Raw genomic sequence first — 53,296 nt, 5'->3', positions numbered from 1 at the left:
CGGTGCGCTCGCGCATCGTCGCCAGTTCGGCCTCGAAGGCGGCGGCAAAGCGCTCCTGGTCGACCGGCTGGTGGCGAACATGGCTGTTGAAGTCGCAATAGGGGCATTTGGCCGCGCAGAACGGCCAGTGGACATAGACGCCGAAGCCGGGCGCCCGGTCGAGCAGCATGCTCATGCCGAGCCCAATCGAGCTTGGGCGAATTTCTGGAAGGCGCGGGCGCGGTGCGACAGCGCCGTGGCCTGGCCGGGCTTCCAGCCATGCTTTTCCTCGGCGCTCATTTCGCCGAAGGTTTTTTCGAAGCCATCGGGCAGGAACACAGGATCGTAGCCGAAGCCGAGCTCGCCGCGCGGTGGCCAGACCAGCGTGCCCTCGGCCTCGCCGCGATAATATTCCGCCTCGCCGTCGGGAAACGCCAGGCAGATGACGGCGACAAAGCGTCCCTTGCGCTGCTCCGGCAAGGCGGCGCCGACCTCCTGCAGCGCCACTTCGGTGCGTTGCATGGCCATGCCGAAGTCACGCGAACCGTCCGGGGTTTCGGCCCAGTTGGCGGTGTAGACGCCGGGCGCGCCGTCAAGCGCGTCGACGCACAGGCCGGAATCGTCCGACAGCGCCGGCAGGCCGGTCGCCTTGGCGGCGGCGAGCGCCTTGATGTAGGCGTTCTCCTCGAAGGTGGTGCCGGTCTCGTCCGGCTCCGGCAGGCCATACTCCCTGGCCGACTTCGCTTCGAAGCCGAACGGTCCCATCAGGTCGGCGAATTCGCGCAGCTTGCCCTCATTATGGCTGGCGACGACGATCTTCTTGCCATCGAGAGAATGCATCAAAGGCCCCAGATTCGTGGCTCGGCGAATTCGATCGAATTGCCCGAGGGGTCGCGTATATAGATCGAACGGCCGCCCTGCGGCCACTCGAATTCGCTCTCGATGGCGATCTTCTTTGCCTCGATATGCGCTTTCCAGCCGGCGATTTCATCGGCGGTCGCCGCAAAGCAGAGATGACCTTGGCCGACCGCGCCATGCGGCGGCACCGGCAGTCTCGCGCCGGGCGCCGGCGGGATTTTGGTTGCCTCGGCGTTGAAGACGAGCAGCACGCCGGGGCCGCAGCGGAAGAACAGGTGGCGGCCGTCGACCTTGCCGAGGAGATTGAGGCCGAGGATGTCGGTGTAGAAGGTTTCGGCGGCGGGCAGGTCTGTGACGTAGAGGGCCGATTCCAGGATCGCGGAGGGTGTCACGAGGCGCCCCCCTCTGGCCTGCCGGCCATCTCCCCCTCAGGTGGGGAGATTGGCAGCTTCTGCATTGCCGCGCACCCTACAACGCCGGAGATTGGCGAAGCCCTAGACGACATCCGATCTCCCCACTTGAGGGGGAGATGGCCGGCAGGCCAGAGGGGGGCGCTCAGGCTCGACATCTAAAAACTAAGCCACTGCCATCTGCTGCAAACTCACCAACCGCTGGATGCCTTTCTTGGCCAGGCCCATCAGGTCCGCGAACTGCTCCTCGGAGAAAGGCTCGCCCTCGGCGGTGCCCTGGATCTCGACGATGCCGCCCTTGCCCGTCATGACGAAATTGGCGTCGGTGCCGGCCGCGGAATCCTCGATATAGTCGAGGTCGATGACCGGCTGGCCGTCATGGATGCCGCAGGAGATCGCAGCGACATGATCCTTCAGCACCTTGGCGACGCTGGCCATCTGGCGCGCTTCCATCCAGCGCAGGCAGTCATACAGCGCCACCCAGCCGCCGGTGATCGAGGCGGTGCGGGTGCCGCCATCGGCCTGGATGACGTCGCAGTCGACGGTGATCTGCTGTTCGCCCAGCGCCTGCAAATCGACCACGGCGCGCAAGGAGCGGCCGATCAGCCGCTGGATTTCCAGCGTGCGGCCGCCCTGCTTGCCGGCCGAAGCCTCACGGCGCATGCGCTCGCCGGTCGAGCGCGGCAGCATGCCGTATTCCGCCGTCACCCAGCCCTTGCCGGAGTTGCGCATCCAACCCGGCACTTTTTCCTCGAGGCTGGCCGTGCACAGGACATGCGTGTCGCCGAACTTCACCAGGCATGAGCCTTCGGCATGCTTGGAGACGCCACGCTCGAAGGAGATGGCACGCATTTCGTCGAATTGGCGTTTGGAAGGGCGCATTCAGGGCTGCTTTCTTGTCATTTTTCGGAATCTTGGCCGGCTTGTAACCGCATGGGACGCGTGGCGCAAAGGAAAATGGCCTGACGATCGGACACAGACACCGGGTTGCGCGGGTGCAGTGTAAGTCTATATCCTTGGGCCGGAGGTTTTTGGCCGTATGACCAAGGCAGTCGATCCCGCTTCGCAGTCGCCCGCGCTTCAGTCGCCAGTATTCCAGGCGCTCGACATGCGTTCCCGCGACATCTTCCGGCGCATCGTCGATTCCTATCTCAGGGACGGTGAACCGGTGGGATCGCGCAGCCTGTCGCGTATCCTGCCGTCCTCGCTGTCGCCGGCGACCATCCGCAACGTGATGAGCGACCTCGAGCATCTCGGCCTGATCTACGCGCCGCACATTTCGGCCGGCCGGCTGCCGACACAGGCCGGCCTGCGTTTCTTCGTCGATGCCTTCATGGAGCTTGGCGACCTTTCCGACGAGGAGCGCCGCGCCATCGAGGCACAGGTGCGGGCGTCCGGCTCCGGTGCGACGCTGGAGCACATGCTGACCGAGGCCAGCCAGATGCTGTCGGGCATGTCGCGCGGCGCCGGCCTGGTGCTGGCCGCCAAGAACGAGGTGGCGCTGAAGCACATCGAATTCATCCAGCTTGAGCCGACGAAGGCGCTGGCGGTGCTGGTGTCGCAGAATGGCGACGTCGAAAACCGCGTCGTCGACCTGCCCGCCGGGATCACCGTCTCGCAACTGCACGAGGCCTCGAATTTCCTCAACGCCCATATACGCGGCCGCACGCTGGCCGAGGCGCGGATCGAGATCGCTCGCATCAAGGAAGAAACCAGGGCCGCGCTCGACACGCTGTCGCAGGACCTGGTGGAGAAGGGGCTGGCGGTGTGGGCCGGCGCCGACAGTGGCCTGCCGGCACGGCTCATCGTGCGCGGGCGTGCCAATCTGCTTGAAAACGTCACCGCCCAGGCCGACATCGAGCTGCTGCGCCATCTGTTCGAGGACATGGAGACGCAGGACGGGCTTATCCAGCTGCTTGACCTCGCCGAGCAGGGCTCGGGTGTGCGCATCTTCATCGGCTCGGAAAACAAGCTGTTTTCGCTGTCGGGCTCGTCGCTGGTCGTCGCCCCCTATCGCGACAAGGATGCCCGCGTCGTCGGCGCGCTCGGCGTCATCGGCCCGACCCGGCTGAATTACGCGCGCATCGTCCCAATGGTCGACTATACGGCGCAGCTGATTTCACGCATGCTGCGCTGAGCTGATCCAACCGAGGAGACGACGATGGCGCTCGAAGAATTCAAGGCCCGGATCAGCCTGCTGCTGGAGGAGATGGTCAACCAGCCGGAAGACCAGCACGAGATCCAGGAGCAGCTGCGCGAAAAGCTACGGGAAATGCGCGCCATGGGCCTGCCGCTGCCGGCTGACCTCGTCGAGTTGGAAAAACGCCTCGACGACGATTTCTACGCCGCCGGGACCTGAACCGGAAAACCGCAAGCTTCCTTCACCTCATCGTGTGCCGTGGAACGATCGACGAAACCGGTCGTTCCTGTTTTCACCCCCGAACACTGGAGGACCGAATGATGCGTTTTGCCGGCCCCGCACTTTCCGCCGCACTGTTTCTCCCGACCGCTTCATTCGCCCAGCAGGCGGACGAACCGGTGCTGAAAGGCGCGGCTGCCTTCGGCGACTGGCGAGCGGACAAGCCGGGCACCCGCCGCCTGATCAGACCGGATGATCTGCCCAAGCCCAATGCCACCCGGTCGACCTCGAACAGCGCCGGCATCGCGGACATGCCGGCAGACGCGAAGCTGCAACTGCCGCCGGGTTTCTCGGCCGAGCTGGTTGCATCGGGCATCGACAATCCACGCGTCGTACGCGTCGCACCGAATGGCGACCTGTTCGTCGCCGACAGCAAAGCCAACCAGGTCCGCATCTATCGCCTCGCCGAAGGCAGTGCGAAGCCGGCGCAGGACGGCATCTTTGCCGGCAATCTCAACCGGCCCTATGGCATTGCCTTCTATCCGCCGGGCGCTGAACCGCAATGGGTCTATGTCGCCAACAGCGACAGCATCGTGCGCTTTGCCTACCGCAATGGCGACCTGAAGGCCTCCGGCGACCCGGAAACCATCGTCGGCAACATCCCCGCCAGTCATCACTGGACCCGCGATATCGCCTTCTCGCCGGACGGCAAGACGCTTTACCTTTCGGTCGGCTCGGGATCGAATGTCGCCGAGGACATGGGCCGGGAGCCGAAAGGCGGACTCGATGCCTGGGCGAAATCGCAGCCGCTGGGTGCAGCCTGGGGTTCTGAAGACGGCCGCGCCGACGTGCTGGCCTTCGATCCCGATGGCAAGAACGGCCGCATCTTTGCCGCCGGCTTGCGCAACTGCTCGGGTATGACTGTGCAGCCGGCGACCGGCGCGCTGTGGTGCGTCGTCAACGAACGCGATGCGCTTGGCGACAATGTGCCGCCCGAATACGCGACCGTGGTCAAGGAGGGTGCCTTCTATGGCTGGCCCTGGTACTATATCGGCAACAATGAGGATCCGCGCCACAAGGGTGAGCGCCCCGATCTTGCCGGCAAAACGACCGTTCCCGATGTGCTGATGCAGGCGCATTCGGCGCCGCTCACCATCGCCTTCTACGAGGGGAAGAGCTTTCCAGCTGAATACAAGGGCGATGCGTTCGTCGCTCTGCACGGGTCATGGAACCGCGGCAACAGGACCGGCTACAAGGTGGTGCGGTTGCTGTTCAAGGACGGCAAGCCGACCGGCGCGTATGAGGATTTCATCACCGGCTTCGTGGTTTCCAACGGTGAGGTCTGGGGCCGGCCGGTCGGCGTGGCGATTGCGAGCGACGGTGCGCTGATCGTCAGCGAGGACGGCAACGGCACCATCTGGCGTGTCACCCATGGCGACGGTCCGTCCTGATCTGCTCAGGTAACGCAGGCCCCCTCACCCGGATTGCCAACCGAATTGCGAAGAGCAATTCGGGACAATCCGACCTCTCCCCGAGGGGAGAGGAGTCAGCAGACGCTGGCGCCCGTCTCTTCTCCCCTCGGGGAGAAGGTGGCCGCGAAGCGGCCGGATGAGGGGGCTTCGTAAGGCGAGCCCTCGATATCTGGTGCAATAGAATCCGGCCCCAGGGAATTCAATCTTGGCCTGTCCCATGCAATAAAACGCTCTGATCCGAGACCAGTGCCATGACCCTTACCGGATTCCTCGCCTATAGTGCGGCCCTCGGCATCGCCGCCGCGATTCCTGGTCCCGGCATCACCGCGCTGGTCGCCCGTGCGCTCGGCTCAGGCTTCCGATCGTCGCTGGCGATGTCGTTTGGCCTGATGGTTGGCGACATCACCTATCTGACCGCCGTGGTGCTTGGCCTCGCCTTCGTCGCACAATCCTTCGGCATGGTTTTCCTGGCCATCAAATGGCTCGGCGTCGCCTATCTCGCCTTTCTCGGCTGGCGCTTCTGGAACAGCGGCATCACGCCCGAGACCGTCGAGGCCGGAAAAGGCAAGGGCGGCTTGCTGTCGAGCTTTGCCGCCGGTCTGACCGTTACCCTCGGCAATCCGAAGACGATGATCTTCTATCTCGCGATCACGCCGACCATCGTCGACCTGAAAACCATCACGCTGGCGGATTACGGCATCCTCGTCGCGCTGACCGTTGTCGTGCTGTTGGTGGTGCTGGTGCCGTATCTGGCGCTGGCGGCCAAGGCGCGCTGGTTTCTGAAATCGCCCCGCGCGCTCAAGGCGCTGAACCGCACGGCGGCCGGCTTCATGGTCGGTGCTGCTGCAGCGATTGCCGCTCGGCAATAGAGAGCTTTCGGCCAAAGCATTTCGCAAACAGGCCTTTGCGAGAAATGCTTTTCCGGGACGGCACGGTTTTAGACACAGGTCCCACTCGGATATTTTCAGCCGACAGTCTATCTTGCGCGACCGAAGGCCCTATCTTGCCGGCTGCAATTCCACTGCCTGAAATCCTTACTCGCCTGAAATTCTGGGAGCGAAACCAATGAACAAGCCCGTCACAGCCCGTGTGCCCGGTCGCGGCCGCGTCTACAATTCCATCACCGATACGATCGGCGACACGCCCCTGGTGCGGCTCGACAAGTTCGCCAGGGAAAAGGGCATCGTCGCCAATCTCATCGCCAAGCTCGAATTCTTCAATCCGATCGCCTCGGTCAAGGACCGCATCGGCGTGGCGATGATCGAGGCGCTTGAGGCATCAGGCAAGATTTCTCCCGGCAAGACAACGCTGATCGAACCGACGTCGGGCAACACCGGCATCGCGCTTGCCTTCGCCGCCGCGGCCAAGGGCTACAAGCTGATCCTGACGATGCCCGAAACAATGTCGGTCGAGCGCCGGAAAATGCTGGCGCTGCTCGGCGCCGAGCTGGTGCTGACCGAGGGTCCGAAAGGTATGAAGGGGGCCATCGCCAAGGCCGACGAACTGGCAGCGACGATCCCCAATGCGATCATCCCGCAGCAGTTCGAGAACCCGGCCAATCCGGAAATCCACCGCACGACGACGGCCGAGGAAATCTGGAACGATACGCATGGCGAGGTCGATATCTTCGTCGCCGGCATCGGCACCGGCGGCACCATCACCGGCGTCGGCCAGGTGCTGAAGAAGCGCAAGCCCTCCGTGCATGTCGTCGCCGTCGAGCCCGACTCCTCGCCGGTTCTGTCGGGTGGCCAGCCCGGCCCGCACAAGATCCAGGGCATCGGCGCCGGTTTTGCGCCCAAGATCCTCGACACGACGATCTATGACGAGATCGTCAAGGTGTCGAACGAGGATTCGGTGGCCAATGCCCGCCTCGTCGCCCGCCTCGAAGGCGTGCCGGTCGGCATCTCTTCGGGCGCCGCCCTGCAGGCGGCCATCGTCGTCGGCTCGCGGCCGGAGAACAAGGGCAAAAATCTTGTGGTGGTCATCCCGTCCTTCGCCGAGCGCTATCTGTCGACAATCCTGTTCGAGGGGCTGGGATCGTAGTCCGACGCTCCTTCGCGTCCAAGCTGGCCCGCTGAAAAAACGCGCGTGGCCGCCATCGGCGGCTTGAGCGCGGCACCGCTTCCGGTTCATATCGCCCCGGCCTGCTTTGCGCGGCCGGGGGAGAATTTTATGTACAAGCTTTATACCCGTCCTGGCAGCGGCGGCTTCGTCGTCGAGGCAGCGCTGGCGTTGGCGAATGCACAGTTCGAGCAGATCGACGTGCCGAAGACCGACCGGCCCGACCCCGCCTTCCTCGACATCAGTCCGTTGAACCAGGTGCCGGTGCTGACCTTGCCGGACGGAAGCTCGATGACGGAATCGGCGGCGATCTGCATCCTGCTTGCCGAGCGTCATCCCGATGCCAATTTGGCGCCGGCAGCAGACGCGCCTGCCCGCGCCGATTTCCTGCGCTGGATGGCCTTCATGTCGTCGGTGCTCTATCCGGCGGTGCTGCGTTTCTACTACGCATACCGCTACACTGCCGATCCCGAAGGCACCAAGGCGGTCAAGCAGGCAGCCGTGGCCGAGATGGACCGTGGCTTTGCCGTTCTGGATGCCGCGCTTGAAGGCCGTGACTGGCTGGTCGGCGACCGGATGTCGCTGGCCGACATCTATCTGGTCATGCTGGTGGCCTGGCATCCCGACATCGACAGCGCGCGGACGGCATGGCCGAACATTGAACGCCTGTGGGCGCGGCTGCGCGACCATCCGCTGATGAAGACGCTCAACACCTCGCACGAGATGTGGCCGGGCTGAAGCTCAATTTCTGAGCACTGCCCGCTTTTCCTGCAGGAAGCGGCGCACCGCCGGGTCGCGCTCGAGGCCGATCGCCCGGTCATAGGCTTCGCAGGCTTGCGGTTCCTGACCAAGCCTGGCCAGGAGACCGGCGCGTGCGGCCCAATAGGGCTGATAGTCATCAAGCCGTTTGTCGTCGCCCAGCACGTAGAGGGCCGCCAATCCCGCCACTGCGCCCTCGGCCTCGGCGATCGCCACCGCGCGGTTTATCGCCACCACCGGCGATCCTGCGATCGAAAGCAACGCATCGTAGAGCTCGCGGATCGCCGCCCAGTCGGTGCGGCCGGTCAGCCGTCGTGCCGCATGCGCGGACTGCACGGCCGCCTCAAGCTGGTAGCGGCCGATGATGCCCTTGGCCGCGGCGTTGGAAAGCAGCGCCTCCGCCTCATCGATCAGGGCGCGGTCCCATAGAAGGCAATCCTGTTCCGCCAGCGGCACGAAGTCGCCGGCGGCGCTGCGCCGTGCGGCGCGGCGCGACTCAGCAAACAGCATCAGCGACAGGAGGCCCAGCGCCTCCGGCTCCTCCGGCAACAGCGAAGCCACCAGCCGGCCGAGCCAAATGCCTTCGGTCGCCAGATTGCGCCTTCGCGTCTCGGTGCCCGCCGGGTCGGACCAGCCTTCGGCGAAGGCGGCGTAGATCGCTTCCAGCACCGCATCCAGCCGTTCGCCGAGTTCGGCCTGCTCCGGCACGCGGAACGGAATACCGGTTTCACGGATGCGGGACTTGGCTCGCACCAGGCGCTGGCCCATCGTTGCCGGCGAGACCAGGAAGGCGGAAGCGATCGTCGCGGCGTCGAACCCCAGCACCGTCTGCAGGATGAGCGGCGAACGCACGCTCGATTCGATCGCCGGATGGGCGCAGGCGAACATCAGCCGCAGCCGCTCGTCGGGCAGGTCTTCGTCGGTCATGCGCGCCTCCGCTTCCTCGGCAATCAGCTTGAGATGCTCGCGGCCGGCCTCGCTGGTCAGCCGGCGCCGCACCGCATCGACGCGGCGCCGCCTTGCCACCGCCAGCAGCCAGGCTTCCGGCTTCTTGGGTACGCCGGTTCTTGGCCAGCGTTCGAGGGCGGCGGCAAAGGCATCGGCCAGCGCGTCCTCGGCTGCGGCCACGTCGCGCGTGCGGGCCGCGAGCCAGGCGACAAGCTTGCCGTAGCTTTGCCGGGCGGCGGTTTCCGCTGCCGCCCGCGCGATCTCCAGGCCACTTTCCATCACATGGTCTGTTCCCAGATCGGCCGCAGCTCGACCGTGCCGGCGCTGGCCGCGGGGCAGCGCGCCGCCCAGGCGATAGCGGCATCGGCATCCTCGGCCTCGATCATGTAGAAGCCCGCAAGCTGCTCCTTGGTGTCGGCATAGGGGCCATCGAGCACGTTGGTCTTGCCATTGACCATCCGCACCGAAGTGGCGGCCTGGGTCGGCTTCAGCCGGTCGCCGGCCAGCCAGGCGCCGGACTTCTTCAACGCATCGGTATACGCGCCATAGGCAGCGCTGATCTCGTAGGTCTTATCGGTCGGCGCGGCCGCCATCGCGGCTTCATTGACGTAGATCAAAAGCATGTATCGCATGGTCTTCTCCCGTTGTTTCGAAGGCTGCTTCGTTTGCGAGCCGGACGTATGTCGCGCGGCCCTGGCCGATTTCGACAGGCATTGGAAAAATCTTTCGGCTCCGAAGACATTTCACGCAAGCGGCCATCTGTGCATCCCGCACTCAACCATTCGTCTAACGCATGGGATTGCGGGTTGGCATTTCCATCTCGCTGTCTAAACTCGCTTCTGTTCGCGTCAGGGAGGTGATGCGGCTGCTATTTCAGGGAGGAAATCAGATGTTCCATTTCAGGACGAAACTTGTTGCGGCCGGCGCCGTGGCGCTGTCGCTTGGCCTAGGCGCTGTTTCCGTCAAGGCGCAGGAATTCATCAACGTGCTCACCGGCGGCACATCTGGCGTCTATTATCCGCTCGGCGTGGCACTGTCGGAAATCTACGGCAAGGGCATCGAAGGTGCCCGCACCCAGGTGCAGGCAACAAAGGCTTCGGTCGAAAACCTCAATCTGTTGCAGCAGGGCAAGGGCGAGATCGCGTTTGCGCTGGGCGATTCCGTGAAGCTGGCCGCCGAAGGCAATGCCGAGGCCGGTTTCCCCGGCAAGCTCGATAAGTTGCGCGGCATCGCAGCCATCTATCCCAACTACATCCAGATCGTCGCCAGCCGGGAGTCCGGCATCAAGACGCTGGCCGACCTCAAGGGCAAGAGCCTGTCGGTCGGCGCGCCGGCCTCCGGCACCGAGCTCAATGCCCGCGCCATCTTCGCCGCCGCCGGGTTGAAGTATGAGGATCTCGGCCGGGTCGAGTATCTGCCCTTCGCCGAATCGGTCGAGCTGATCAAGAACCGGCAGCTCGACGCCACGCTGCAATCGGCCGGGCTCGGCGTCGCCTCGATCCGCGACCTCGCCACCTCCGTGCCGATCAATGTCGTGGCGGTGCCGGCCGAGGACGTCGCCAAGATCGGCGCGCCCTATCTGTCGGTGGTCATTCCCAAGGGCACGTATGAAGGCCAAAGCGAGGATGTCGCCACCGCCGCCGTCGGCAATTTCCTCATCACCCGCGCCGATGTCTCCGACGAGACCGCCTACCAGATGACCAAGCTGATGTTCGACCATCTCGACCAACTGGCTGCGGCACATGCCGCCGCCAAGGCGATCGACCCGGCCAAGGCGCTCGACGGCATGCCGGTGCCGCTGCACCCCGGTGCCGAGCGGTACTACAAGGAGAAGGGCTTGTTGAAGTAGGGGCGGGTCCGTCGGATGACCGAAGCAACGTCTGGAACATCAACCGACGGCAAATCCGCCACCTTCCATCTGCCTGCCGTCGAAGAACAGGTCGAAGGGCTGCCGCCGGGCTTCGGCGACGGCCTTGCGGGCAAGGCCGCCTTTCTCATCGCCGTCGCCTTTTCCGTGTTCCAGATCTATGTCGCCGCCTATGGCAGCATTCCGAGCCAGGTGGTGAGGGCCATGCATGTCGGCTTCCTGCTGCTGCTCGGCTTTGGCTTGATCGCCAATCTGCGCGCCAAGAGCATGCCGGCGAAAGCCGCGTTCTGGACGCTCGGGGCGCTCGGCTTCGGCACCGGCCTCTACAATTGGCTGTTCTACACTGATCTGATCCGCCGCTCCGGCTTCCTGACCACGCCGGACCTCGTCGTCGGCGCGGTGCTGGTGGTGCTGGTCTTCGAGGCAGCGCGGCGGCTGATGGGCCTGCCGCTGGCGGTCATCGCTTTCATCTTTCTCGCCTACTGCTTTTTCGGCAACCATTTGCCGCCGCCGCTCATCCATCGCGGCTATGATTTCGCCCAGATCGTCGACACCTTCGCCTACGGCACCGAAGGCATCTACGGCACGCCGATCTATGTCTCGGCCGCCTACATCTTCATCTTCGTCGTCTTTGCCGCCTTTCTAGAACGCGCCGGCATGATCGCGCTGTTCAACGATTTCGCGCTTGGCCTGGTCGGCTCGTGGCGCGGCGGCCCGGCGCAGGTCTGCGTGCTGTCCTCGGCGCTCATGGGCACCATTTCCGGCTCGGGCGTCGCCAATGTGGTGGCCAGCGGCCAGTTCACCATCCCGCTGATGAAGCGCTTCGGCTTCCGCTCGGCTTTTGCCGGCGCCGTCGAGGCGACCTCCTCGATGGGCGGCCAGATCATGCCGCCGGTAATGGGTGCGGTCGCCTTCATCATGGCCGAGACGCTGAACGTGCCTTATGCCGAAGTGGTCAAGGCGGCGATCATCCCGGCGCTGCTCTATTTCGGCGCCTGCTTCTGGCAGGTGCATCTGGAAGCCGGCAAGGCGGGCCTGCACGGCATGGCCAAGGCCGAGCTGCCCAATCCGTGGGACGCGGTGCGGCAACACTGGCCGCTGGTGCTGCCGCTGGCAGCGCTCATCTACCTGCTGTTTGCCGGCTATACGCCGATCTTCGCCGGCACGATGGGCCTGGCGCTGACCATCGTGCTCATCCTCGGCACGCCGTTGGCGGCAGCGATCGGGCCGCTGGCCTTCCGCATCGTCTTCTGGATCGCGCTCGGGATTGCCGCCGCTTCGTTCATGAAGTTCGGCGTCAACCTCCTCGGCCTGGTGATCGCCGCACTGGTCGTCGCCTGCTTCACGTTCAAGGGCGGCCGCGAGACGTTGCAAATCTGTGTCGACTCGCTCGCCGAAGGCGCCAAGAACGCGCTGCCGGTCGGCATTGCCTGCGCCATTGTCGGCATCGTCATCGGCACGCTGACGCTGACCGGCATCGCTTCGACCTTCATCGGCTGGATCATCTCGATCGGCGAGGACAATCTGTTCCTGTCGCTGGTGCTGACCATGGTCACCTGCCTGGTGCTGGGCATGGGCATTCCGACCATTCCCAACTACATCATCACCTCGTCGCTGGCCGGGCCGGCGCTGCTCGAGCTTGGCGTGCCGCTGCTGGTCAGCCACATGTTCGTGTTCTATTTCGGCATCATGGCCGATTTGACGCCCCCGGTGGCACTGGCGGCGTTCGCCGCCGCACCGATGGCCAGGGAAAGCGGCCTGAAAATCGGCATCCAGGCGACCAAGCTGGCCATTGCCGGCTTCGTCGTGCCGTTCATGGCGGTCTACACGCCAGCGCTGATGCTGCAGGACGCAGGTCCGATCGCCGCCCAGTTCGGCTATCCCGTCGAGGTCGCCTACATCGTCGCAAAAGCGTGCATGGGCATCGTGCTGTGGGGTGCCGCCGCCGTCGGTTTTCTGGTCACCCGCATGGCGTGGTGGGAGCGGCTCGTCGCCTTCGCGGCCGGCGTGCTGCTGGTCGCCGCGGTGCCGCTCACCGACGAGGCCGGCTGGGTGCTGGCGCTGGCCTGGATCGGCTGGCACTGTTTTCGCGCGCGGCAGGCTTCAGTCAGAACATGAGCCTGTGCATCCTGGCCGCGGGCAAGACGGTAACGCTCTCCGTCGCCGCCTTCACGCTGTCCTGGACGCATTCGGTGGAACGGACGCGCTGGCAAGAAGACTGGAAGGTCACGTCCTCCAGCCTGCAGGTGGTCGAAGCCCGGATCGAGGGCTCGGGCGCCGGCATGGAGCCACCGGAAGGCGCGGTGCTGAAGGAGGGTTGGTGGAGCTATGCGCCTGATGTCGGCCCGCAGCGGCGCGTCGTGCTCGCCGCTTCAGGTGCAACCAGCGACGGCTGGACACTGTGCACGGTTCAGGGCTGCCGGGAATTGGGGAGGACGGCAGGCGGACCGATCGTGCTCGAGCCGTGCCGGCCGGATGGCACGAGCCAGCCGCGGTAGCGCATAGCCACCCTCAGCCAAGGAACCGCTCGCGCAGCTCCGGAGAAGGAATGTCGCAAGCGTCCTTCCTGCCGAACAGGGCGTAGCGGTTCCTGGCGATGCGATCATAGAGCCAACCACGCAGCGGGCGCGGCAACAGCAACAGTGCTTTGGCCGCCCGCCAAGGCCAGCCGAGTTCCGCCATGACGGCGACAAAACTGTCCAGCCGCGTGAAGGCGACGCCGTCGATCAGGACGAGATTGGTTTCGTAAGAGTCGGTGCGCAGTCCATGCTTCCGGAACAGCGCTTCACCGAAGGGCGACTGCGCGGTGGCGAAGCGGAAACGGCCTTGGCGGTCGAGCCTGACCACCATGCGCACGAAACCGGAGCAGAGCACGCAGACGCCATCGAAAACGGTCAATGGATGGCGTGAGTCGAGAACTGTTTCGAAGGGACGAGTTGACTGGGGTCGAACTGGTTGAGGATGGTCCGTCACGCTGGCCTCGGCTGCTCGTGTCCTATGACACTAAGCCGGCCAGCGATGGTATCAAAGCCGTGGCGATGTCGCACGGCGCCTGTCGGCGAGAGCGGGACGCTCGGCGCGATAGGTGGTGGCGCGGGTAGAGGCGGCCGGCCTGCAGATCCGGCTGTTGTGGCGATTTTCGAAAGCCATGATCAGTGCGCGCCCAGCGAGTTGCCGCGACGGGCGCAGGCCGGGCCGGGGCCGCGCATGTAATAGCGTTCGGGCCGGTAGGTCGGCGCGACGAATTCGCGGATGGCGGCGGCATAGCCGATGAGGTGCGCGAGGAAGTTCATTACCTTGTCCCTGTCCCGATTTTCGGATGTCCCTTCCGAATTGCGGTCATCATAGCGTCGAGGCGTGAATAGTCGGTGAACGTGATGTTAATATGGTCGAAATGCCTTGCTTCGTGGCTGGAATGCGGCTGATTCGGGGTCTTTCCGTGCAGTTGGTTGGCATTCCGGCCAATGTGACTTTTGCATCACATATGTTTCGTTTGAATGTCGCCTGCGCGCGGTTCTGTTTCAACTTTTGCCGAGCCCGCGAAATTTCCGTGCTGGCGGCCAGAACCAACCAGGCGGCCCCTTGGCATCCAGATCGGCGCGGGAGCGCGGAACTGGAGCGCGATCTGTCCGTTCTCACCTTCATCTGGTTCTGAAGGGAAGATATCATGGCGCCGCGTCCGGCCTGGAGAGGCTATCTGAAGCTTTCGCTGGTCACCTGTGCCGTCGAACTGACCAATGTCGTCACCCATACGGAGCGGGTCTCGTTTCGCATTCTCAACCGCAAGACCGGCAACACGGTGAAGCGCCTCTATGTCGATGCCGAAACCGGCAAGCCGTTGGAGGAGGATGACGAGATCAAGGGTTATGAACTCGACGATGGCAATTTCATCCATATCGAGGAAGACGAGATCGAGGCAGTGCAGATCGAATCCTCGCACACGATGGCGCTCGACGGTTTCGTCGACAAAGCTTCGATCCAGCAGATCTATCTCGACACGCCCTACTATGTGGCGCCCGCCGACAAGGTGTCGGAAGAGGCGTTCGCCGTCATCCGCGATGCGATGGCGGGCAAGAAGATGGCCGGGCTGGCGCGTATCGTGCTCTACCGACGCGAACGGCCGGTGGTGATCGAACCGCTCGGCAAGGGCATGGTGCTGACGACGCTGCGCTACGACAACACGGTGCGGCAACCGGACACCGTCTTCGGCGACATCGAGCCCGTGAAGACCGATCAGGAGATGACCGATCTGGCCGAGTTGATCATCGACAAGAAGAAGACGAAGTTCGATCCCTCGAAATTCGACGACAAATACGAGGACGCGCTGCTGGAGCTGATCCGCGCCAAGAAGGCCGGCCACAAGGCGCCGAAGGCCAAGGCGGCGCCCAAACCTTCCAATGTCGTCAATCTGTTCGACGCGCTGAAGAAGAGCCTGTCGGACTCCGGGTCATCGAAAACATCTTCGTCGGCGAAGGCCAGGCCAGCGGCCAAACGCGCCAAGTCGAAAGCCAGCGCGCCCAAACGCAAATCGGCGTGAGGAACCCAACGGATGGCCAGCCTCGAACAATATCACTCCAAGCGCGATTTCAAGAAAACCGCCGAACCGGCCGGCAAGGTCGCCCGGACCAAGCAGGGCGAGGCCGGCGGCATCTTCGTCATCCACAAGCATGCCGCGACGCGGTTGCATTACGACTTGCGGCTCGAGCATGACGGCGTGCTGTGGAGTTGGGCGGTGACGCGCGGCCCGAGCCTCGACCCGCATGAGAAGCGACTGGCTGTCCATGTCGAGGATCACCCGATCGACTATGCGCCGTTCGAAGGCACCATTCCCAAGGGCGAATATGGCGGCGGTTCGGTTATCGTTTGGGACGAGGGCACCTGGATTCCCGAGATCGACCCGGCCAAGGCGATGAAAAAGGGCCATATCAGCTTCGAGCTCAGGGGACACAAGCTGCATGGGGCATGGCATCTGGTGCGGCTGAAGCCGCGAGCGGGTGAAAAGCGCGACAACTGGCTGCTGATCAAGTCGGACGATGCCGCAGCGCGTCCCGGCGAGGACATCCTCAAGGAAGCGCCTGAATCGGTGAAGTCCGGCCTGACGATCGAGGAGGTCGGCGAGGGCAAGACCGCGAAGGGCGAGAAGCCGAAAGTCTGGCATTCCAACAAGCCGGCCGCCGTCAAGACAAAAGCCGGCAAACGCCTCGACTTTATCGAGCCGCAGCTGGCCACGCTCGAGCGCGATGCGCCGCCGGGCAAGGACTGGCTGCACGAAGTGAAGTTCGACGGCTATCGCATGCAGGCGCAGATCGCCGGCACCGATGTGCGGCTGCTGACCCGCACCGGCCTCGACTGGACGAAGAAATTCGGCGGCGAGATCGTCGCGGAGTTGGCCGGGCTGAAGTGCAGCGACGCCATCCTCGATGGCGAGGTGGTGGTGTTAGCCGACAGCGGCGTCTCGTCTTTCGCGCTGCTGCAGCAGGACCTGTCGGCGAAGCGGACCAATCGCTTCATCTATTACGTGTTCGACCTGATGCGGCTCGATGGGCAGGATCTTCGGCGCGAGCCGCTGGTCGAGCGTAAGCAGGCCTTGCAGGAACTGCTCGGCGAACAGTCCGACAATGCGGCGGTCCGCTTCAGCGACCATTTCGCCGAACCCGGCAAGATCATGCTGGAGCATGCCTGCCGCATGGGCCTGGAAGGCGTCGTCTCCAAGCGTGCCGATGCACCCTATCGCAGCGGCCGCGGCCCGACCTGGGTGAAGTCGAAATGCACGGCGCGGCAGGAATTCGTCATCGGCGGCTACCTGCCGTCGGACAAGACCGGGCGCGGACTGCGCTCGATCCTGGTCGGCTTCCACGAGGGCGGCAAGCTGCATTATGCCGGCCGCGTCGGCACTGGTTTTTCGGGCAAGGGCGCCAATGAGCTGAAGGCAAAACTCGATGCGTTGACGGCAAAATCATCGCCCTTCTCCACCGCCGTGCCGAAGGGCAAGGGCCTGGTCTGGGTCAAGCCTGAACTTGTCGGCGAAGTGGAGTTTCGCAGCTGGACCTCGGACCGTATAATACGCCACGCCTCGTTCCAGGGGTTGCGCGAGGACAAGCCGGCGGAGGAAGTCGTGCAGGAAAAGCCCAAAGCGGCGACAGGCAAGCCATCGACAGGCAAGAGCACGGCCAAGCCGGCATCAGGCGGCAAAGCCGCCGGGTCGATGACGACTACGGTCAAACTCTCGCATCCCGACAAGCTGCTGTGGCCGGACGAAAACATATCCAAGCAGGGCCTGCTCGACCATTACGCACAGGTTTGGCCGCGCATGGAACAGTTCGTGGTCAACCGGCCGCTCAGCCTGGTGCGGGCGCCGGACGGTGTCGGCGGCCAGCGTTTCTTCCAGAAGCATGCCTCGGCTGGCATGAGCGACAAGATCGCGCGCATGAAGGACCCGACCGACGGCGAGGAGATCCTGTTCATCCGGGATTTCGATGGTGTTGCCGCACTGGTCCAGTATGGCGTGGTCGAGATCCACATCTGGGGGTGCACGATCGATGAGATCGAAAAGCCCGACCAGATCATCTTCGATCTCGACCCGGATGAAGGCGTCGACGTGAAGGCGGTGCGCGAGGCGGCGCTCGATATCAGAGGCAAGCTCGACGAGCTGTCGCTGCCGAATTTCGTCAAGACCTCGGGCGGCAAGGGCTATCACGTGCTGGTGCCGCTGAAGCCGTCTGCCGAATGGGACGCGGTGAAGGGCTTCGCCCATGACTTTGCCCGCGCGTTGGAGCAGGGTGCCCCCGATCGCTACACGGCGACGCTGTCGAAAAAAGCGCGCACGGGAAAGATCTTCGTCGACTATCTGCGCAACGGCAGGGGCTCGACGACGGTCGCGCCCTATTCCTCGCGCGCCAAGAAGGGCGCCACCGTGTCGATGCCGGTGACCTGGCCAGAGATCGAGGCCGGCTTGCCGCCGAACGCTTTCCCGATCGGCGACAAGACGACGCTGAAGCAGCTGGCGAAAGCCGATCCGTGGAGGGAATTTTTCAAGCAGGGGAAGGCGTTGAAGCGGGGGTAGTTCGCGCAATTTGCCCGCGCAGCGATCCTTCGCGCGCCCTCTGGCCTGCCAGCGTGACGAAATCAGCGTCGGCTCCTCAGCTCAGAAACACCTTCTCGAAAGCCTGCTTGCCCGGCAGCGAGAAAATCACCGCGCGGCTGTCCTTCCCGCGGCGCGCCCATTTCTCGGCAAGGATCTTGTCGAGGATGGCGGCGCCCAGCGTGCCGGCGAGGTGCGAACGGCGCACGCTCCAGTCGAGGCAGGCGCGGCATACCGGCCGGCGCGGCTTGGTGTAGACGTCGATGCCGATCGCGGCGAAATGCGAAGCCGCCGATGGCCCGAGCCTGATCTCTTGTTCGTCGCGGACCAGTACGTTCTTGGCGACGAGCCGGTCGAGCATCGCCACTGCCTGCTCGCCGGCGAGGTGATCGTAGCAGACGCGCGCCACGCGCATCGCTGCATCGCGCGGACCCGGCCGCACACGCTTTGGACCGACGGCTTCCGCGACGCCTGTGATGGCTTCGATCATGCCCGCCACCTGCGGTCCGGCGAGGCCGTAATAGCGATGCCGGCCCTGGCTCGCCACCGTGAGCAGCCCACCTTCCATCAGTTTGCCCAGGTGCGAGCTGGCGGTCGGCAGCGAGACGCCGGCCTCGAGCGCCAGCTCGCTTGCCGTCAGCGCCGTGCCGCCCATCAGGGCATTTAGCATGTTTGCGCGTGCCGGGTCGCCGACCAGGCTGGCGATGCGGGCGATGTCGGGTCCTTCGCGCATAGTTCGTTCCTCATCGAAGCGTTCTTGTCAGATAATCACTATTCTCCGGTGAGATCAAGGAGACGACGATGGCCGCACGAACCGCTTTCCCCTCAACCCCGCTCCACAGCCGTCGGTTCTTCCCGTTCGTCAGCTGGTTGCGTTCGCGGCTGCTGGCCCGCTGGTATGGCCGCCATCTGCAGCGTCTCGACCTTGCCGAGATCGACGACCATCAGCTGCGCGACCTTGGCCTGACGCGGCAAGACGTGCGCCGCGAATGCGCGAAGTCCTTCTGGCAGCCCTAGCAGACCAGTCGGCACGACGTTTCGATGCCGTTCAAACTATCGACGCAGCCCCGAGGAGACCACAATGACCATCACCTGCTTCATCCGCTACGAGATCGACCCGTTCGGCAAGGCGGCCTTCGAGGAGTATGCGCGCAACTGGGGCCAGGCCATTCCGCGCTGCGGCGCCGATCTGATCGGCTATTACGCGCCGCATGAGGGCTCGGCGACGACCGCCTATGCGGCCTATAACATCGAAAGCCTGGCCGCCTACGAAGCCTATCGCGCCCGGCTTGCCGCCGATCCCGCCGGCAAGGCAAACTACGAGTTCGCCAAACGCGAGAGATTCATCCTGAAGGAGGATCGCATGTTCCTGAAACTGGCCTCAGGCCCGCACGCGAAACTGGTGCTGCCGTGATTGCCGTCATCTTCGAGGTCGAGCCGGCGGAGGGTCGGCGCGATGCCTATCTGAGCATCGCCGCGGACCTGCGTCCGCTGCTCGACGGCATTGACGGCTTTCTCTCTATCGAGCGTTTTCAGAGTCTGGCCGATCCGAACCGCATCCTGTCGCTGTCGTTCTGGCGAGATGAGGAAGCCGTGAAGGACTGGCGCAACACCGAGGAACACCGGCAGGCGCAGAAGGCCGGTCGCGGCGGCATCTTTGCCGGCTACCGATTGCGCATCGCCCATGTCGTGAGGGACTATGGGCTGACGGAAAGGGACGAGGCGCCGGCCGACAGTCGGGCGGTGAATGGGTGAGTGAGGCTACTCACGCATTCCCGATCAGCACGCCGGCCGCGAACACCAGGGCGCCGCCCAGCACCACCTGGAAGGCGGCGCGCAGGAAGGGCGTCTGCATGTAGCGGTTCTGGACAAAAGCGATCGCCCACAATTCGAAGAACACCACCACCGCGGCAACCCCGGTCGCCGTCCAGAAATGCGGAATGAGATAGGGGAGTGCATGCCCGAGACCGCCCAGCGTCGTCATGATGCCGACGGTCAGACCGCGCTTGAGCGGCGAGCCGCGGCCCGACAGCTTGCCGTCGTCTGAAGCGACTTCGGTGAAGCCCATCGAAATGCCGGCGCCGATCGAGGCGGCAAGCCCGACCAGCAGCGTCTGCCAGGTGTCATGCGTGGCAAAGGCGGCAGCAAAGATCGGCGCCAGTGTGGACACCGATCCGTCCATCAGCCCGGCCAGCCCTGGTTGCACATAGGTGAGGATGAACTGGCGCTGCTCGGCGGCGGTCTCTTCATCCTTCACTTCGCCCGGCACATGTTTCTGCTCCAGCCGCTGCGCCAGTGTCTCATGGCCCAGTTCGGCCACCGCCAGATCGTCGAGCAGTTTTCGCGTCGAGGCATCCGCCGTGCGCTTGGCAGCCTCGACATAGAAAAGGTAGGCTTGCCGCTCCATCGCCTCGGCCTGGCTGCGCACGTGCTCGATGCCGAGCGGCCGGACCAGCCAGTCGGGCTTGCGCTCGTAATAGCCCTTCACATGTTCGCGCCGGATCAGCGGAATGCGCTCGCCGAAACGCTTGCGGAAAAGCTCGATCAGCGAATCGCGATGGCCATCCTCTTCCTCGGCCATCTCCTCGAACACTTTTGCCGATTGCGGGAAGTTTTCCGTCAGGCCGTCGGCATAGGCCCGATAGATGCGACCGTCATCCTCCTCGGACGAAATGGCCAGCGCCAGGATCTCCTGTTCGGAAAGCGATTCGAAGGGGCGGCGGCCGAAGCCGAAAACACGGGAAAGCATGAGGAATTCACCCTAGTTTAGAATAGTTCTAAACTAGGGCTCAAGGTGCCTCCGGTCAATTGCGCGCTTGGGTCGCGGTCAAGATTTGTTGAAGCTCGCATACCGGGCCGACCCCTTCATTATCAGTGAATGTTCACCTATATAATTCAACCCAGCCAGAACAAGGAACCCGCAGATGACGGCAAAACAGCCTCCGCATCCCTATGACCCAAAGCCCGTTCTCGATCTCATCGCCAGCATCGAAGCCGATCTGCAGCGCCTGAAAGGCCTGGTCGAGCAGCAGGTCGAGAAATTCGACCCCGCCAATCCGCACAACAAGGCGCCGGACGGCAAACTGACCGAGGAAGGCGTCGAGTGCTGCTACCGCATGTTCGACGAGGGCAAGTCGCGCTATTCGGTCGCCCAGCAGATGAAGATATCCTTTGCCGCCGCCAGCCACCGCTTCAACAACTGGCGCAAGCTGGGCGGGAGCAAGAGGCAGAGGACGCTGTTGGGGTGAACTCGTGGGACGGCGGCGGGACGGCGCCCCCCTCTGTCCTACCGGACATCTCCCCCACGAGGGGAGATTGTCAGCTTCATTAGGTGTGCCCCTTCTTCAACGTTGGAAATTGGCGAAAGCGGATACTCAGCCGATCTCCCCACCCGTGGGGAGATGTCCGGCAGGCCAGAGGGGGGCGTGCAGCCGAGGCGTTGGCGACCGCCTCGCTAAACCTTGTAACGGTCACATTTTTCCCATGGTGCGCCGCCTCCCTTTGCGGGCATCATGGAAAGACCCCTGTCCACTGGACCTCACATGACCGCCACCACCCCTCCCGGCATCGCCGACATCCACGCCGCCGCCGCGCGTCTCGCCGGCCTGATCGTCGAAACCCCGTTGATCGAATCGCAGGAGCTGAACAAGCGCTTCGGCGGCCGCATCCTGTTCAAGCCGGAGACGCTGCAGCGTACCGGCTCGTTCAAGTTCCGTGGTGCCTACAACAAGCTGTCGTCGCTGAGCGACGAAGAACGCAGCCAGGGCGTCGTCGCCTTCTCGTCGGGCAATCATGCGCAGGGTGTCGCCGCTTCGGCCGCGATGTTCGGCGTCAAGGCGGTCATCGCCATGCCTTCAGACGCGCCGGCGATGAAGATCGCTAACGTCCGCAAGATGGGGGCGGAGGTGGTGCCGTTCGACCGCTTTCGCGACGACCGCATGAGCGTGGTTCGCCCTTACGTGGAAAGAGGCATGGTGCTGGTGCCACCCTTCGACGACCCGGCCATCATTGCGGGCCAAGGCACGATCGGCCTCGAATTGATGCGCCAGGCAAAAGCGCTTGGCGTCGACCTCGACGCGGTCGTCATTCCCTGCGGCGGCGGCGGCCTGACCAGCGGCATTTCGGTTGCCGTCAAGGACGCCTCGCCCAACACTGCGGTCTGGGCGGTGGAGCCCGAGCATTTCGACGACACCCGCCGGTCGCTGGCCGCCGGCGCCAGGGTGTCGAACGAACCCGGCCACGCGTCGATCTGCGACGCGATCCTGACCGCGGAGCCCGGCCTGATCACCTTCGAGATCAACCGCAGGAACCTGGCAGGCGGCATCGCCGTCTCCGACAAGGCGACGGCACAGGCGATGCGCGACGCCATGGCCTATCTCAAGCTGGTGGTCGAGCCCGGCGGCTGCGTGGCGTTGGCGGCGCTGTCGTCGGGCGAGATCGAACTGTCCGGCAAATGCGTTGCCGTGGTGCTGTCCGGCGGCAATGTCGATTTCGGCACTTATGCCGGGATCATGGCGGCGGCTTGAGACGAGATGTCCAAGGGGTCCGACATGGATCTGAGGCAGGTTTCGCCTTGGATCACTCCTCGCCCGCCTCCAAATCGTCGGCGGGCTGAACATGGTCATCTACCGCCCGCTCACGCGTTCTGAGCTGCCCGACGATACAGCATCCCTTGCCCGCACTCTCATCGGCAAGATCGTGGTGCGCGAACTGCCCGAAGGCATCGCCAGCGGCCGCATCGTCGAGACCGAGGCCTATGTGACCGGCGATGCCGCCGGGCACGGCTACCGGGGCCAGACGCCGCGCAACCGTTCGTTGTTTCTCGAGGCTGGGCACGCTTATGTCTATCTCGCCTACGGCATCTCCTACATGCTCAACGTCTCGAGCGAGATGCCGGGGGTCGGAACCGGCGTGCTCATCAGGGCACTCGAACCGCTCGAAGGCATCGCGCTCATGCGGCTCAATCGCGGCATCGAGCGCTTGCGCGACCTTGCGCGAGGACCGGGAAGGCTGGCCCAGGCGTTGCGGATCGATCGTTCGCTCGACGGGCTCGATCTCTGCCGCAAAGGCCCGCTATGGCTGGCACGCGATGATCATGAACCCGACGAAATAGGGGAAAGCGTCAGGATCGGTATTTCGAAAGATGCGGACCGCCTGCTGCGATTCCATGTCAGAAAGAGCCCGTTCGTCAGCGGCCCAGCTTCGCTGAACGGCTAGACGACGGGCTGGTCGCCAGCAAGAGGACGCCAGCCTGGGTGCATTATTCGAAGCGAACGAGATTGAGGACCGGCAACGGACCGCCCGGAAATTGGACGAGGCGAGCGCCGAGCGCCAGGGGTCCGAGATCTATGCCATGGAAGCCAAGCCTGCCGATCAGCGCGCCGATTTCAGCCTTGGCCTGCGCGTCGTCACCCGAATAGAACAGCACGCGCTTGCCGCCTTCCGCCGCCGGGTCGTCGGCCAACAGCTGTGCCAGCAAATGGTTGAACGCCTTCACCACCCTGGCGCCAGGCACGAGATCGGTAAACACCTCACTTGAGAAACGGCCGCCGAGATCGACCGGCCTGAACAGCGGCGCCTCGATCGAGTTGTTGGCGTCGATGACGATGCGCCCGTTCCAGTCGGGCAGGCCGGCAAGTGCTCCCGGAAGCTTCGACCAGTTGACCGCGACAAGCACAATGTCCTTGGCCGCCGCCTCTTGCAGCGTGCCGGCCTTGATCGAGGGGCCGATTGACGTAACGAGTTCCGCCAGTGTCTCCGGGCCGCGGCTGTTGGCGATGGTGGCCTCGATGCCGTTCCTGGCCAGCGTTCGGGCGAATGCCTGGCCGATATTGCCGGCGCCGATGATGCCGATGCTGTTCATGATCTTCACTCCGTTGGTTCGTGTGGAGTGGATATCGCCCTTTTATTGGCCTAGGATTAGCCGGTATTTGCTTGTCTTATTCTCAAACATCAGTTGAAGATTGTTCGTTACGGAGAACGATGGAGACGCTCGCCAACCTCGAATCCTTCGTTCGCAGTGCGGAAGCCGGCGGCTTTTCCGCCGCCGCGCGGCTGCTCGGGCTGACACCTGCCGCCGTCAGCCGCAACGTTGCCATGCTGGAGCGCAATCTCGGCCTGCGCCTGTTCCATCGCTCGACGCGCAAACTCGCGCTGACCGAAGCCGGCGAGCGTTTTCTGCACGACATTGGCGGCAATCTCGAAGCGCTGCAGGACGCCATTGCGGCAACGTCCAGTGGCGGCAGCGAACCAGCCGGCGTGCTCAAGCTCAGCCTGTCGCCGACGTTTGGCATCGCCTATTGCCTGCCTCTGCTGCCGGCATTTCTCATGCGCTATCCGCTCATCCGCCCGGAATGGCATTTCGAGAACCGACCGGTGGACCTCGTGGCCGAGGGCTATGATGCGGCAATCGGCGGTGGCTTCGACCTCTCGCCGGGCGTCGTATCGCGGTCGCTGGCGCCGGTCCACGTCATCGCCGTCGCCTCGCCCGCCTATATGGCAGCGCAGACGCCTCCGACCGATCCTTCCGGCCTTGCCGCCTTCGATGGCATTCTCATGCGCTCGCTCGGTACCGGCCGCATCCGTCACTGGACGATGCGGGATGCCGCAGGCAATGAGATGGCGGGCTCACCGCGCGAGACCATTGTCGTCAACGATCCGGCCGCCATGCGGCAAGCCGCCCTGCTGGGGCTTGGTGTCACCATGATCGCGGTGCCGGACGCACTGCAGCATCTTGAAAATGGTAACCTCGTCCGGGTGCTGCCCCGCTGGTATGCCGATGCCGGCGCGCTCTCGATCTACTTCGCCAGCCGCAGGCTGCTGCCCGGGAAAACCCGCGTCTTCATCGATTTCGTCGTCGACGCTTTCCGACGCGAACACTTTGCCGAGCGCTTCGCCGGCAGCCTCGGGTGAGGCTCGAGGGAAGCCAGCGGACACCCGCTTCGCCTTGGGACGACGACGCCACGAGGGGATTAGATAGTTGACAGACCCTAGGCTAGGCAGGAGGCCGGTGATGTGAGTCGCGCACAGATTTCATTGTGTAAGGAAGCATATGCCGGATACCGAAGGAAAGATGTCGCCAGAAGAGCAAAAGAAGGCGATAGACTGGCTAAACAGAAAAGCTCCGAACATGGTGTGCCCGGCATGCAAGCATTCTTCGTTTGCCATTGTCGAGCATATTTTGACCCCTCAGATTCACTATGGCGGGAGCATCATCATGGGCGGTCCGAATTATCCGCAATTCATGGTCGTCTGCAACAATTGCAGTCACATGCTCACCTTCAGTGCCATCGCGTCCGGTGTCATACCAAAGGACCCGTCCGATGGAAAATGAGGTGCAAATTACTCAGACGACAACTTACACAGAAAGACCCGCAGAGCCGATCCGGCTTGTCATGGGGTCTCGCGAAATGAGGTGCTACACCGTCACCGATAGCGAACTGAAGCAGCTAGGGCTTGCGAACCTGGCTATCTCCGGAACGTTTGGGATTGGATCGGCGTTTTTCGCCTTTGGTCTCGATGTCTACAAAGACACGGAGATGGCGGCGCAAATCCCAGCGGCAGCCCAAGCTATGGTCGGCGTAGTGCAGCCCATTTGCCTCTATATCGGTATCGCTCTTTGGATAGCCTCCGGAGCGCTGCTTTATTGGCGGCACGGGATGCTCGACATCATAAAAAAGGAATCGAAGTCCTAGGCGCTACCCAGCCAGCCGTAGGGGGATTGGCCCGCTAAAGCACGCGCATGTGTTTCCTTAGCCCCGTTTGTGCCGTGTTTGCCTGTGAAAACCGGGTACGGCGACGCCTTAGGGTCGTCGGGCACCTACGAATCACCTAATGTTTGGTTTGGCCTACTCCAGACCGTCCACAGGACCCGCCCTGATAACCGGCGGGGCGCGATCCTGCGTACCTGGTCAACCGGGGGTTATCCCGGCGGAGGACAAGAACATGGTAGCATGTTCATGGCCGAAGGCTGTACACGTCGTATTTTACTGGCGTGTACAGTTCGGACGATTGGAATTCGTCCGAGAGCATTGTCGGTCCTACCCGACGGTGTAATTAGTAAGAGACTTCAACTCCAAGCCCCGCTTCGGCGGGGTTTTTTTTAACAAGCGAATCTTGGCCGTATTCGACCGCTTTTGCAATCGTTTCGTCACCGTTCCGGTGCAATTATTTTGATGGGCTTGGACCTCTTTTCAGGCACGGGAGGCGCCTTGACCGCCTTCTTAGTTGCTGCGTTCAAGGGCTCTTCGGAATCGGTGGTCTCAATCTTGCGCGCCAGTTCACATATATAATCGCCCTCCACGAGCGCGGCGTCTAATCCAGCGTCCGCCGGAATCGCACCAATGCTACGCCGGCAAACAAAGCCACGAACACCACCAGCCAACCGATCTCGCCGGCAACCGCCGGCAGTTCGGCGCCCTTCAGCATCACCGCGCGGGTGATGCGCAGGAAATGCGTCAGCGGGAAGATCTCGCCGAAGATTTGTGCCCAGTCCGGCATGCCGCGATACGGGAACATGAAGCCGGACAGCATGATCGACGGCAGGAAGAAGAAGAAGGTGAGTTGGAGCGCCTGCATCTGCGTGCGGGCGATGGTCGAAATCGTGTAGCCGAGCAGCACCAGCGCCAGCACGAAGATCAGCACGGCGGTCAGGAGCAGCGACATCGATCCGGTGAAGGGGATGGCGAACAGAAGTTTCGCCGCCGCCAGCACCACCACCACCTGCACGCCGCCGACCGCCAGATAGGGCAGCACCTTGCCCATCATGATCTCGAGCGGGCTGGACGGCATCGCCAGCAGGTTCTCCATCGTTCCGCGCTCGGTCTCGCGTGTCAGCGCGATCGAGGTCATCATCACCATGGTCATCTGCAGGATGACGCCCAGCAGGCCGGGCACGATGTTGTATTGCGAGATGCCTTCGGGATTGTAGCGCCGGTGTACGACGACATCGAGCTGACCCTTGGCGGCCTCGGCGGCGGCTTCCTGCGTGCCTTGCGCCCTCAGCAGCGCCTGGCTGGCGACTGTGCCGAGCGTCGAGATGGCGCCGCTTGCCACCGCCGGGTCGGTGGCGTCGGCCTCGATGAGTATCTGCGGGCTGTTGCCGCTCTCCACCCTCCTGGCGAAATCGGCCGGGATGGTGACGACGAAGGCAACGTCGCCGCGCGATATCAGGAACTCGGCCTCGGCGGCACTTTGCGCGACATGGTCGAAACGATAGTAACCGGTGGTCTGCAGCGCCGCGACAATGGCGCGCGTATAGGGATCGTTGCTCGTCGCCACGAGTGCTGCCGGCAGGCTTTTCGGGTCGTTGTTGATGGCGTAGCCGAAAAGCACCAATTGTATCAGCGGCACGCCGAGCATCATGGCGAAGGTGATGCGGTCGCGCCGCATCTGGATGAATTCCTTGATCAGCAAGGCGCCAAGCCGGGCGAAGGAAAAGACGCTGTTCATGCCATGTTGTCCTTCGAGCCGGACATGAACTGGATGAAGACGTCCTCGAGGCTGGTTTCGCCGGGCGAAACTTTCACGCCCTTGTGCTCTCTCTCGACATCGGCAAGCGCGGCTTCGAGCTTCTTCTTGTCGGAGCCGACGACATGCAGCGTCGCGCCGAACGGCGCCACCTGATCGACGCCGGGGCGGCCCTGAAGCGCTTCGGCGACCTGATCGAGGCGCGGACCCTGCAGGACGAAGGTGGTCAGCCCGGCATTTTTCACCACTTCGGCGACAGTGCCGGTGGCCAGCATCTTGCCATAGGAGATGTAGCTGATGCGGTGGCAGCGCTCGGCTTCGTCCATATAGTGGGTGGAGACCAGCACGGTCAGCCCGCCGCTGGCGAGGCGATGGATCTCGTCCCAGAACTCGCGCCTCGCCTTCGGGTCGACACCGGCCGTAGGCTCGTCGAGCAGCAGCAATTTCGGCTTGTGCATGATGCAGGCGGCCAGCGCCAGCCGCTGCTTCCAGCCGCCCGACAAGGTGCCGGCCAGCTGGTTGCGGCGCGACGTCAGGCCGAGGTCCTCCAGCGTGCTCGCGACATGCCCCTCGACCGGCTTCAGCCGGTAGAGCCGCGCGACGAATTCGAGATTCTCGCCGATCGTCAGATCCTCGTAGAACGAGAATTTCTGCGTCATGTAGCCGACTTCGCGCTTGATGCGCAGGCTGTCGGTGCGGATGTTGAAGCCGAGCACCGTGCCTTCGCCCTCGTCCGGGGTCAGCAGGCCGCACATGATGCGGATGGTGGTCGTCTTGCCCGAACCGTTGGGGCCGAGAAAGCCGACGATCTCGCCCTCGGCAACCGACATCGTCACATGGTCGACGACGGTCTTGTCGCCAAAGCGCTTGACCAGGCCGTGGACGTCGATGGCGTTCATCTTGCGCTGTCCGCCAGATCGACATCGACGATCTGGCCCGGTTGCAGCGGGCCGGCATCGCCCTCCGGCCGCGCCTCGACCAGGTAGACCAGCTTCTGCCGGTTCTCGAGCGAATAGATCACCGGCGGGGTGAACTCGGGATCTGGCGAGACGTAGCTGACGCGCGCCTTCACATCCGGGCCGCAGCCGTCGCAATGGACGCCGAGCAAGGTGCCGACCTTGACCGAGGAGAAGGCGCTCTCCGGGATATAGACGCTGAGCTTCACCGCGCCGTCGGGCAGGATCGAGATGACCGGCGCGGTCGGACCTGATGTATCGCCCGGATTGCGGATGACGTCGTTGACGCGGCCCGGCGAAGGGGCTGCCAGGACGCGCTTCGACAGCCGCCACTGCGCCTGCTCCAACGCGGCCTGCGCCTGCTTGACCTGATTGTCGGCGGCCTTGATCGTCTCGGGGCGCGCCGGCAGGCCGCCGACGGCGAGATTGGATTTGGCCTGGCCGACCTGCGCATTGGCCGTTTCGAGCGTGGCCGACGCGGTGTCGAAATCCGCTTGCGTGCCGGCGCCGCGCTTGAACAGATCGGCGGCGCGGTCGTATTTGCGCTTGGCGTCGGCGGCCTGGGCGCTGGCCATATCGACCTCGGCCTTCAGCACGGCGATCTCTTCCGGCCGCTTGCCGATCTGCAGGTCGGCGAGTTGTGCCTGCGCCTGTGCAAGGCTTGCCTGCGCCTGCGCCACAGCGATCTTTGCATCGGCGCTTTCCAGCGTCACAACGGTGGTGCCGGGCATGACACGGTCGCCGCGCTTGACCGTGACGGTCTCTACCTGCGCCACCTCGATCGGCGCCAGCAGCACGTAGTCGCCTTCGACATAGCCGACGGCCAGCGGTGCTGCCGGGGCACAGGCCGAGAAGAGCTGCGCGGCGAGCGGCAGCGAACACAGAAAGCTCATGGTCTTTGCCCCTTTGTCTTTGCCCCTTTTCTGGCGGCGAATATGGCCTTGAGATTGCCCGATGTGACCGCCACCACCTTGGCGGCCTCCGCGGCGCCGATATCGGGCCAGCCCATGCGGCGCATCACCGCCTCACGGCCGATGCGGAAATAGATGACCTGGCCGATCAGCGTGAACACGGTGAGCCTTGTGGCCTCGCTTTCGGCGGGCTCGCCAGTTGCCTGTTCCCACAGCTGGCACAGCCGGCGATGGCTCGGCTCGAAGACACCGTCATAGATACGATCGAGGGCTGCCGTTGGATGGGAAAGTTCGCGCAGGATGAACTGCACGATCTCACCGGCCTGCGGACTGGCCACGACAAAGCCGACCATTCGCTCCAGCGCCGCGAAGAGCTGCGCCTGCGCTGCCTCCGGACCGACCGGCGCGGGCGCCTGTGCATTGCCGAGCGCCGGGCCGGCGACCGTCTGGATGGTCTCGACGATAAAGTCGGCGGCGGCCGTGCGAAGACCCTCCTTGCCGCCGAAATGATAGGCGATCGAGCCTATATTGGCTCGCGCCTCGGCGGCGATCTCGCGCGTCGAGGTGCCGTCGAAGCCCTGCCGTCCGAACAGCTTCAGTGCCGCCTGGACAAGCGCCGCGCGCGTCATCTCGGCGGGCTCGCGACGAAGAACTTTGGGCTCAGGTAGTTTGATCATAAGTGCACTTTAATCAATCGATTGATTAAAGTCAACTTCTGTTCGTCATTGTCTTGCCATCGACGGCGGCAAACGCTTTAGTGCGCGGCCATGGGCAAGGAAGTCGAACGAAAATTCCTGGTCACCAGCACCGCATGGCGGGAGTTGGCCGAGGCCAATATCCGCATTCTCCAGTTCTATCTCGCTGCCGGCCCCGGGCGCACAGTGCGCATCCGCATCAGCGACGGCACTTCCGCCAAGCTGACGCTCAAATTCGGCAGCAAAGCGCGCGAGCGCGACGAATTCGAATACCCGATCCCGCTGTCGGAGGCGATGGAGATGCTGGACTTCGCCATCGGACGTGTCATCGAGAAGACACGTCACCATGTTAGGCACCGTGGCTATCTCTACGAAGTCGATGTCTTTGGCGGACCGCTTGCGGGACTTGTGGTCGCCGAACTTGAGACGCCGGAGGACGTGCCGGACGAAATGCTGCCCGACTGGCTCGGCCGTGAAGTCACCGGCGAGCAGAAATTCTACAACGCGTCGCTCGCCCTTGGTGGGATTCCGGAGATCGCCGCATGAGCTTTCGCATCGATCCGCGCCTGCCGCTGACCGGCGAGGTCAGGAGAATCCTTGCCGAGGAGATCGGCAAGGCGCTGCATCATCTTGACGCCGCACGGAGCCGGCCGGAACAGGCGCTGCACAAATGCCGCAAGCGGCTGAAGAGCGCTCGCGCCTTGTTGCGGCTTGTTCGTTCCGGTGACGAAACATTCTGTGAGACAGAAAACCAGTGCTACCGCAACGTGGCGGCCCTGCTTGCCGGCCCGCGCGAGGCGACAGCGCTGATCGAGACCATCGACCGCCTGGCGGCAAGCTTTCCCAAGGAGAGCGCCGACGATGGGCTGGGCGCGGTTCGCGACAGGCTGATCGCGCGCCAGCATGAATTGCACGAAGGTACAGGGCTCGAAGCGGCGATCGGTGCTGCGACCGCCGCCTGCGAGGAGGGCCTGCACCGCATCGGCACGCTGGCCTTGCCCGACCAGCCGGAACAGGCGGCCGACGTGCTTGCCGAAGGCGCCCGCGTCACGCTGCGCCGCGCCAGGAAGGCGCTCGCCAAGGCCGGATCGCGGGGAGCGGCCGATGATTTCCACGATCTGCGCAAGGCGGCCAAGACCCACGGCATGCATCTGTCGCTGCTCGGCAGGCTGTGGCCGACACCGATCAAGGCAAGGCGCAAGGCGGTCGACGAACTGGGCGAGCGGCTGGGCGACCTGCACGATGTGCTGGTGATGCGCGCCCTGCTCGAGGCCGACGACCAGCTGCTCGGGCCGCCCGAGGACACGAAACTTCTGGCCAAGCTTTTGAAGCGGTCGGAGAAGCAGCTGAAGAAGAGCTGCCTTGCCTCGGCGGCCGAGCTGTTCGGCGACAGTCCCAAACGCTCGACACGCAAACTGGCCCGCAAGGCGCGCGACGATCTGGCTGCGCCGCCGGAAGAGGCCGCGGCATCGTAGGATGACTTGGCGCTTTTCCTCTCGGTCCTGACGGGGGGAAGAAAGGCGTGCGCTAGCCCTCATTACCCGCCCATGCTAATCGCCATGGAGTATGACCGAGCCCGGCGACACGCTTCTGGATCGACTTGGCCGCTGGCTTGCCGGCCGGCTGCAGGAAGAATCGTCCGGCTACGAGCCATACACCCCATCCGATGCCGAAACGCTGCGTCGCACGCTTGAGCCCGGCGACATCCTGCTGATCGAGGGCAACCAGAAGATCTCGGCGGCGATCAAGTACCTGACCCAGTCGACCTGGTCGCATGCGGCCTTCTATATCGGCGATGCCTTGCCCGCGCCGGCGGACGGCTCGGAGCGGCCGCGCCTGATCGAGGTCACGATCGGCGAAGGCTGCGTCGCCATTCCATTGTCGCTCTACCGCACCTACAACACCCGTATCTGCCGGGCGAGTGGGCTGGCGCCGGAGGATCGCGACAAGGTCGTCGCCTTCATGATCGGCAAGCTCGGCCTGAAATACGACCTCAAGAACATTTTCGACATGCTGCGTTTTTTCTTCCCGACACCGCCGGTGCCGGTGCGCTGGCGCCGCCGCATGCTGGCCTTCGGTTCCGGCGATCCGACACGGGCGATCTGCTCGACGCTGATTGCCGAGGCCTATGGCCAGATCCGCTATCCGATCCTGCCCGAGATCACCCGTGCGCCCGGCCGCGCCTCGGCGCAGTCGAACTATTCGCGCAAGGAAATCTTGCACATCCGCCACCATTCGCTCTACACGCCGCGCGATTTCGACCTGTCGCCCTATTTCCGCATCGTCAAGCCGACGCTGGAATATGGTTTCGACTACCGGGCGGTGACCTGGGACGACAAGCTTGCCGATCCCGGGGCCAAGGCCGCCGAATAAACGCGATCAAATGAGTCCAGCCGCTGCACAGGACCGCTGGCCGGCGGCCGGGCGTCAGTGCTTGCAAGCCGCGGCCCGCACGTCCGAGGGTGTGGCGTCATAACGGCGACGGAACGCCCGGTTGAAATAGGAAAGGTCGTTGAAGCCGGCCTCGTAGGCGATCGCGGTGATGCTGCGTCCGGCATGGCGCGGATCGCCGAGCATGCGATGCGCGCGCGCCAGCCGTTGGGTCATCATGAAATCAATCAAGGATGTGCCATCGCTCTCGAACAGCTTGCGGACGTAGCGGGCCGACAGTCCGTGGCGGGCGGCGACGTCCTGCGCCGACAGGTCGACATGGCCACCATGCGCGACGATATCGGCCTTGATGGCGCGCAAGCGGGCAACGCTGACGCCGCGGCCGCGTGCGATCTGGGCCGCATCCCTGGTCGCGCCCATGGCGAGTGCGGCAAGGTCGAAAACATGTGCCGCCGCAAGGTGGCAGGCCTCCGCAGTCAACTCGTCTCCGACCTCCTGGATCGAGCTGATATAGTCGAGCAACAGCCGCATCGCCCCGCTTTGGGTCGGCAAGGGCCGCATAAGAACCGCGGCCGGATCGCCGATCAGAGGCGAAAGCTGCTTGCGCGAAAAACTCAGATTGACGAAGCGAAACCCGCCGGCGCCGATCAGGTTGAGGCCAACCTCTTCACCGTTCATCATCAGCGCCTGGCCGTTGCCGACCGCCTCCTCGCGGCCGCGATGCTTCATCACACTGCCCCCGTCGAGGGCCGCCAGGAGAACGAAGTCGTCATTGTCGATCAGCGACGACGTACGATGCACCCGGAATTCCGATGAGCTGCCGGTGGCGATGCCGAGGCCTGGCAACGCGCGCACCCGCATGTCGATCTGCGCCGGCGCCAGCGGATCGAGGTCCACCCTCAGAACCGTGCGGCCGTAAACCTCACGCGTGATCTCGACGCGATCCCGCTCCGGAAACATCTCCGTCGCCAGCCTGAATGAAGCTGACGTCCCCATCGTCGCAGTCATCGACACCCCCCATGCCCAAGAGCGCGGTCATATGCGCCGGAGCCTGCAAAACGTCAATCCCGGGCCGTTTTGGCCGCTTTCAGTGCCGTTCTGTCCAAGCTGCCCCCCTTTTATGCCCCTAGTTTGCGGCGCGATTCCGGAACCGGAACCGCATTGGCGGCAATCCAAAGGGGGGCACGATGTTTCATTTGCAACTGTTCAAGACGCTGTCGGCACTGGCTGCGGCAGGGTTCAATCCGCGTGTCTATCTGCTGTCGATCGCCTTGGGCAACGCAGTGACCGATCATCGCGAGGCCAAGCTGCCGCCGCGCGCTGCCCGATGATGAGCAGCACCATGAAAAAGAGCATTTTCCTGGCCCTGACCATTGCCCTGGCGGGCTGCCAAACGGGCCAGGTCGACGACAAGCCGGCATCGATCGCGAGCGCGGCCGGCAGCAAGAAGGCCCGGAACGAACCGACGACGGAAACGGCCTGCGCCGATGCGGCCAAGAAGGCGGCGAAGGCGCAGACCAATGCGGCTCTGCTCGGCGGTGTGCTGTCGATGGCGGGGGGTCTTGGCGGTCTGGCTGGCAATGGTGGGGTCATTGCCGGCCAGGCCGCCTCGATCGGCGGCTCGGTTCTGCAGTCCCAGGCAACGAGCAGTGCCCGGGCCGGCATTGCGCAGGACTGTTATGGCTGAGCGGCGTTTCGCAGCCATGCGCCGGCTGGCCGGCGCGCTCGCACTTGCCGGCATGATCTTCGACAGCCCGCCTGCCTTGGCCCTGACAGCGCGGGATGCGTCGGCGGTCGTCGGCCTGATCGAGGCCTTGCAGCCCGAATTCGGTCAGTTCGCCTATGACGAGGAGATCGCCGCCGACTGGTACGAGCGCGATGCCGCGGACAAGGGCTTGATCGGCACCGCCGGTTTCACCGCCGACAGCTGGAAGGTCGCGCTTGGAGAGACCATGCGCGGGTTCCTGGCGACGATGCCGGTCGCAGAACTCGATGCCATTTTCGCCAAGCTCAGAAATGCCATATCCGGCATGAGGGAGCTGACCGAGGCACAGAAGACAGAGACCATCGCTGCGATCGACGAAGAGGTCGAAGGGTTGATGGCCTTGCGGGCCGAGGGCGACCCCTTCGCCGATGTCGTCAGGCCGCTGACGCCAAAAATCCGCAGCCTCATCCTCGGCCCGGCGATGGGGCAATAGGATGTTGGACAACAAGAAACGGCTGGCGGGAAAAGCAACTCCGGGCGGGAGCCTCGAGGCCGAACATCGCGATATTTTTCCAGCCACGGCACGTGTCGGGCGAGGCAGTCCGATCGCGATGCTGATCTGCCTGCTGGCCTCCGGCTGCAGCCAGACGGCCGCCAGCCCGCCGATCACGCCAGACCAGCATGCGCAATTGGCGGAGTTGGCGGCCGGCCCGGACTCGCCGGCAGGTCTCGGCGAGGCCCTGGCTGCAGTCGAGGCGACCAGGAAAATGCAGGACTGCCGGGCGCGTATGAACGAGACGGTCGGGCAGATGAAGACGATCGGCGCCGTCAATGGCGCGGTCGGCGTCGCCGGTCGCATGGCGGGTCCGGGGGGCAAGACAGCGGCAAAAATGGTGGCGGTCGGCACTGCCAGGGTCGTGCGCGGCAAGCTCAGCCGCCAGATGCAATCGTGCTGAGACGATTGACGCGGTGCCTGGTCAGGCCGGCAGCGGCGGCCGTCCTTTCGCCGCGGCGGGCGTATCAGGCCTCGCCCCGGCATCTCGCGCGTGCGGCCCGATCGGCATGATTGCCGGAAATGGCGTCGCGCCAAAGGCAAACGTCCATTTGTAGCCGATCAGGCCATCCTCCGGCGTCGTGTGCTGGTCGTGATGGGCGAGCAGCTTGGCGCGGTCGGCGAGATCCTCCGCCTCGCGCCGCACCATTTCAGCCGTCTCCGGCCGCATCCGCCTGGAGAAGCTGACGAAGGTCGCTTCCTTGTCGATATGGGTGATGGCCCAGCCGATGAAATTCTTGTTGGTCATCTCGAACAGCGGCCTGAGCGGCCCTTCGAAGTTCCACTGGATCGGCGTCTCGACCAGCAGTCTCGCCGAAAGACCCCGTCCGAGGGCGATGAGGCCGAGTTCCTCGAGATCGCGCAGATAGAGGAACATCGAAGCCTCGCTCAGGCCTTGCGAGCGCATGATGCCTTCGGGCGTGAACTTTTCTGACAGCATGACGAAGATGAACAGCAGCGCCGGCCGGCCGGCGAGCTTGCGCTCGATCTCCGGCGCGATGTGGTTGACCGGCCCAGGCCCCCGGTTCATCGAGCCGAGCACGTTTTCCAGTTCGACACCGGCCGCAGCGCAAATCTCCATCAGCCGGTCGAGCTTGCAATTGCGCTCATGGAAGATACGCTTCACCGTCGGTTCGGAAACGCCCATGCGTTCGGCCAGCGCGCGATAGGTGACGCCCTTCGCCTTCAACGTCCGCTTCAGCGCCTGGAAGATCAGACCGTTCATTGGATGCACCTCTTGTCGCTAGTTTCGTATCGATATTCGATACTAGCGGCGTCAGGCCTTTCCGAAAAGTATCGAAAGCCATAGCTCTGCCTCGTCATCTCAGGAGAGCAGTCATGAACACCCTCATCACCTCAACCTTTATCGCCGTCATCGGCATTGCCGCGGTGCCCGCCGCGGAGGCCGGCGAACTCTGGCGCGCCACCGGGCTCGAACAGCCGGAATCGGCCCTGTTCGACGCCGCTGACAATCGCATCATCGTTTCCAACATATCAGGCAATCCCGGCGAGGCCGACGGCAACGGTTATCTCTCCGTGCTGTCGCTGGACGGCAAGACGGTCACCCAGCACTGGACCGACGGCATGGACGCACCCAAGGGTATGGCGATCTCGGGCGGCAAGCTCTATGTCGCCGACATCACGAAAGTCCGCGTCGTCGACCTCGCCAGCGGCAAGCTGGTCGCCAGCATCTCGGTGCCGAACGCGGTCTTCCTCAACGACATGACATCGGACCAATCCGGCAAGGTCTATGTCACCGACATGCTGGCCGACGCCATCTACCGCATCGATGGCGACCGGCCGGAGCTGTTCGTCAAGGACGGGGGATTGGCTTCGCCCAACGGCGTCTTTGCCGGTGGCGGCCGATTGATCGTCGCCTCCTGGGGCAAGGGCATCAAGCCCGACTTCAGCACGACGGAGCTTGGCGGCCTGCTGTCGGTCGACATCGCCAGCAAGGTGGTTTCGCCCTTGCCGGGTGCCCAGAAATTCGCCGATCTCGACGGCGTCTTAGCCATCGGCGACACCATCTACGCCACCGCCTACATGACCGGCACGCTCTACCGCTATCATGCGGGCGGCGCGCCGGAGGTGGTGGCGCAGTTCAAGCCGGGCAGCGCCGACATCGGCACCGATGGCAAGTCGATCCTTTATGTGCCGTTGATGAACGAAGGCGAGGTTGTGGCGCTGAAGCTCGATTGAGAGCCATGATCGGCGCCTCAGGGCAGAGCTGCGAGACGTTCGCAGCCGTGAGGGGAAAGTTCGTTCGTCGGCGATGATCACCAACTCGAACTCGCAGTGCGGCTAACTAACGACGTCTGGCCCGTTGCGGTCGTCTGTCATGCGACGACCCAAAGGATGTTCTTCACCGAAACTAAACCTCGACGTGACCACCGGTTTGGGTCGACCAATGTTTCAGCATCACGTCAGATAGGGTGTCGCGTGCTGCTACCATTCGCTGATGCCAGTCGTTCTCCTTGTCGAGGACGATTGCACATTCACCCGCCTTTTTCCCTAGCAGGACCGAGTTGCTAAGCCGCGAAAAATACCATGTAGTAGCCGCAGCGTAGAAGATCGTGTGAGGCGAGTGCACTGAGGCTAGTTCGAAAATGGCGGGTGCGAACACCTCTTCTTGACCGAGCTTTCCGGACAAGATCGTCAATGCAGCGGCTATATAGGACAGGTGTGAAGATTGCGAGAGTATCTCGTATTCTTTCCGCGCCATTTCGTCATCGCATCAATTTTGAAGGCGCGGGCGATGGTATCGGACAAACCGCGAGGAGCGGCGCAAAGCGGTGTTCACGTCGCGCCGTGCGTGAGTCAGCTCAACGTCAAGAAGTTGGCATTCAACAGGTGGACACCTTGTCCTGACAATGGCCACCGGCCGGCAAATCCCGGCCCCTACCCCGCCTCGATCTTCCCTTTCAGCTGCGCCCGCGCATCCTTGATCGAGGCGGCGTAGGTCACCAGCGGGCGCTTGACGCCGTGGGTGATCAGCATGCGTCGAATCTGCGGCGCGGCACCCGATATGATGAAGCGGACACCGGCGCGTTTCGCCTTGTGGGCGGCGCCTTCGATGACGTTGGCCGCCGTCGAATCGAAGAACGGTACGGCCGAGCAGTCGAGGATGAAGTTCCTGCGCTGGTCGGCTATGCGGTCGAGCACGGTGCCGACGGTCGATGCGGCGCCGAAGAAGAAGGCGCCCGAAATGCGATAGACGACGGTGTCGGCGTCGGTCGCCTCGCTGGCATCGTAGGCCTTGGTGCTGTCGGCGACATCCTCCTGCACCAGCGGCTGATCGGCCTCGACCGCAATCGACTTGGCCATGCGGTCGATGAACAGGATCGACCCCAGCACGAAGCCGACGACGATGCCTTCGGTGAGATCGCGGAAGATGACGAGCAGAAAGGTCGCCATCAGCACCAGCGCATCGCCGCGCGAGGCACGCAGCAAGGTGGCGAAGGCCTGTTTCTCGAACATATTCCAGCACACGACCGCCAGCACGCCGGCCAGGGCGGCGAGCGGGATATAGCTGGCGAGCGGCGCCGCCACCAGCATCAAGGCGAGCAGGATGGCGGCGTGGACGATGCCCGAAACCGGTCCGTGGGCGCCGGCCCGCACATTGGTCGCCGTGCGGGCGATGGTGCCGGTGGCGCAGATGCCGCCGAACAGGGCGGATGCGATGTTGGCGAAGCCTTGCGCCACCAGTTCGCAGTTGGAACGATGCCGGCGGCCCGTCATCCCGTCGGCGACCACCGCCGAAAGCAGCGATTCGATGGCGCCCAGCAAGGCGAAGGCAATCGCATCCGGCAGCACGTCAATCATCCGGTCCAGGCTGATCGGCGGCAAAGCGGGCATTTGCAGGCTGCGCGGTATACCGCCAAAGCGGGTGCCGATCGTCTCCGCCGGCAGCGCGAGAAGCGCCACGACCAGCGATGCCAGCCCAATGGCGATGAGCATTGCGGGCCATGTCGGCCGCCAGCGCTTCAGGCCGGCGATGGTGGCGATGGTCAACACCGCCACCAAGGTCGCCGCCGGGTTGATGGTGCCGGCCGCCTCACCGACCGCGATCAGCTTCGGCACCAGCGGTCCGGGCTCCTTGCCGGCAAGCTTCAGCCCGAACAGTTCGACGATCTGTCCGGAAAAGATGATGACGGCGATGCCGGCGGTGAAGCCGACCGTCACCGGATAGGGAATGAACTTGATGTAGGTGCCGAGACGGAGATAGCCGATGGCGAGCAGGAAGCCCCCTGCCATCATCGTTGCCAGCAGCAGCCCGTCAATACCGACCCGGGCAACCGTCGCGGCCACCAGCACGATGAAGGCGCCGGCCGGGCCGCCGATCTGGAAGCGGCTGCCGCCGAGCGCCGAAATGATGAAGCCGCCGACAATCGAGGTGTAGAGGCCGCGCTCGGGCGTGACTCCCGAGGCGATCGCGATGGCCATCGACAAGGGCAGCGCGACAATGGCCACCGTCAGCCCGGCAATGGCGTCCGCCTTGAAGTCGGCGAACGTGTAGCCCTCGCGCCAGACCGTCACGAGCTTTGGCATGAACAATTCGGAAAATGTCGGCTTTGCCGACTGGTGGGCCGACCTTTGGGCCGATTTGTGGGCCGGTTCATGCCCTGCCCGCTGCGTCTGATCCATGGACTGCCTTTCGCACCCTGAAAGGCGGCGGGATCGTCGGCAGGGCTGTCGGCGGTCGCCGTCGCGACTTTATGCCGGCTCAGCCTTGGGATCCGGCGGCACGGCAGGCTTGAGGCGCACGCCCCGGCCGCCGCGCTCGCTGGCCTGATTCTCGCCGATCAGCTCCACCCCGGCCTCGTCGAGGGCCTGGATGACCTTCATCAGCGTGTCGACCACGCCCCTGACCACGCCATCGCTCGCCTCCATGCGCTGGATAGTCGGAAGCGAAACGCCGGCGCGCTCAGCGAGCGTCTTCTGATCGATGCCGGCCAGCGCCCTTGCGGCGCGCATCTGCGCGGCAGTGATCATCGGCCGGAATCCCCGTCTGAGTCTGCAGGAGTAAGGTATAATATCATCATTCTGATGTTTCAAGCATTAGGATGAATGTTTGAGACGTAAGTAGCGGCGCCTGACTGGCCATTTTTTAGATACTTTCCCGGGATTGCGCGCTAAGGTCTTCCATCTGGGCAGGGAGTAACGCGGTTGAATATCTTCAAGACTTTCATGACATCGGCAGCCTTGCTGTCGGCGGTTTTCCTGTTGGCCGGCTGCGGGCACGGGCTGATCAACCGGCTGATCTAGTCTCCAGTCTCGCCGTCCGAGTGCTGCCCACGCCATCGCTGCCACGTCCGGGCAGCGAGCCAGCACAGCATCGCCCAGACGAAGCCGGCGCACCAGCCGGCCAGCACATCCGACGGCCAGTGGACGCCGAGATAGACGCGGCTGATGCCGACCAGCAGCGTCGTCAGCACCGCCAGCGACAGCACATAGATCTTCGTCGTTCGACCGGGCAGGAAGCGTGCCGCCAGCGCGCCGAGCGTCAGATAGGTCACCGCCGACAGCATGGCGTGGCCGCTGGGAAAAGACAGCGTCGTTTCGTTGACGAGATGCGAGACGAGTTCGGGGCGCGGCCGGTCGATTCCGGCTTTCAGCAGGCTCGACAGCACCTGACCGCCGGCCACCGCCACGAAGATGAAAAGGGCGGTCGCCGGCCTGCGGATAAGCAGGAGATAGACGATTACCGCCGTCACGATCAGCACCAGCACGCTGCCGCTGCCAAGGCTTGTGATGTCGCGCATAGCCCCTTGCAGCCACAGCGGGCCGATCGGGCTGTCAGGCCGCCCCGCCTGGCGGAAGGCGAGCAGGATTTCGGTGTCGAAGGCGTGCGGCGTGGTGGCGCGCGCCATCTCCATCAGCTCCTCGAATCCCCAAAGGCCGGCCGCGATGACCAGGCCGGCCAGCAGCACCGGGAATTCGACCCGGTTGAGCAAAGCGTTCGCGGCATTCTTCATCGGCAATCCGCCCGTTACAGCCGGCCTTGCAGATAGGGTCCGAGCGTGATCAGCGCCACTGCGGCGATCGCCAGCATGATGCCGGTCGCCTGCAGCGCGTTGACGCGCTCGCCGAAGAAGACCAGTGCCACGACGTTCACCGAGACCAGCTGGATGACGGCAGACAGGCTGAACGACACCGACATGCCGAATTCGCGGATCAGCCGCAGCATGATCAGATTGCCCAGCGAATAGAGCGCCAGCGTCAGCGCGATCTTGCCGAGGCTCGGCGCCAGGCCCCATTGCTTGGCGGCTGTCGCCGCCAGCAGGAAAATGACCGTTGAAAAGCCGAGCTGCAGCAGTCCCGAAAAACTCAACGTTCCGTCCCCTCTCGAAGCGGCTCCCGCCGCATGTATCGCGGACGTTGTTTCCGAAGCGCGCCGGGACGTCAAGCGCTCGACCAAACGAAGCTCTTGGCAATGGCAAGACGGAGGCTCAATGTACCGACATCGTCCAGCCAGTCGATTGAAGGGCGGTCAGGGGTTCATGATTCGTATTCTGCAGAACTTGACGCGACGCTGGAGCGAACTCTCTCTTGCCTTGCAATTCGTCGTTGCCGGCGGTTTTGGCCTGCTGGCCGTCATGCTGGTGGTGGGCGCCTGGGTGACGGCGCAGATCAGAGAGGGCGTCATCCGCAATTCGGCCGCCACGACGGCGCTCTATGTCGACAGCGTGATTGCGCCGCTGCTTCCCGACTTGCGCAAGGAGCAGGAGCTCAGCGATTCCGTCAAGCAGGCGCTGGACGAGACGCTTGGCCAGGGCGCGCTCGGCAAGCGCCTCGAATCGTTCATGCTCTGGCGCCGCGACGGGACGGTCCTCTATGCCAAGGAGACGGCCCTGATCGGCCGCCGCTTCGCTCAGAGCGACAATCTGCGTTCCGCTTTTGAAGGCAATGTCGTCGCTGAATTCAATACTTTCGATGAGGATGAGAGCGAGGAGAAGGCGACCGGCTTGCCATTGCTGGAGATCTACAATCCCGTGCGCGAGCCCTGGTCGGGCGAGGTGGTGGCGGTTACCGAGTTCTATGAGATCGCCGACGATTTCCAGGCCACCCTGGCTTCCGCTCTGTGGTCGAGCTGGCTGATCGTGGCCGGCGCGACCCTGGCGGCATTCCTGCTCCTGTCGGGCATCGTCCTGCGCGGCAGCCGCACCATCGACGACCAGCGTGGGGCGCTGCGCCGCCAGGTGTCGGAACTGCAGGGTCTGGTGGCGCAAAACAGTGCCTTGCGACTGCGCGTGCAACAGGCCTCGCGCCGCGCCACCGCGCTCAACGAAAGATATCTGCGCCGCATCGGCGCCGACCTTCATGACGGCCCGGCCCAACTCGTGGCCCTGGCGGCGCTGCGCATGGACAGCCCGATATTTTCCAGCGATGGCCATTCGGGCGCAAGCCGCTCGACCGAGGTCACGATGATTCGCAAGACGCTGGAGGATGCGATGCGCGAAATACGCGGCATCTGCACCGGCCTTGTCCTGCCGCAGATCGAGACGGCTGCCGCAACCGACATTCTGCGGCTGGCCGTCAAGGAACACGAACAGAGGACGGGAACGTCGGTGACGCTGACGCTGGCCGGACAGTTGCCTGAACCCGGCGCCTCCGAGAAGATCAGCATCTATCGTTTCGTCCAGGAAGGGCTGAACAATGCCTATCACCACGGGCTAGGCAAGGATCAGGCGGTGAGTGCCGGGATGAAAGGTGGCAGGCTTTTTGTCGAAGTGTCGGACCGCGGGCCGGGTTTCGATCCGACGGCACGGGTCGAGGGCCTCGGGCTCGCCGGCCTCAGGGAACGGGTCGAAAGCATTGGCGGACAGTTCGAAACCTTGACCGGGCCGCAAGGTACGCGTTTGGTGATCCGTCTGTCGGTCGAGGAGCAAGCATGACTGGGACCATTCGCATCGCCATTGTCGACGATCATCCCCTCTTTCGCGAAGGTGTGACGCGCAGCCTGTCGGAGATCGGAGGCTTCGAGATGGTTGGCGAGGGCGCCACGGCGCAGGATGCCGAACGCCTCGCCGCGACGATGCGGCCCGACATCTTGCTGCTCGACATCTCGATGCCGGGCGGCGGGCTGAGCGCGGTCGCAAGCATCCTCGCCAACTATCCCGCCCAGAAGATCGTCATGCTGACCGTCTCGGAGGCCAATGCCGATGTGACCAAGGCGCTGAACGCAGGGGTGAATGGCTATGTCCTCAAAGGCGTCGGGTCGCGCGGCCTCGCCGACATCCTGCGCAATGTCGCAGCCGGCGAAAGCTATCTCTCGCCGACACTATCGGCCCGGCTGCTTTCGGATCTCCAGTCCCAGCAGCCGACCGACGGCTTGGCGGAACGGCTGCGGCAGCTCACCGATCGGCAAACGGAAATCCTGCGGCTGGTGGCGGAGGGGCTGAGCAACAAGGAAGTCGCCTTGCGGCTTGAGTTGCAGGAGAAGACCGTCAAACATCACATGACCGGAGTGCTGTCGAAGCTCAATGTGCGAAATCGCACCGAAGCGGCCTTGATGATGCGTGAGTGGCGCGACCGCGACAGGCCCTCCTAAAGCATTTCACCGTTTCACGGAAACGGCGAGCTGCTCTAACTCTTTGTTTTGACGCAATTCCCAAGGGAAAAGCGCTACGCGCATTTCCCGGGAAAACCGCTTCACACTTTTTCTAGAATTGCTCTGGGCAGGTCCGAAGAAATGCGCAGCGGTTTCCCGTCCCGGATTGCGCAAAAGCGCGTCGCGCCTCGGGACCGCAGCCATTGCGGTGCCGAAAACCGGGACGACGCCGGCCGGAAACGAGGTCACCTCCGCCGGGGGGCGGCGGAGGTGACGTGCAAAGCTGACCGTTGCCTGTTGGCCAGCTTCACAAGGCCTTGAGACGATTGGCATCGGCCGGCGTGGCCTGGCGGTCGATGATCGTGCGACCGAGAGCGTCCTTCATGCTGAAACGACCGTTCTCGAGCTTTTCCGTTATGCCGTCGGGATGCCTGACTGTGATCTTGTTGCCGGTCACGTCGACCTTGTCACCGGTCTTTGCATTGACATGGCTCCCGCTCTTACCCTGACTGGATCCTGATTTGCCGTTATTGCCGCTGTTGCCGTTATTCCCATTGCCGTTGCCGCTGTTCCCGCTATTGCTTCCGCCGGAATTGCCGCCGTTGCCGCCCCCACTGTTGCCTCCGCCACCGCCACCGCCACCGCCACTGTTACCGCCACCCTTGGCGTATGCGCTGACGGTGTGGATGCCGGAAACGGAGCCGTCCAGGACAATTTGATAGGGCGCAATCGTCAACACCAGCGCCGCTGCCGATTTGAGCGCCAGCCGGCAACAACGGGTCGTGACCGATCTGTGCATTCTGATCTCCGACGACTGAGCCCGGCGCGCCCCACCCCAACGTTGCAGTGCAACCAACATTGCCGAAAGACGCGGCGCCCGGAAGCGACCTCCGACCGTTGCGGTTGTCAACCAGGACCATTGCAAGCGCAAGGTTGGACTAAAGTCCCAAGTATATGCTACATTAGCTTCGCATGAACGGCGCCGTGACCGCCATCGCTAAACGGGAGACTGGCTTTCCCGATGCCTGACGACGGCAGACGCCGAACATCAAGTCACCTCCGCCGGGGGCGGCGGAGGTGACTTGTCGAGCGTGCAGTTGCCCGTTGATCTGTTTTTGCAAACGACTGATGTCGTCCGCCGTCGCAGGATGCGCGGCCAAGATGCCGCCTAAGGTCTCCTTTCCTCTCGAACCGGCGATTCTGGAGCAGTTCACGGTCTGCGGGAATGCTTAACCAGCGCTGCGCGCAATGCCTGTCGCGTCTGAAAGGTCTCCCGATGTCACGAAAATGTGATCCGGCGATTATAAGGGGGTCAAACAGGTACCCACGCTCCAGCCAATCCAACAGCCAGAGGCAAAGCCATGACTGACCTTCGCTCCCCCGACACCCGATTCCGCACCAGCCTGCTCGAGGAAAACGACGGCCCGGCCATCAACGCTTCCGACAACCGCACCATGGGCGAGATCATCGCCGCGCGGTTCTCGCGCCGCGGCTTCCTCAAGGGTTCGCTGGCTGTCTCGGCCATCGCCGCCACCGTCAGCCCGCTGGCGCTGATCAGCGCCGACGAGGCCCGGGCCGCTGAAGGCTCGGCCTTCACGTTCGACGAACTCGAGGCCGGCATCGACGACAAGCACCATGTCGCGCCGGGTTACGACGCTGATGTCTTGCTGCGCTGGGGCGATCCGCTGTTTGCCGATTCGCCCGACTTCGACCCGACGAAACAGTCGGCCGAGGCCCAGGCGAAACAGTTCGGCTACAACAACGATTATGTCGGCTACATCCCGGTCGACGGCTCGGCCGAACATGGCCTGCTGGTGGTCAACCACGAATACACCAATCCGCATCTGATGTTCCCCGGCATCGTGAAGATCGTCGAGAAGGACGGCAAGAAGTCGGCCGAAGTCGCACCGCTCTCGAAGGAGCAGGTCGATGTCGAGATGGCAGCTCACGGCGGCACCATCGTCGAGATCCGCAAGGCATCAGGCAAATGGCAGGTGGTGCGCGACGGCAAGCTCAATCGCCGCATCACCTCCAACACCGAAATGGCGCTGTCCGGTCCGGTTGCCGGCCATGACCGCGTCAAGACCAATGCCGATCCGTCCGGCACCAAGGTGTTCGGCACGTTCAACAATTGCGCCGGCGGCGTCACGCCCTGGGGCACCTATGTGATGGCCGAGGAGAACATCCATGGCTATTTCTCCGGCGAGTTGCCGGAAGGCCACAAGGAAGCCGCGAACTACAAGCGTCTCGGCATTCCCGAAGGCGCCTATGAATGGGCGGCGCATTACGAGCGTTTCGACCTCGCCAAGGAGCCCAATGAGGCCAACCGCTTCGGCTGGATCGTCGAGGTCGATGTCAACGACCCGACCTCGACGCCGAGGAAGCGCACCGCCATGGGCCGCTTCAAGCATGAGGGCGCCGAATCGATTGTCGCCAGGGACGGCCGCGTCGTCTTCTATCTCGGTGACGACGAGCGCTTCGACTATGTCTACAAGTTCGTGACCAAGGCCGCGTTCGATCCGAACGATCATGCCGCCAACAGGGACCTGCTCGATGATGGCACGCTGCATGTCGCCAGGTTCGCCGAAGATGGCACGGTCGAATGGCTGCCGATCGTCTTCGGCCAGGGACCGCTGACGGCTGAAAACGGTTTCACTGGCCAGGCCGACGTGCTGATCGAGACGCGCCGCGCCGCCGACCTGCTCGGTGCCACCAAGATGGACCGCCCCGAAGACATCCAGCCCAATGCCGTCAACGGCAAGGTCTATGTCATGCTGACCAACAATTCGAAGCGCAAGGCCGATCAGGTAGACGCCGCCAACCCGCGCGCCGAAAACGCCTTTGGCCACATCATCGAGATCGCCGAGGACGGCGGTGATTTCACCGCCGCCAAGGGCAAGTGGGAAGTGCTGCTGAAATGCGGTGATCCGGCGGTTGCCGATGTCGGCGCCACCTTCTCAACGGCAACGACGGCCAATGGCTGGTTCGGCATGCCCGACAATTGCGCGGTCGATTCGGCCGGGCGTCTCTGGGTCGCGACCGACGGCCAGGGCCCGAAAGCCACCGGCCGCACGGATGGTCTGTGGGCGGTGGACACGGAGGGGGCGGCGCGGGCAACCTCGAAACTGTTCTTCCGCGTGCCGATCGGCGCCGAAATGTGCGGTCCGCTGTTTGCGCCCGACGACCAGACCGCCTTCGTCGCCGTCCAGCATCCGGGCGATGGCGGCGAGGACTGGGAAGCGTTCGGCCGCCCGTCCTACTATGAGGATCTGTCGACGCGCTGGCCCGACTTCAAGCCCGACATGCCGGTGCGGCCGTCGGTGGTCGCCATCACCAGACAGGGCGGCGGCAAGATCGCGGTCTGATTGCCTTCCAGCATGGGGCGCAGCAGCGGAGCAGATTTGCACCGCTGCCGCCCTTTGAAGTCGCGGCATGGGGTGAAGTCGGTCAAGCCTCGGGAAAGATTGGCAATTTAAACATGGCGCCCTAGGTCTTTATCAGGAGATCGCCATGTCGAAGTCCGTCTATGACCGTGGCTTGCTCAAGCCAGCCGATATCGCCAAGCTGCAGCGCGTGTTCGACGAGGCCTGCCGGCGGCGCGAGGCACATCCCGATTCCGCCGACGCGCGGGAAATCGCGCTTAACCTGCTCGCCCTGCACAATGCCGGCATGGAGGAAGAGGACATGCTGATGGAGGCCGTCGGTTTCCGGCGGCTGGAACCCAAATCAGCGTGATGCGCCGGGTTGGTGCGAGGCCGACCCTGCAATCCGTTTGGCGATCGCCTTGGCCAGGATGCCGGCATTGGCGAAGCAGCCGCGAATGCTCGGCCGCATGCCGGTGAACCACAGACCGGGCAATTTCGGATCGGCTTGCCCGCCGTTGAAGAGCGGAACGCCCTTGGCGTCGAGCACGCCGAGCTTGCCGACCATCGGCTCCAGCCCGGTGCGGTAGCCTGTCGCGGCAATGACGATGTCAGGATAGATCAGGCTGCCATCGGCCAGGATCACGCCGTCGAGGGTGAATTCCCTTATGCCGGGCACGACGGTGATCTTGCCGGCCTTTATGGCGCTGACGGCGCCGTCGTCGGCGGCGATCGCGGTGTAATCCGAGGTCAGGCGGCTGGCGCCGCCCGCAGGCGCGCGCGGCAGGCCGAATTTGGTCAGATCGCCGAAAGCCAGGCGCTGCGTCGTCGACATCACCGCGTCGGCGACCCGCAACGGCAAGCGAGCCATGAACGGCGAAAGCCGGTGCACGGCGATCTTGCCGATGCGCTTGGGCAGCAGGGCGGGACCGCTGCGGGCCGACAGCCAGATGGCGGCCGTGTCTATGCCGGCCAGATGATTGAGCGCATCGAAACCCGAATTGCCAGCGCCGACGACCAGCACTTTCTGGCCCGCATAGGCCTGTGCGTCACCGAAATCCGCCGAATGGATGATGCGCCCGACGAAATCCTTCATGCCTTTCCATTCGGGAATGAACGGCTGCCTGTCGCGGCCGGTGGCGACGACGACATTGCGGGCCAGCCGCAGGCCAGCGCTGGTCCGTACCGCCCAGTGATCGCCCTTGAAGGCAATCTCTTCGACAGCGACGCCAAACTGCACCGGCAGCCGGTTTTCCTCCCTGAAATCATTCATGTGGCGGATGACGACCGTCCGGTGCGGAAAGGCGGGGGTGCCGGGGGGATAGGGGAGACCAGGCAGCGAAGAAAGATCGCGGTGGGTGTTGAGATGCAATTGCTGGTGCCGCCGGTGCCATGGCTCAGCCAACCGGCTTTCCTTTTCCAGGATCGCCGTCGGCACGCCGGCGTTCATCAAGGCGTGCGCGACGGCCAGCCCGGCAGCACCGGCGCCGACGACGATTGCCGGCTCGACCTTGGCCGGCAGATCCACAACCGATCTGATTGTCGTATCAGTCATTCACTCGAATCCCGTTCGACGCTAGGCTGGCAGGACGCTGTAACCGTTTGATCCCGCGCAGGATCCCTGCAGCAAACCGCGGCCGAAATTTCGAGCGATGCGAATTAGCTCCGTACGCCGGGCCGCGGTTGCGCTCTATATGGCATATGCGCGATATCAACGGTAATCAGGTCGCGGCAATGTGATTGATTCGAGGCTCGGGGTGGCTGGCGGGTCTCGGTTATCCCCACGCGCATGCCCGAAATCGACTCCGATTTTCGAGTCATGCGCAGAATCAAAGTGTTACAGCACCTTGGCGCGTCCTGGACGGCCGGCGCTGTAGGCGGCACGCGGAATCTCGACCATGCCCTCCTTGCGGTTCTATTTCGACAAGATCCTTGAGGCCGCCGCGCCCGAGGTCGAGCGGCAGGCGCTGACCCATGTCGAACGCCTGGCACTGGTGCGCCGCTATGGCGACTTCTCGCTCGCCTATTCCACCGCCGTGCAAGGCAAGCTCTCCTATTTCGGCGACGCCGACGGCTACATCGCCTTCGGTACCAAGATGAAGCACCATTTCGCGCTCGGCGACCCGGTGGCGGCTCCGGCGCGTCGGGCCGATTACATCAAGCGCTTCGTCGAGACCGCCGGCAGCCCGTGGTTCGTGCAGGTCGGCGAGGAAACCGCACGCGTGCTGGCCGGCCTTGGCTACAAGGTCAATCGCCTCGGCATCGACACCCGCCTCACCCTGCCCGAGCATGATTTTTCCGGGAAGCGCAACGAGACCGTGCGCTACTCCGAGCGCTGGCTGCTGAAGAAAGGCTTTTCGTTCGACGAGGACAAGCGCACGATTTTTCTGGATGAAATTGCCCGGCTTTCGGAAAACTGGCGCGGCGACCGCATCGTCAAGCGCTGGGAGATGGGCTTTCTCAACCGCCACTTTGCCGACCATCTCGGCACCGACATGCGCCGTTTCGTCCTGCACGGTCCCGACGGCGGACTGGTCGCTCTGCTCGACTTCGACCCGCTGTGCCGCAACGGAAAGGTCATCGGCTACACGACGGCCTTCAAGCGCAAGCATATCGACGCTTCGCCGCATGCCGAGGTCGGCCTGACCAAATTCGCCGTCGATCGTTTTCGCGAAGAGGGCATCTCGGTGGTCACGCTCGGCCTGTCGCCGATGCTCGATATCGGGCCAAGCGGCTTTGCCGAAAGCGATTTCTGGCGCAATGCCTTCCAGCGCGCCTACGATTCGCCCTGGGTCAATCGCCGCAGGTTCAACCTGCAGGGCCAGGCGGCCTTCAAGCGCCGCTTCCACGGTGTCGAGGAGCCGGTCTACATCGCCTTCCGCAAGGGGACGTATGTCGAGATGCTGGGGTTGCTGCGGCTGGTCAAGGCGATCTAGATCTATCGATATTCAGGTGAGGCCGGCCTGACCTGAATCTCAACAGACCTGGCGGCGTTCTGCCGTCAATTCCTCAACCGATACCCTGTCCTGAAGATCCAGGCGACGATCGTTATACAGATCAGCAGGAAGACGACCGTCATGCCGAGGCTGACGCCGACCGAGACGTCGGACTTGCCGTAGAAGCTCCAGCGGAAACCGCTGATCAGATAGACGACCGGGTTGAACAGCGTGATCGTGCGCCAGACCTCGGGCAGCATGTTGATCGAATAGAAGCTGCCACCGAGGAAGGTCAGCGGCGTGATGATCAGCAGCGGAACCAGTTGCAGCTGCTCGAAACTCTTCGCCCAGATGCCGATGATGAAGCCGAACAGGCTGAAGGTCACCGCCGTCAGCACCAGGAAGGCGAGCATCCAGAACGGATGCAGGATGGTGAGCGGCACGAACAGCGAGGCGGTGGCCAGGATGATCAGGCCGAGGATGATCGACTTGGTCGCGGCACCGCCGACATAGGCGATGACGATCTCCAGATAGGAGACCGGCGCCGACAGAAGCTCGTAGATCGAGCCGACGAATTTCGGGAAATAGATGGCAAAGGAGGCGTTGGAGATCGACTGCGTCAACAGCGATAGCATGATCAGACCCGGCACGATGAAGGCGCCATAGCTGATGCCGTCGATCTCGGTGATGCGCGAGCCGATGGCCGAGCCGAAGACGACGAAATACAGCGACGTCGAGATGACCGGCGAGACGATGCTCTGCAGCACGGTGCGGAAAGCACGTGCCATTTCCATCCGGTAGATCGCCCATACTGCGCGAAGGTTCATGGCTCCCTCCTCACCAGATTGACGAAGATCTCCTCGAGCGAAGAGTTTTGCGTGTCGATATCGCGGAACTGGATGCCGCCGGCCTCGAGATCGCGCATCAACGAGGCGACGCCGGGCCGCTCGGCCTGGTTGTCATAGGTGTAGGTCAGCTGCCCGCCATCGGGCGACAATTCCAGCGCATAGCGCGAGAGCGCCTCGGGAATGGCCGTCAGCGGATTGCGCAGTTCCAGCACCAGCCGCTTGCGGCCGAGCTTGCGCATCAGTTCGGCCTTGTTCTCGACCAGGATGATCTCGCCGCGGTTGATGACGCCGACGCGGTCGGCCATCGCTTCGGCTTCCTCGATATAGTGCGTGGTGAGGATGATGGTGACGCCGTCCTCGCGCAGCCGGCGCACCATCGCCCACATGTCCTGGCGCAGCTCGACGTCGACGCCGGCGGTCGGCTCGTCGAGGAACAGGATGCGCGGCTCATGCGACAGCGCCTTGGCGATCATCAGCCGGCGCTTCATGCCGCCCGACAGGGTGATCGCCTTGGCGTCCTTCTTGTCCCACAGTGAGAGATCGCGCAGCACCTTCTCGACAAAGCCGTGGTTGGCCGGCTTGCCGAACAGGCCACGGCTGTAATTGACCGTCGCCCAGACGCTCTCGAAGGCATCGATGGTCAGTTCCTGCGGCACCAGCCCGATCAGACCGCGCGCGGCGCGATAATCCTTGTTGATGTCGTGGCCGTCGACGGTGACGGTGCCCGACGAGCGGTTGACGATGCCGCAGACGATCGAGATCAGCGTCGTCTTGCCGGCGCCATTGGGCCCAAGCAGCGCGAAGATTTCGCCGCGCTGAATGTCGAGATTGACTTCCTTGAGCGCGGTAAAACCGGTGGCGTAGGTCTTGGAGACCCCGGAAATGGACAGGATGGAAGGCATGGATGAAAACGGCTGCTTGAAAGAGGTCCCCTGATATAGGCCGAATGTCGGTGCTTGCAACCGCAAGTCAATGCCCTGCTGACAGTTCTCGACAATCGTTGCCGGCCGGCCATTGCAGGTGCGGCGCACAGGCCCGGAGTTGCGCGGCATGCAACCGGGAAAATTGTCCTGTGGCGTTCAGCCTCGCGGCAGGACGCCGCTTTGACCTGAACTCGCTTCGGGCCTATTCTTCGCGAGTATTTGCAGCAGCCGGAGCCCATCATGGACCCGCTCATACTTTCGCGTATCCAGTTCGGCGCGAATATTTCATTCCACATTCTATTTCCGACGATCACCATTGCGCTGGGTTGGGTGCTGCTGTTCTTCAAGCTGCGCTACAACGCGACCAACGATTCCGCCTGGATGCGCGCCTATTTCACCTGGGTGAAGGTGTTCGCGCTGTCCTTTGCCATGGGCGTGGTTTCGGGCGTCACCATGAGCTTCCAGTTCGGCACCAACTGGCCGGGCTACATGGAAAAGGTCGGCAACATCGCCGGGCCGCTGCTGGCCTACGAGATCCTCACCGCCTTCTTCCTCGAAGCGGCCTTCCTCGGCATCATGCTGTTCGGCTTCCGCCGCGTTTCCAACCGCATCCACACGCTGGCGACGGTGCTTGTCGCCGGCGGCACCACCGTCTCGGCGTTCTGGATCATCGCGCTCAATTCCTGGATGCAGACGCCGGCCGGCTTCGAGATGCGCGACGGCGTGGCGCATGCGGTCGACTGGTGGGCAATCATCTTCAACCCGTCGATGCCCTACAGGCTGACCCACATGCTGCTGGCGTCGGGGCTGACGGTGTCGTTCCTGATCGCTGGCCTGTCGGCGCTGCGCTATCTCACCGGCGACCGTTCGGAATCGATGTGGAAGGCGCTGCGCACCGGCGTCTTCACGGCCGCGATCCTGATCCCGATCCAGATCTTCGCCGGCGACCAGCATGGGCTGAACACGCTGGAGCACCAGCCGCAGAAGATCGCCGCCATGGAAGCCAACTGGAACACCGGCCCCAACGTGCCGCTGGTGCTTTTTGCGCTTCCCGACGAGGCCGCGAAGGAAAACAAATTCGAGATCGCCATTCCCGACGGCGCCAGCCTGGTGCTGCGGCACTCGACCAGCGGTGTCGTGCCGGGACTGAACGATTATCCCGGCAACCATCCGCCGGTCTTTCCAGTGTTCTGGGGTTTCCGCGTGATGGTCGGCACAGGCATATTGATGCTGCTCGTCTCGTGGTCGGCCGCCTTCTTCCTCAAGCGCCGGCACAGCCTGCCGAAGCCGCTCGCCATGCTGATGGTACCGATGGCGCTGTCGGGCTGGCTGGCAACGCTGGCCGGCTGGTACACCACCGAAATCGGCCGACAGCCCTGGCTGGTGACGGGCGTGCTGAAAACGGCAGACGCGGTCGGCCCGGTGGCGGGCAGCCATGTCGCGCTGACGCTGGCGACCTACCTCGTTCTCTATGTGCTTTTGCTGATCGCCTATCTCGGCGTGCTGGTGCACCTGGCGCTGAAGGCGGCGAAGGACGGCGATTCATCGCCGCTGCCGGGCGTCATGAACGCCGCCATGTCACAGCCGGCGGCTGGCGAGTAGGAGAAGAAGATGAGCTTCGACTGGCCAACCGCGCTTCCCCTCATCTTCGCCGGCCTGATGGGCCTCGCCATCCTGATCTACGTCATTCTCGACGGTTTCGATCTCGGCATCGGCATCCTGTTCGCCGCCGCCGAAGACGCCGAACAGGATACGATGATCGCCGCGATCGGCCCGTTCTGGGACGCCAACGAAACCTGGCTGGTGCTGGCCGTCGGCCTGCTGCTGGTCGCCTTCCCGCTGGCGCATGGCGTCATCCTGACGGCGCTCTACATTCCGGTCTTCGTGCTTTTGCTCGGGCTGATCCTGCGCGGCGTTGCCTTCGATTTCCGCGCCAAGGTGCCAGCTGGCCGGAAGCATCGCTGGAACCGTATTTTCTTCCTGGGTTCGCTCATCGCCTCGCTGGCGCAGGGCTACATGCTGGGTGTCTATGTGCTCGGCCTCGATGTCGGCCTCGGCGGCATGGCGTTCGGCGTGCTGGTGGCGTTCTGCCTTGCCGCCGCCTACGCGGCGATGGGCGCCGCCTGGGTGATCTACAAGACCGAAGGCGAGCTGCAGAAGAAGGCGGTGCGCTGGCTGCGCACGACGCTGGTGCTGACCGCGC

61 protein-coding genes (2 of these 61 cut by a window edge) are annotated in these 53,296 nt (G+C 63.7%); 36 read left to right on the top strand and 25 right to left on the bottom strand.

Annotated elements, in window-relative coordinates:
• From hemW to rph, 4 genes are all read right to left on the bottom strand, one after another.
• A protein-coding gene (hemW, locus tag LB519_RS06500) for a radical SAM family heme chaperone HemW (RefSeq protein WP_224619104.1) crosses the window boundary here: on the bottom strand, positions 1-175 show its start. Its footprint begins 989 nt before the window's first position; only the first 175 of its 1,164 coding nucleotides appear in the window; its start codon is at positions 173-175; the stop codon falls past the left edge of the window.
• Entirely contained in the window at positions 172-819 is a 648-nt protein-coding gene (rdgB, locus tag LB519_RS06495) for an RdgB/HAM1 family non-canonical purine NTP pyrophosphatase (RefSeq protein WP_024502184.1), read from the bottom strand. Before rdgB ends, hemW begins: the two co-directional genes overlap by 4 nt.
• Positions 819-1,229: a glyoxalase/bleomycin resistance/extradiol dioxygenase family protein gene (locus tag LB519_RS06490; protein ID WP_013528631.1), complete on the bottom strand. Its 411-nt coding sequence runs from the start codon at positions 1,227-1,229 to the stop codon at positions 819-821. The genes rdgB and LB519_RS06490 overlap by 1 nt, the downstream gene beginning before the upstream one ends.
• 183 nt (positions 1,230-1,412) lie before the next feature.
• The gene (rph, locus tag LB519_RS06485; RefSeq protein ID WP_013528632.1) at positions 1,413-2,129 is read right to left on the bottom strand and encodes a ribonuclease PH; all 717 of its coding nucleotides are present in this window, start codon (positions 2,127-2,129) and stop codon (positions 1,413-1,415) included.
• A gap of 157 nt (positions 2,130-2,286) precedes the next feature.
• On the opposite strand from rph, the gene hrcA reads away from it, so the two are divergent.
• From hrcA to LB519_RS06455, 6 genes are all read left to right on the top strand, one after another.
• Positions 2,287-3,384: a heat-inducible transcriptional repressor HrcA gene (gene hrcA / locus LB519_RS06480; RefSeq protein WP_013528633.1), complete on the top strand. Its 1,098-nt coding sequence runs from the start codon at positions 2,287-2,289 to the stop codon at positions 3,382-3,384.
• 24 nt (positions 3,385-3,408) lie between these two features.
• Positions 3,409-3,606: a hypothetical protein gene (locus LB519_RS06475; RefSeq protein ID WP_013528634.1), complete on the top strand. Its 198-nt coding sequence runs from the start codon at positions 3,409-3,411 to the stop codon at positions 3,604-3,606.
• 98 nt (positions 3,607-3,704) lie between these two features.
• A complete protein-coding gene (locus LB519_RS06470) occupies positions 3,705-5,057 on the top strand; it encodes a PQQ-dependent sugar dehydrogenase (RefSeq protein ID WP_224619103.1) in 1,353 nt (450 codons plus the stop codon).
• Between the two features lie 272 nt (positions 5,058-5,329).
• Positions 5,330-5,947 carry a LysE family translocator gene (locus LB519_RS06465; protein ID WP_013528636.1) on the top strand — a complete coding sequence of 206 codons (618 nt, stop codon included), beginning with the start codon at positions 5,330-5,332 and terminating at the stop codon, positions 5,945-5,947.
• A gap of 196 nt (positions 5,948-6,143) precedes the next feature.
• Positions 6,144-7,121 (top strand): cysteine synthase A, encoded by a 978-nt coding sequence (cysK, locus tag LB519_RS06460; protein ID WP_027161213.1) that lies wholly within the window; start codon positions 6,144-6,146, stop codon positions 7,119-7,121.
• A gap of 129 nt (positions 7,122-7,250) precedes the next feature.
• Positions 7,251-7,877, top strand: a complete 627-nt coding sequence (locus LB519_RS06455) for a glutathione S-transferase family protein (protein WP_024502187.1) — start codon at positions 7,251-7,253, stop codon at positions 7,875-7,877.
• Between the two features lie 3 nt (positions 7,878-7,880).
• Here the strand turns inward: LB519_RS06455 and LB519_RS06450 are convergent, their stop codons facing one another.
• Together LB519_RS06450 and LB519_RS06445 are read right to left on the bottom strand one after the other, a co-directional pair.
• Positions 7,881-9,125 carry an RNA polymerase sigma factor gene (locus LB519_RS06450; RefSeq protein WP_224619101.1) on the bottom strand — a complete coding sequence of 415 codons (1,245 nt, stop codon included), beginning with the start codon at positions 9,123-9,125 and terminating at the stop codon, positions 7,881-7,883.
• Complete coding sequence (locus LB519_RS06445) at positions 9,125-9,478, bottom strand: YciI family protein (protein WP_013528640.1); 354 nt, start codon at positions 9,476-9,478, stop codon at positions 9,125-9,127. The genes LB519_RS06450 and LB519_RS06445 overlap by 1 nt, the downstream gene beginning before the upstream one ends.
• 257 nt (positions 9,479-9,735) lie before the next feature.
• On the opposite strand from LB519_RS06445, the gene LB519_RS06440 reads away from it, so the two are divergent.
• The 3 genes from LB519_RS06440 to LB519_RS06430 are packed head-to-tail and all read left to right on the top strand — an operon-like array spanning position 9,736 to position 13,211.
• A complete protein-coding gene (locus LB519_RS06440; RefSeq protein WP_224619100.1) occupies positions 9,736-10,695 on the top strand; it encodes a TAXI family TRAP transporter solute-binding subunit in 960 nt (319 codons plus the stop codon).
• Between the two features lie 15 nt (positions 10,696-10,710).
• A complete protein-coding gene (locus tag LB519_RS06435) occupies positions 10,711-12,831 on the top strand; it encodes a TRAP transporter permease (RefSeq protein ID WP_224619098.1) in 2,121 nt (706 codons plus the stop codon).
• The gene (locus LB519_RS06430) at positions 12,828-13,211 is read left to right on the top strand and encodes a DUF1850 domain-containing protein (protein ID WP_024502191.1); all 384 of its coding nucleotides are present in this window, start codon (positions 12,828-12,830) and stop codon (positions 13,209-13,211) included. Before LB519_RS06435 ends, LB519_RS06430 begins: the two co-directional genes overlap by 4 nt.
• A 13-nt stretch (positions 13,212-13,224) precedes the next feature.
• Here the strand turns inward: LB519_RS06430 and LB519_RS06425 are convergent, their stop codons facing one another.
• Complete coding sequence (locus tag LB519_RS06425; protein WP_027161217.1) at positions 13,225-13,686, bottom strand: DCC1-like thiol-disulfide oxidoreductase family protein; 462 nt, start codon at positions 13,684-13,686, stop codon at positions 13,225-13,227.
• A 179-nt stretch (positions 13,687-13,865) separates the two neighbouring features.
• Positions 13,866-14,006 (bottom strand): hypothetical protein, encoded by a 141-nt coding sequence (locus LB519_RS06420; protein WP_013528645.1) that lies wholly within the window; start codon positions 14,004-14,006, stop codon positions 13,866-13,868.
• Between the two features lie 92 nt (positions 14,007-14,098).
• Here LB519_RS06420 and LB519_RS06415 point away from each other — a divergent pair, with 92 nt between their 5' ends.
• From LB519_RS06415 to ligD, 3 genes are read left to right on the top strand one after another with little or no spacing between them, the layout of a single operon-like run.
• Positions 14,099-14,368, top strand: coding sequence for a hypothetical protein (locus LB519_RS06415; RefSeq protein ID WP_224619096.1), 270 nt, complete (start codon positions 14,099-14,101; stop codon positions 14,366-14,368).
• A gap of 12 nt (positions 14,369-14,380) precedes the next feature.
• Positions 14,381-15,250 carry a Ku protein gene (locus tag LB519_RS06410; RefSeq protein WP_063169649.1) on the top strand — a complete coding sequence of 290 codons (870 nt, stop codon included), beginning with the start codon at positions 14,381-14,383 and terminating at the stop codon, positions 15,248-15,250.
• A 12-nt stretch (positions 15,251-15,262) separates the two neighbouring features.
• Positions 15,263-17,776 carry a DNA ligase D gene (gene ligD, locus LB519_RS06405; protein WP_224619094.1) on the top strand — a complete coding sequence of 838 codons (2,514 nt, stop codon included), beginning with the start codon at positions 15,263-15,265 and terminating at the stop codon, positions 17,774-17,776.
• A gap of 76 nt (positions 17,777-17,852) precedes the next feature.
• Here the strand turns inward: ligD and LB519_RS06400 are convergent, their stop codons facing one another.
• The gene (locus LB519_RS06400; protein WP_224619092.1) at positions 17,853-18,527 is read right to left on the bottom strand and encodes an ArsR/SmtB family transcription factor; all 675 of its coding nucleotides are present in this window, start codon (positions 18,525-18,527) and stop codon (positions 17,853-17,855) included.
• Between the two features lie 68 nt (positions 18,528-18,595).
• Between LB519_RS06400 and LB519_RS06395 the strand changes: the two genes are divergently transcribed.
• From LB519_RS06395 to LB519_RS06385, 3 genes are all read left to right on the top strand, one after another.
• Positions 18,596-18,811: a DUF1127 domain-containing protein gene (locus LB519_RS06395; protein ID WP_224619090.1), complete on the top strand. Its 216-nt coding sequence runs from the start codon at positions 18,596-18,598 to the stop codon at positions 18,809-18,811.
• A 64-nt stretch (positions 18,812-18,875) separates the two neighbouring features.
• A complete protein-coding gene (locus LB519_RS06390) occupies positions 18,876-19,208 on the top strand; it encodes an NIPSNAP family protein (RefSeq protein ID WP_013528650.1) in 333 nt (110 codons plus the stop codon).
• Positions 19,205-19,549, top strand: a complete 345-nt coding sequence (locus tag LB519_RS06385) for an antibiotic biosynthesis monooxygenase family protein (RefSeq protein WP_013528651.1) — start codon at positions 19,205-19,207, stop codon at positions 19,547-19,549. The genes LB519_RS06390 and LB519_RS06385 overlap by 4 nt, the downstream gene beginning before the upstream one ends.
• Before the next feature lie 10 nt (positions 19,550-19,559).
• Here LB519_RS06385 and mbfA read toward each other — a convergent pair whose 3' ends face one another.
• A complete protein-coding gene (mbfA, locus tag LB519_RS06380) occupies positions 19,560-20,543 on the bottom strand; it encodes an iron exporter MbfA (RefSeq protein ID WP_013528652.1) in 984 nt (327 codons plus the stop codon).
• Positions 20,544-20,718: 175 nt separating this feature from the next.
• On the opposite strand from mbfA, the gene LB519_RS06375 reads away from it, so the two are divergent.
• The 3 genes from LB519_RS06375 to LB519_RS06365 all read left to right on the top strand — a co-directional run bounded on the left by LB519_RS06375 (position 20,719) and on the right by LB519_RS06365 (position 23,011).
• On the top strand, positions 20,719-21,042 hold the full coding sequence (locus LB519_RS06375) for a hypothetical protein (protein ID WP_024502197.1): 324 nt from the start codon (positions 20,719-20,721) through the stop codon (positions 21,040-21,042).
• Between the two features lie 294 nt (positions 21,043-21,336).
• On the top strand, positions 21,337-22,320 hold the full coding sequence (locus tag LB519_RS06370) for a threonine/serine dehydratase (RefSeq protein ID WP_027161221.1): 984 nt from the start codon (positions 21,337-21,339) through the stop codon (positions 22,318-22,320).
• A 91-nt stretch (positions 22,321-22,411) separates the two neighbouring features.
• Positions 22,412-23,011 carry a DNA-3-methyladenine glycosylase gene (locus LB519_RS06365; protein WP_224619088.1) on the top strand — a complete coding sequence of 200 codons (600 nt, stop codon included), beginning with the start codon at positions 22,412-22,414 and terminating at the stop codon, positions 23,009-23,011.
• Positions 23,012-23,054: 43 nt separating this feature from the next.
• On the opposite strand, the gene LB519_RS06360 is transcribed toward LB519_RS06365, so the two are convergent.
• Positions 23,055-23,657: an NADPH-dependent F420 reductase gene (locus LB519_RS06360; RefSeq protein ID WP_027161223.1), complete on the bottom strand. Its 603-nt coding sequence runs from the start codon at positions 23,655-23,657 to the stop codon at positions 23,055-23,057.
• A 119-nt stretch (positions 23,658-23,776) separates the two neighbouring features.
• Here LB519_RS06360 and LB519_RS06355 point away from each other — a divergent pair, with 119 nt between their 5' ends.
• The 3 genes from LB519_RS06355 to LB519_RS06345 all read left to right on the top strand — a co-directional run bounded on the left by LB519_RS06355 (position 23,777) and on the right by LB519_RS06345 (position 25,488).
• A complete protein-coding gene (locus LB519_RS06355; RefSeq protein WP_224619086.1) occupies positions 23,777-24,706 on the top strand; it encodes a LysR family transcriptional regulator in 930 nt (309 codons plus the stop codon).
• Positions 24,707-24,845: 139 nt separating this feature from the next.
• A complete protein-coding gene (locus tag LB519_RS06350; protein ID WP_063173459.1) occupies positions 24,846-25,127 on the top strand; it encodes a hypothetical protein in 282 nt (93 codons plus the stop codon).
• Positions 25,117-25,488: a hypothetical protein gene (locus LB519_RS06345; RefSeq protein ID WP_063173458.1), complete on the top strand. Its 372-nt coding sequence runs from the start codon at positions 25,117-25,119 to the stop codon at positions 25,486-25,488. The genes LB519_RS06350 and LB519_RS06345 overlap by 11 nt, the downstream gene beginning before the upstream one ends.
• A gap of 619 nt (positions 25,489-26,107) precedes the next feature.
• On the opposite strand, the gene LB519_RS06340 is transcribed toward LB519_RS06345, so the two are convergent.
• From LB519_RS06340 to LB519_RS06325, 4 genes are read right to left on the bottom strand one after another with little or no spacing between them, the layout of a single operon-like run.
• Entirely contained in the window at positions 26,108-27,244 is a 1,137-nt protein-coding gene (locus LB519_RS06340) for an ABC transporter permease (protein WP_064992708.1), read from the bottom strand.
• Positions 27,241-28,161: an ABC transporter ATP-binding protein gene (locus LB519_RS06335; RefSeq protein WP_224619084.1), complete on the bottom strand. Its 921-nt coding sequence runs from the start codon at positions 28,159-28,161 to the stop codon at positions 27,241-27,243. The genes LB519_RS06340 and LB519_RS06335 overlap by 4 nt, the downstream gene beginning before the upstream one ends.
• Positions 28,158-29,111, bottom strand: coding sequence for an HlyD family secretion protein (locus LB519_RS06330; protein ID WP_013528657.1), 954 nt, complete (start codon positions 29,109-29,111; stop codon positions 28,158-28,160). Before LB519_RS06330 ends, LB519_RS06335 begins: the two co-directional genes overlap by 4 nt.
• Positions 29,108-29,806 (bottom strand): CerR family C-terminal domain-containing protein, encoded by a 699-nt coding sequence (locus LB519_RS06325; protein WP_224619083.1) that lies wholly within the window; start codon positions 29,804-29,806, stop codon positions 29,108-29,110. Before LB519_RS06325 ends, LB519_RS06330 begins: the two co-directional genes overlap by 4 nt.
• Positions 29,807-29,896: 90 nt before the next feature.
• Here LB519_RS06325 and LB519_RS06320 point away from each other — a divergent pair, with 90 nt between their 5' ends.
• The 3 genes from LB519_RS06320 to LB519_RS06310 all read left to right on the top strand — a co-directional run bounded on the left by LB519_RS06320 (position 29,897) and on the right by LB519_RS06310 (position 32,197).
• Positions 29,897-30,370: a CYTH domain-containing protein gene (locus LB519_RS06320; RefSeq protein ID WP_224619082.1), complete on the top strand. Its 474-nt coding sequence runs from the start codon at positions 29,897-29,899 to the stop codon at positions 30,368-30,370.
• On the top strand, positions 30,367-31,299 hold the full coding sequence (locus LB519_RS06315; RefSeq protein WP_224619081.1) for a CHAD domain-containing protein: 933 nt from the start codon (positions 30,367-30,369) through the stop codon (positions 31,297-31,299). Before LB519_RS06320 ends, LB519_RS06315 begins: the two co-directional genes overlap by 4 nt.
• Positions 31,300-31,390: 91 nt before the next feature.
• Positions 31,391-32,197, top strand: coding sequence for a lipo-like protein (locus tag LB519_RS06310; RefSeq protein WP_224619080.1), 807 nt, complete (start codon positions 31,391-31,393; stop codon positions 32,195-32,197).
• A 54-nt stretch (positions 32,198-32,251) separates the two neighbouring features.
• Here the strand turns inward: LB519_RS06310 and LB519_RS06305 are convergent, their stop codons facing one another.
• Positions 32,252-33,223 carry a helix-turn-helix transcriptional regulator gene (locus tag LB519_RS06305; RefSeq protein WP_224619079.1) on the bottom strand — a complete coding sequence of 324 codons (972 nt, stop codon included), beginning with the start codon at positions 33,221-33,223 and terminating at the stop codon, positions 32,252-32,254.
• 179 nt (positions 33,224-33,402) lie between these two features.
• Between LB519_RS06305 and LB519_RS06300 the strand changes: the two genes are divergently transcribed.
• The 4 genes from LB519_RS06300 to LB519_RS06285 are packed head-to-tail and all read left to right on the top strand — an operon-like array spanning position 33,403 to position 34,876.
• Positions 33,403-33,546, top strand: coding sequence for a hypothetical protein (locus LB519_RS06300; RefSeq protein ID WP_023813481.1), 144 nt, complete (start codon positions 33,403-33,405; stop codon positions 33,544-33,546).
• A gap of 11 nt (positions 33,547-33,557) precedes the next feature.
• Positions 33,558-33,902, top strand: coding sequence for a hypothetical protein (locus LB519_RS06295; protein ID WP_127365456.1), 345 nt, complete (start codon positions 33,558-33,560; stop codon positions 33,900-33,902).
• Positions 33,895-34,413, top strand: a complete 519-nt coding sequence (locus LB519_RS06290) for a hypothetical protein (protein WP_127370965.1) — start codon at positions 33,895-33,897, stop codon at positions 34,411-34,413. The genes LB519_RS06295 and LB519_RS06290 overlap by 8 nt, the downstream gene beginning before the upstream one ends.
• Position 34,414: 1 nt before the next feature.
• A complete protein-coding gene (locus LB519_RS06285) occupies positions 34,415-34,876 on the top strand; it encodes a hypothetical protein (protein WP_127366868.1) in 462 nt (153 codons plus the stop codon).
• A 21-nt stretch (positions 34,877-34,897) separates the two neighbouring features.
• On the opposite strand, the gene LB519_RS06280 is transcribed toward LB519_RS06285, so the two are convergent.
• Positions 34,898-35,698, bottom strand: coding sequence for a helix-turn-helix domain-containing protein (locus LB519_RS06280; protein ID WP_224619078.1), 801 nt, complete (start codon positions 35,696-35,698; stop codon positions 34,898-34,900).
• A gap of 113 nt (positions 35,699-35,811) precedes the next feature.
• On the opposite strand from LB519_RS06280, the gene LB519_RS06275 reads away from it, so the two are divergent.
• Entirely contained in the window at positions 35,812-36,672 is an 861-nt protein-coding gene (locus LB519_RS06275; protein WP_224619077.1) for an SMP-30/gluconolactonase/LRE family protein, read from the top strand.
• 699 nt (positions 36,673-37,371) lie between these two features.
• On the opposite strand, the gene LB519_RS06270 is transcribed toward LB519_RS06275, so the two are convergent.
• The 4 genes from LB519_RS06270 to LB519_RS06255 all read right to left on the bottom strand — a co-directional run bounded on the left by LB519_RS06270 (position 37,372) and on the right by LB519_RS06255 (position 40,804).
• Complete coding sequence (locus LB519_RS06270) at positions 37,372-39,021, bottom strand: SulP family inorganic anion transporter (protein ID WP_224619075.1); 1,650 nt, start codon at positions 39,019-39,021, stop codon at positions 37,372-37,374.
• Positions 39,022-39,186: 165 nt separating this feature from the next.
• Positions 39,187-39,465 carry a helix-turn-helix domain-containing protein gene (locus LB519_RS06265; protein WP_013528670.1) on the bottom strand — a complete coding sequence of 93 codons (279 nt, stop codon included), beginning with the start codon at positions 39,463-39,465 and terminating at the stop codon, positions 39,187-39,189.
• 269 nt (positions 39,466-39,734) lie between these two features.
• A complete protein-coding gene (locus LB519_RS06260; RefSeq protein WP_224619074.1) occupies positions 39,735-40,448 on the bottom strand; it encodes a phosphatase PAP2 family protein in 714 nt (237 codons plus the stop codon).
• Positions 40,449-40,462: 14 nt separating this feature from the next.
• Complete coding sequence (locus LB519_RS06255; RefSeq protein ID WP_013528672.1) at positions 40,463-40,804, bottom strand: hypothetical protein; 342 nt, start codon at positions 40,802-40,804, stop codon at positions 40,463-40,465.
• Positions 40,805-40,973: 169 nt separating this feature from the next.
• Between LB519_RS06255 and LB519_RS06250 the strand changes: the two genes are divergently transcribed.
• Both LB519_RS06250 and LB519_RS06245 read left to right on the top strand, forming a co-directional pair.
• On the top strand, positions 40,974-42,368 hold the full coding sequence (locus tag LB519_RS06250; protein ID WP_224619073.1) for a sensor histidine kinase: 1,395 nt from the start codon (positions 40,974-40,976) through the stop codon (positions 42,366-42,368).
• Positions 42,365-43,024, top strand: coding sequence for a response regulator (locus tag LB519_RS06245; protein WP_224619072.1), 660 nt, complete (start codon positions 42,365-42,367; stop codon positions 43,022-43,024). Before LB519_RS06250 ends, LB519_RS06245 begins: the two co-directional genes overlap by 4 nt.
• 307 nt (positions 43,025-43,331) lie before the next feature.
• Here the strand turns inward: LB519_RS06245 and LB519_RS06240 are convergent, their stop codons facing one another.
• A complete protein-coding gene (locus LB519_RS06240) occupies positions 43,332-43,823 on the bottom strand; it encodes a hypothetical protein (RefSeq protein WP_224619070.1) in 492 nt (163 codons plus the stop codon).
• A 562-nt stretch (positions 43,824-44,385) separates the two neighbouring features.
• On the opposite strand from LB519_RS06240, the gene LB519_RS06235 reads away from it, so the two are divergent.
• A complete protein-coding gene (locus LB519_RS06235; RefSeq protein ID WP_224619067.1) occupies positions 44,386-46,389 on the top strand; it encodes a PhoX family protein in 2,004 nt (667 codons plus the stop codon).
• Positions 46,390-46,534: 145 nt separating this feature from the next.
• Entirely contained in the window at positions 46,535-46,759 is a 225-nt protein-coding gene (locus tag LB519_RS06230; RefSeq protein WP_024502214.1) for a hypothetical protein, read from the top strand.
• Here LB519_RS06230 and LB519_RS06225 read toward each other — a convergent pair.
• The gene (locus tag LB519_RS06225; RefSeq protein ID WP_224619066.1) at positions 46,751-47,941 is read right to left on the bottom strand and encodes a flavin-containing monooxygenase; all 1,191 of its coding nucleotides are present in this window, start codon (positions 47,939-47,941) and stop codon (positions 46,751-46,753) included. The genes LB519_RS06230 and LB519_RS06225 overlap by 9 nt on opposite strands.
• 343 nt (positions 47,942-48,284) lie before the next feature.
• On the opposite strand from LB519_RS06225, the gene LB519_RS06220 reads away from it, so the two are divergent.
• Entirely contained in the window at positions 48,285-49,322 is a 1,038-nt protein-coding gene (locus LB519_RS06220; protein WP_013528679.1) for a phosphatidylglycerol lysyltransferase domain-containing protein, read from the top strand.
• A gap of 65 nt (positions 49,323-49,387) precedes the next feature.
• Here the strand turns inward: LB519_RS06220 and LB519_RS06215 are convergent, their stop codons facing one another.
• Together LB519_RS06215 and LB519_RS06210 are read right to left on the bottom strand one after the other, a co-directional pair.
• Positions 49,388-50,149: an ABC transporter permease gene (locus tag LB519_RS06215; protein ID WP_013528680.1), complete on the bottom strand. Its 762-nt coding sequence runs from the start codon at positions 50,147-50,149 to the stop codon at positions 49,388-49,390.
• A complete protein-coding gene (locus tag LB519_RS06210) occupies positions 50,146-51,072 on the bottom strand; it encodes an ABC transporter ATP-binding protein (RefSeq protein ID WP_024502216.1) in 927 nt (308 codons plus the stop codon). The genes LB519_RS06215 and LB519_RS06210 overlap by 4 nt, the downstream gene beginning before the upstream one ends.
• A gap of 261 nt (positions 51,073-51,333) precedes the next feature.
• Here LB519_RS06210 and LB519_RS06205 point away from each other — a divergent pair, with 261 nt between their 5' ends.
• Together LB519_RS06205 and LB519_RS06200 are read left to right on the top strand one after the other, a co-directional pair.
• Positions 51,334-52,695 carry a cytochrome ubiquinol oxidase subunit I gene (locus LB519_RS06205; protein WP_013528682.1) on the top strand — a complete coding sequence of 454 codons (1,362 nt, stop codon included), beginning with the start codon at positions 51,334-51,336 and terminating at the stop codon, positions 52,693-52,695.
• 9 nt (positions 52,696-52,704) lie between these two features.
• On the top strand, positions 52,705-53,296 hold the 5' portion of the coding sequence (locus LB519_RS06200; protein ID WP_013528683.1) for a cytochrome d ubiquinol oxidase subunit II. Its footprint extends 413 nt past the window's final position; only the first 592 of its 1,005 coding nucleotides appear in the window; it begins with the start codon at positions 52,705-52,707; its stop codon lies off the right edge, out of view.

Origin of the sequence: Mesorhizobium sp. AD1-1, assembly GCF_020164655.1 — a bacterium.
Lineage (GTDB): Bacteria > Pseudomonadota > Alphaproteobacteria > Rhizobiales > Rhizobiaceae > Mesorhizobium > Mesorhizobium ciceri.
Note: the sequence above shows the minus strand (reverse complement) of the source record. Positions and strands in the feature narration are given on the sequence as shown.

Coding starts and splice junctions, on each gene's coding strand:
- rdgB (WP_024502184.1), bottom strand. CDS start 819: ATGCATTCTCTCGATGGCAAGAAGATCGTCGTCGCCAGCCATAATGAG.
- rph (WP_013528632.1), bottom strand. CDS start 2,129: ATGCGCCCTTCCAAACGCCAATTCGACGAAATGCGTGCCATCTCCTTC.
- hrcA (WP_013528633.1), top strand. CDS start 2,287: ATGACCAAGGCAGTCGATCCCGCTTCGCAGTCGCCCGCGCTTCAGTCG.
- LB519_RS06475 (WP_013528634.1), top strand. CDS start 3,409: ATGGCGCTCGAAGAATTCAAGGCCCGGATCAGCCTGCTGCTGGAGGAG.
- LB519_RS06470 (WP_224619103.1), top strand. CDS start 3,705: ATGATGCGTTTTGCCGGCCCCGCACTTTCCGCCGCACTGTTTCTCCCG.
- LB519_RS06465 (WP_013528636.1), top strand. CDS start 5,330: ATGACCCTTACCGGATTCCTCGCCTATAGTGCGGCCCTCGGCATCGCC.
- cysK (WP_027161213.1), top strand. CDS start 6,144: ATGAACAAGCCCGTCACAGCCCGTGTGCCCGGTCGCGGCCGCGTCTAC.
- LB519_RS06455 (WP_024502187.1), top strand. CDS start 7,251: ATGTACAAGCTTTATACCCGTCCTGGCAGCGGCGGCTTCGTCGTCGAG.
- LB519_RS06450 (WP_224619101.1), bottom strand. CDS start 9,125: ATGGAAAGTGGCCTGGAGATCGCGCGGGCGGCAGCGGAAACCGCCGCC.
- LB519_RS06445 (WP_013528640.1), bottom strand. CDS start 9,478: ATGCGATACATGCTTTTGATCTACGTCAATGAAGCCGCGATGGCGGCC.
- LB519_RS06440 (WP_224619100.1), top strand. CDS start 9,736: ATGTTCCATTTCAGGACGAAACTTGTTGCGGCCGGCGCCGTGGCGCTG.
- LB519_RS06435 (WP_224619098.1), top strand. CDS start 10,711: ATGACCGAAGCAACGTCTGGAACATCAACCGACGGCAAATCCGCCACC.
- LB519_RS06430 (WP_024502191.1), top strand. CDS start 12,828: ATGAGCCTGTGCATCCTGGCCGCGGGCAAGACGGTAACGCTCTCCGTC.
- LB519_RS06420 (WP_013528645.1), bottom strand. CDS start 14,006: ATGAACTTCCTCGCGCACCTCATCGGCTATGCCGCCGCCATCCGCGAA.
- LB519_RS06415 (WP_224619096.1), top strand. CDS start 14,099: ATGGTCGAAATGCCTTGCTTCGTGGCTGGAATGCGGCTGATTCGGGGT.
- LB519_RS06410 (WP_063169649.1), top strand. CDS start 14,381: ATGGCGCCGCGTCCGGCCTGGAGAGGCTATCTGAAGCTTTCGCTGGTC.
- ligD (WP_224619094.1), top strand. CDS start 15,263: ATGGCCAGCCTCGAACAATATCACTCCAAGCGCGATTTCAAGAAAACC.
- LB519_RS06400 (WP_224619092.1), bottom strand. CDS start 18,527: ATGCGCGAAGGACCCGACATCGCCCGCATCGCCAGCCTGGTCGGCGAC.
- LB519_RS06395 (WP_224619090.1), top strand. CDS start 18,596: ATGGCCGCACGAACCGCTTTCCCCTCAACCCCGCTCCACAGCCGTCGG.
- LB519_RS06390 (WP_013528650.1), top strand. CDS start 18,876: ATGACCATCACCTGCTTCATCCGCTACGAGATCGACCCGTTCGGCAAG.
- mbfA (WP_013528652.1), bottom strand. CDS start 20,543: ATGCTTTCCCGTGTTTTCGGCTTCGGCCGCCGCCCCTTCGAATCGCTT.
- LB519_RS06375 (WP_024502197.1), top strand. CDS start 20,719: ATGACGGCAAAACAGCCTCCGCATCCCTATGACCCAAAGCCCGTTCTC.
- LB519_RS06370 (WP_027161221.1), top strand. CDS start 21,337: ATGACCGCCACCACCCCTCCCGGCATCGCCGACATCCACGCCGCCGCC.
- LB519_RS06365 (WP_224619088.1), top strand. CDS start 22,412: ATGGTCATCTACCGCCCGCTCACGCGTTCTGAGCTGCCCGACGATACA.
- LB519_RS06360 (WP_027161223.1), bottom strand. CDS start 23,657: ATGAACAGCATCGGCATCATCGGCGCCGGCAATATCGGCCAGGCATTC.
- LB519_RS06355 (WP_224619086.1), top strand. CDS start 23,777: ATGGAGACGCTCGCCAACCTCGAATCCTTCGTTCGCAGTGCGGAAGCC.
- LB519_RS06350 (WP_063173459.1), top strand. CDS start 24,846: ATGCCGGATACCGAAGGAAAGATGTCGCCAGAAGAGCAAAAGAAGGCG.
- LB519_RS06345 (WP_063173458.1), top strand. CDS start 25,117: ATGGAAAATGAGGTGCAAATTACTCAGACGACAACTTACACAGAAAGA.
- LB519_RS06340 (WP_064992708.1), bottom strand. CDS start 27,244: ATGAACAGCGTCTTTTCCTTCGCCCGGCTTGGCGCCTTGCTGATCAAG.
- LB519_RS06335 (WP_224619084.1), bottom strand. CDS start 28,161: ATGAACGCCATCGACGTCCACGGCCTGGTCAAGCGCTTTGGCGACAAG.
- LB519_RS06330 (WP_013528657.1), bottom strand. CDS start 29,111: ATGAGCTTTCTGTGTTCGCTGCCGCTCGCCGCGCAGCTCTTCTCGGCC.
- LB519_RS06325 (WP_224619083.1), bottom strand. CDS start 29,806: ATGATCAAACTACCTGAGCCCAAAGTTCTTCGTCGCGAGCCCGCCGAG.
- LB519_RS06320 (WP_224619082.1), top strand. CDS start 29,897: ATGGGCAAGGAAGTCGAACGAAAATTCCTGGTCACCAGCACCGCATGG.
- LB519_RS06315 (WP_224619081.1), top strand. CDS start 30,367: ATGAGCTTTCGCATCGATCCGCGCCTGCCGCTGACCGGCGAGGTCAGG.
- LB519_RS06310 (WP_224619080.1), top strand. CDS start 31,391: ATGACCGAGCCCGGCGACACGCTTCTGGATCGACTTGGCCGCTGGCTT.
- LB519_RS06305 (WP_224619079.1), bottom strand. CDS start 33,223: ATGACTGCGACGATGGGGACGTCAGCTTCATTCAGGCTGGCGACGGAG.
- LB519_RS06300 (WP_023813481.1), top strand. CDS start 33,403: ATGTTTCATTTGCAACTGTTCAAGACGCTGTCGGCACTGGCTGCGGCA.
- LB519_RS06295 (WP_127365456.1), top strand. CDS start 33,558: ATGAAAAAGAGCATTTTCCTGGCCCTGACCATTGCCCTGGCGGGCTGC.
- LB519_RS06290 (WP_127370965.1), top strand. CDS start 33,895: ATGGCTGAGCGGCGTTTCGCAGCCATGCGCCGGCTGGCCGGCGCGCTC.
- LB519_RS06285 (WP_127366868.1), top strand. CDS start 34,415: ATGTTGGACAACAAGAAACGGCTGGCGGGAAAAGCAACTCCGGGCGGG.
- LB519_RS06280 (WP_224619078.1), bottom strand. CDS start 35,698: ATGAACGGTCTGATCTTCCAGGCGCTGAAGCGGACGTTGAAGGCGAAG.
- LB519_RS06275 (WP_224619077.1), top strand. CDS start 35,812: ATGAACACCCTCATCACCTCAACCTTTATCGCCGTCATCGGCATTGCC.
- LB519_RS06270 (WP_224619075.1), bottom strand. CDS start 39,021: ATGCCAAAGCTCGTGACGGTCTGGCGCGAGGGCTACACGTTCGCCGAC.
- LB519_RS06265 (WP_013528670.1), bottom strand. CDS start 39,465: ATGATCACTGCCGCGCAGATGCGCGCCGCAAGGGCGCTGGCCGGCATC.
- LB519_RS06260 (WP_224619074.1), bottom strand. CDS start 40,448: ATGAAGAATGCCGCGAACGCTTTGCTCAACCGGGTCGAATTCCCGGTG.
- LB519_RS06250 (WP_224619073.1), top strand. CDS start 40,974: ATGATTCGTATTCTGCAGAACTTGACGCGACGCTGGAGCGAACTCTCT.
- LB519_RS06245 (WP_224619072.1), top strand. CDS start 42,365: ATGACTGGGACCATTCGCATCGCCATTGTCGACGATCATCCCCTCTTT.
- LB519_RS06240 (WP_224619070.1), bottom strand. CDS start 43,823: ATGCACAGATCGGTCACGACCCGTTGTTGCCGGCTGGCGCTCAAATCG.
- LB519_RS06235 (WP_224619067.1), top strand. CDS start 44,386: ATGACTGACCTTCGCTCCCCCGACACCCGATTCCGCACCAGCCTGCTC.
- LB519_RS06230 (WP_024502214.1), top strand. CDS start 46,535: ATGTCGAAGTCCGTCTATGACCGTGGCTTGCTCAAGCCAGCCGATATC.
- LB519_RS06225 (WP_224619066.1), bottom strand. CDS start 47,941: ATGACTGATACGACAATCAGATCGGTTGTGGATCTGCCGGCCAAGGTC.
- LB519_RS06220 (WP_013528679.1), top strand. CDS start 48,285: ATGCCCTCCTTGCGGTTCTATTTCGACAAGATCCTTGAGGCCGCCGCG.
- LB519_RS06215 (WP_013528680.1), bottom strand. CDS start 50,149: ATGAACCTTCGCGCAGTATGGGCGATCTACCGGATGGAAATGGCACGT.
- LB519_RS06210 (WP_024502216.1), bottom strand. CDS start 51,072: ATGCCTTCCATCCTGTCCATTTCCGGGGTCTCCAAGACCTACGCCACC.
- LB519_RS06205 (WP_013528682.1), top strand. CDS start 51,334: ATGGACCCGCTCATACTTTCGCGTATCCAGTTCGGCGCGAATATTTCA.